The organism is Clostridium sp. ATCC 25772, assembly GCF_001573875.1.
GTDB classification, from domain to species: Bacteria; Bacillota; Clostridia; order Clostridiales; family Clostridiaceae; genus Clostridium_J; species Clostridium_J senegalense.
This window is the reverse complement of the sequence record NZ_LFRG01000020.1, coordinates 1-57,671: the sequence shown is the minus strand read 5'-3', so window position 1 is coordinate 57,671 and position 57,671 is coordinate 1. Positions and strand designations below refer to the sequence as shown.

Genomic DNA, 57,671 nt, shown 5'->3' with positions numbered 1-57,671 from the left:
CTTCATTTGATTCATATTTAAAGAATAAATTTTCACTTATAATTTCAACTTTTGTATCGTTTTTAACACCTTGAGGGGCATTTTTGGTAAGTTCCATATTTCATCCCTCCACAGCTGGAAAATTTATATTTTTATAATAAAATGGGGACTAAGCTAGGCATACTTAATCCCCTGGAATATATTATACTAATTCTAATATAACAACTTCTGCTCCGTCGCCTCTTCTTGGACCTACTTTCATTATTCTAGTATATCCACCATTTCTCTCAGCGTATTTTGGAGCTATGTTATCGAATAAATTCTTAACAACTTCCTCTTCTGTAACGAATGCAAGAACCTGTCTTCTAGCATGTAAATCTCCTCTTTTAGCAAGAGTTATCATTTTTTCAGCTAGTCTCTTAGTTTCTTTAGCTCTAGTTTCTGTAGTTTCTATTTTTCCGTGCTTTAAGAAGCTAGTAACAAGATTTCTAAGCATTGCCATTCTTTGATCAGTTGGACGTCCTAACTTACGTTGTTGTGCCATCGCTATCCCTCCTTACTCTTCGTTTGGTTTAAATGATAATCCTAAGGCTTCTAGTTTTTGTTCAACCTCTTCAAGAGATTTCTTTCCTAGGTTTCTAACCTTCATCATATCATCCATTGATCTTTCTGTTAATTCTTGAACAGTATTTATACCAGCTCTTTTTAAGCAGTTAAAGCTTCTAACAGATAAATCAAGTTCCTCTATCGTCATTTCTAATACTTTTTCTTTCTTATCTTCTTCTTTTTCAACCATTATTTCAACATTATCAGCATGATCTGTTAATGTCATAAATAGTTTAAAGTGTTCTATAAGAATTTTTGCTGATAAACCAATTGCTTCATCAGGTCTAATTGTTCCATTAGTCCATATTTCAATTGTTAATTTATCATAATCTGTTATTTGGCCTACTCTTGTATTTTCAACAGTAAAGTTAACTCTTTTAACTGGAGTATAAATTGAATCTACAGGTATAGTAGCTATTGGTTTGTCTTCAGTTTTATTTTTGTTCTGAGAAACATAACCTCTACCTCTGCTAACGTTAAGTTCCATAAATAACTTACCATCATCATCTAGTGTTGCTATATGATGATCTTTATTTATAACTTCAACGTCTCCATCAGTTTTTATATCTGCTCCTGTAACCTCTCCAGGTCCAACAGCATCTATATATACAGTTTTAGCTCCTTCACCATTCATCTTTAATGCTAATCCTTTTATGTTAAGAATTAACTCAGATACATCTTCTTTAACTCCATTTATAGTTGAAAATTCATGAAGTACACCGTCTATTTTTATTGAATTTGCAGCAACTCCAGGTAATGAAGAAAGAAGTATTCTTCTTAAAGCATTACCTAAAGTTATTCCATAACCTCTCTCTAATGGTTCAATGACAAATTTTCCATATGTACCATTTTCAGTGGTTTCTACACATTCTATTTTTGGCTTTTCTATTTCTAACATATATATAACCCTCCTTCTTTATTAAATGGGCGTTCTATTTTGAGGGCAACTGATTTTATATTATTGACTATTTGCTGTATAACTCAACTATTAATGTTTCATTTACTGGAACATCTATATCTTCTCTAGTTGGTAAAGATACAACTTTAGCAGCAAAAGCTTCTTGATCAGCCTCTAACCATTTTGGTAAAGTTTTTGGGTTTTCATTGAAAACTTTAAACTTCTCAGTAGCTTTGCTCTTATCACATACTGTGATTACGTCATTTATTTTAACGCTATAAGATGCGATGTCAACTTTCTTTCCGTTTATTAGGAAATGTCCGTGAGTAACTAATTGTCTAGCTTCTGCTCTAGAAGCACCGTATCCTAATCTGTATATTACATTGTCAAGTCTTATTTCAAGAAGTCTTAATAAGTTTTCACCTGTTATACCTCTTTGTTTTTCAGCCTTGTCATAGTATTTTCTAAATTGTTTTTCAAGAACTCCGTAGATTCTTCTTGCTTTTTGTTTTTCTCTTAATTGTAATCCATAGTTAGAAATCTTTTTTCTTCCTTGACCGTGTTGTCCTGGTGCGTAACTTCTTCTAGCGAATGCGCATTTCTCAGTAAAACATCTGTCACCTTTTAGATTAAGCTTTAAACCTTCTCTTCTGCAAAGTTTGCAAGTAGCTTCAGTATATCTAGCCATTTTTACACCTCCTATTACTAAACTCTTCTTCTTTTTGGTGGTCTACATCCATTATGTGGAATTGGAGTTACATCTTTTATTAAAGTAACTTCTAATCCAGCAGCTTGTAGAGATCTTATAGCAGCTTCTCTTCCTGCTCCTGGTCCTTTAACGTAAACTTCTACACTTTTTAATCCATGTTCCATTGCTGCTTTAGCTGCAGTTTCTGCTGCCATTTGAGCTGCAAATGGTGTGCTTTTTCTTGATCCTCTAAATCCTAATCCACCAGCACTTGCCCATGACAATGCGTTTCCAGCTGCATCAGTAAGTGTAACGATGGAATTGTTGAAAGTAGATTTGATATGTGCTGCACCATGCTCAACATTTTTTCTTTCTTTTCTTCTTCTACTTCTTTTAACTTTTTGAGCCATTTTATTCCCTCCTTACTATTTCTTCTTTCCTGCCATTGTCTTTTTAGGACCTTTTCTAGTTCTAGCATTAGTCTTAGTTTTTTGTCCTCTTACAGGAAGTCCTCTTCTATGTCTGATTCCTCTGTAACAACCGATTTCCATTAATCTTTTTATGTCAAGAGCAACTGTTCTTCTTAGGTCACCTTCAACTAATATGTTTTTATTTATATATTCTCTTAAAGCATTAACTTCATCTTCAGTTAAATCTTTAACTCTTGTATTTGGGTTTACTTTTGTAGCTTCAAGTATTTCATGTGATTTTGGTAGTCCTATACCAAATATATAAGTTAGACCTATCTCAACTCTTTTTTCTCTTGGTAGGTCAATACCTGCTATTCTTGCCATCTACGATCTACACCTCCTAAGTATTTATATAATACATAAGGCTATTAGCCTTGTTTTTGTTTATGTTTAGGATTTTCACAGATAACCATTACTCTTCCTTTTCTTTTTATAACTTTACATTTTTCACATATAGGTTTAACTGACGGTCTTACTTTCATAGCTAACCCTCCTTATTACTTATCTCTCCAAGTTATTCTCCCACGAGTCAAATCATATGGAGAAAGCTCTACTGTAACTTTATCGCCTGGTAATATCCTGATAAAATTCATTCTTAATTTACCTGATATATGTGCCATTATTTTATGTCCGCTTTCAAGTTCTACTTGAAACATAGCATTTGGTAGTGCTTCTAAAACAACACCTTGCATTTCAATTATATCATCTTTTGACATAAGGTAATCATACCTCCTCAACTTGCAAAAACTTTCTAATCATAGAATTGCTTACCTTTTTATTGTTAGTAATTAACTCTTTGATATCCTGTGCTATTATGTCTGTAAAAATTAAATGTTTAATTTTCTTCTTCTTTGGTTTTTCTATTCTTCTTAAATCACCATCTGAAATATAGACATAATCTTCATTTAGTATTCCTACTATTATAAAATATCTATTACGGTCTCTACCTGATTTCGAATGTACTACCTTACCTAAAAGGCTATTATCATCCAATCTTTTCACCTCATTAGCTTAAAGTTAGTATTTCAGGACCACTATTTAATACTGCTAAAGTATTTTCATAGTGTGCAGATAGTGTACCATCACTAGTAACAACTGTCCATCCGTCCGAATTTACTTTTACATTACATTTACCAATGTTTATCATAGGTTCAATTGCTAGAACCATCCCATGTTTTAGCTTAGGACCTCTACCAGCAGTGCCGTAATTAGGAACTTGCGGATCTTCATGCATTGATCTTCCAATTCCATGTCCTACAAAATCCCTAACCACAGAATATCCAAAGCTTTCGGCATGTTTTTGAACAGCTGCTGAAATATCAGTTAATCTGTTTTCAACCACTGCATTTTCCATACCCTTAAAGAAACATTCTTTTGTAACTTTAATTAACTGCTCTGCTTCTTTAGATATATTCCCTACTGGAAAAGTTCTAGCTGCATCACCATGAAATCCATTAAGAATTGCTCCACAATCTACACTAATAATGTCACCATCTTCTAAAATCCTATTTTTAGGAATTCCATGTATAACTTCATTATTAACTGATGCGCAGATTGAAGCCGGAAAACCGCCATATCCTTTAAAGGATGGCTTGGCGCCCTGTTTTAGTATGAACTCTTCAGCTAATTTATCTATTTCTGCAGTTGTTATGCCTGGCTTTATCACCGACTCAATTTTAGCAAGTGTGTCAGCAACTACTTTACCTGCATTTCTCATATATTCAATTTCCATATCACTTTTAATTATTATCACTATTTATCGCTCCTAAGACACCACAAATGTCCTTAAAAACATCATCAATAGATTGAGTTCCGTCTACTGTAGATAGTAATCCTTGATTCTTATAGTATTCTATAAGTGGTTGGGTTTGTGTCTCATATACATCTAAACGATCTTTTACTGTAGATTCAGTATCATCCGCTCTTTGTATTACAACACTGCCACAAATGTCGCATTTTCCTTCAACCTTAGTTGGATTAAATCTAACATGGTAACTTGCTCCACAATCTGGGCAAACTCTTCTACCAGTCATCCTATCTATAATAAATTCTTTTTGAACGTCTATTAATAAAGCTGTATCAAGTTTTTCTCCTTTTTCATTTAAGAAATTTTTCAGAGCTTCAGCTTGACTTACAGTTCTTGGATAGCCATCAAGTAAGAATCCATTTTTACAGTCTTCATGCTCTAATCTATCTTGTACTATATCTATGGTTAACTTGTCAGGTACTAATTGTCCCTTATCAATATAACTCTTAGCTTCGATTCCTAGCGGAGTCTTTTCAGAAATGTTCTTTCTAAAAATATCTCCTGTTGATATGTGCGGTATGGAGTATTTATTACTAATTGATTTAGCTTGTGTTCCTTTTCCGGCTCCCGGAGGACCTAATAAGATGATTTTCACTAGCATCAACTCCAAAATTTTTATTATTTAAGGAACCCTTGGTAATGTCTCATAACTAGTTGTGATTCTAATTGTTTCATAGTATCTAACGCTACTCCTACAATAATCAATAAACTAGTACCTCCAAAAGCAATTCCTTTAAAATTACTATAAGCTTCTACAACTATAGGGAATATCGCAATAATAGATGCAAATACACCACCCATTATAGAAACTTTTGTTAAAACACTTTCTAAGAAAACTTCAGTTGGTTTTCCTGGTCTTATACCTGGTACAAAGCCTGATGATTTATGCATATTCTCAGCCATTTCATCTGGTTTAAATGTAACTATTGTATAGAACCATGAGAAGAATAGTATTAAAACAAGGTAAGTAATTATATATTTTAAAGAACCACTTTTAAATATACTCCAAGGACTTTCCATTATAAACTTTGCAAACGCTGATGTTGGCCAAATTTTTGCTATTGTTTCAGGGAATTGCATCACTGACATAGCAAATATTATCGCCATAACGCCTGCTGAATTTAAGCTGAAAGGAATATGTGTTGATTGTCCTTTAAACACTTTATTTCCTACAGCTTTTCCTGCATATTGTACAGGAACTCTTCTTTCTGCTAAGTTAATTATAATAACTGCCAGTAATAAAACTAAAGCTACTAATACAAATATTATAACCTCTACTAAACTAACTTCGCCTGCTTGACGTAATCCAGCGACTTTGTAAATAGTTGTTGGTATTGTTGAAATGATGTTTACAAATATTATAACCGATACACCACTACCAATACCATAAACTTGAATTTGTTCTCCTAGCCAAACTAACAAGCTTGATCCAGCTGTCATTGTTAAAACTATAATAAATAGTTCCATGTATCCAGTACTCTTCAATGTTCCATTTATTAACATGTACATCGCTATTCCTTGAAATACGGCAAATACAACTGCTGCTAATCTTGTGTAATTTTGAATTTTTTGTCTTCCTTCTTGGCCTTCTTTCGAAAGTTGCTCCAAGGTCGGAACTGCTATTGTAAGTAGTTGAATTACGATTGATGCGTTTATGTAAGGCGTAACACCCATAGCAAATATACTAAATTTACTTAAAGCACCACCGGACAACATGTCATAAAAGGTGAATAGTGTTCCTGAACTACTTAAGCTAGCTAATTTACTAGCATCCACTCCAGGAACTGGAATAAATATTCCTAATCTAAATATCACCACTATGAACAAGGTAAATAGCATTCTTTTTCTAAGCTCTGGAACTTTCCAAGCATTTCGTAGGGTTGATAACATCTATATCACCTCAACTTTTCCTCCAGCGGCTTCTATTTTTTCAACAGCACCTTTAGATATTTTTTGAGCTTTTACAGTTAAGCTTTTCTCTAAATTACCGTTTCCTAATATTTTAACACCATCATAAAGTTTTTTAACGATTCCTTTTTCCATTAACACTTCTGGTGTTATTTCTGTACCATTTTCAAATATGTTTAGTCTTTCAACATTTATGCAAGCATATTCTTTTGCAAATATGTTTGTGAATCCTCTTTTTGGTAATCTTCTGTATAAAGGCATTTGTCCGCCCTCAAATCCAGGTCTTACTCCACCGCCTGATCTTGAGTTTTGTCCGTTTTGTCCCTTACCAGCTGTTTTACCTAATCCTGAACCAGTACCTCTTCCAACTCTTTTAGCTGCTTTCTTAGCACCTGCTGCAGGTCTTAACTCATGAAGTTTCATAGTCTACACCTCCTTATTATTAAGCTTCTTCAACTTTTAGTAGGTAATTAACTTTATTTACCATACCTTTGATTTGAGGAGTTTCCTCGTGCTCTACAGTTTTGCCGATTTTCTTTAATCCTAATGCATTAACTGTAGCTATATGATCTTTTTTTCTGCCTATTAAGCTTTTTGTTAAAGTTATTTTAATTTTAGCCAAGGTATTTCCCCTCCTATCCTAAAATTTCCTCAACAGTTTTGCCTCTTAACTTCGCAACTTGTTCTGCTGTTCTTAAGTTAGCTAATCCGTTGATAGTAGCATTTACCATGTTTCTTGGGTTGTTAGATCCTAAAGATTTAGCTCTAACGTCTTTTAATCCTGCAAGCTCAAGTACTGCTCTTGCTGGACCCCCAGCAATAACTCCTGTACCTTCTGCAGCTGGCATTATGTGCACTTTTCCAGTACCGAATTTTCCATCTATAGTATGAGGAACAGTAGTTCCATCTAATTCAACTTTTACAAGGTTCTTTTTAGCGTCTTCAATACCTTTTCTGATAGCTTCTGGTATTTCTATTGATTTACCAGTTCCAACGCCAACGTGTCCGTTTTCATCTCCAACAACTACTAAAGCGCTGAATCTGAAGTTTCTTCCACCTTTAACAACCTTAGCAACTCTATTTATATCAACAACTTTTTCTTTAAGATCTAGTGTGCTAGGATCTATTTTCATGAATTTCCCTCCTTTTTTTTAGATTAGAATTTAAGACCTGCTTCTCTTGCGCCTTCTGCAAGCATTTGTATTCTTCCGTGATATACGAATCCACCTCTGTCGAATACAACTTCTTCAATTCCTTTTTCTAAAGCTTTCTTAGCTACTAATTCTCCAACAACTTTTGCAGCATCTTTATTGCTTCCAGCTTTTAAAGTAAAATCTTTCTCTAAGCTTGAAGCTGAAACTAAAGTTTTGCCAGTTACGTCATCGATTATTTGAGCGTATATGTTCTTTGAACTTCTGTAAACAGCTAATCTTGGTCTTTCAGTTGTTCCAGATATTTTTTTACGAACTCTTAAGTGACGAGCTTCTCTTGATAGCTTTCTGTCAACTTTCTTGAACATTGCATTCACTCCTTCCTAATTATTATTTACCAGTCTTACCTTCTTTACGTCTGATAACTTCATTAGTATATTTAATTCCTTTTCCTTTGTAAGGTTCAGGTTTTCTCCAAGATCTTATGTCAGCAGCAACAGCTCCAACTAATTCTTTATTAATACCTTTAACGTTTATAGTATTAGCATCTGGAGTTTCAAATGTTATTCCTTCAACTGCATCTATTTCAACTGGATGTGAGAATCCAAGGTTTAATACTAATTTATTTCCTTTTACTGTAGCTCTGTAACCTACTCCAACTAATTGAAGAGTTTTAGTATAACCATTAGCTACTCCTATTACCATGTTATTTATTAACGCTCTTGTTAATCCGTGAAGAGCTCTGTGTTGTTTTACATCACTTGGTCTTGTAATAACTATTGAATTTTCCTCTATAGCTATATTCATATCTTTACACATTGCTTTAGTTAACTCGCCTTTTGGGCCTTTAGCTGTAACAACGTTCTCTGGTGATACTGTAACTGTTACACCATTTGGTATAGCTATTGGAAGTCTTCCTATTCTTGACATAATTGCACCTCCTGTTCTTAAACTACCAGATATAGCAGATTACTTCTCCACCTAATCCTAAATTTCTAGCTTCTTTATCAGTTACTATTCCTTTTGATGTAGATATTACTGCTACACCTAATCCATTTAATACTTTTGGAATATCCTCATGTCCAGTATACACTCTTAAACCAGGTTTAGATATTCTTTTTAGTCCTGTTATTACTCTTTCTTTGTTTTGACCATATTTCATTGTAAGTCTTAACATTTTTACAGAACCGTCTTGGTACTCTTCTATATTTTTAAGATATCCTTCTTGAAGCATTATATTTGCAATCGCCTTCTTGATGTTTGAAGAAGGAACCTCTAATATTTCATGTCTAACAACATTTGCATTTCTTATACGTGTTAGCAAATCTGCGATAGGGTCAGTCATAACCATTTATTGTGCCTCCTTTCATATAATGAATTATATTACCAACTTGCCTTCTTACATCCAGGAATTTGTCCCTTGTATGCAAGTTCTCTGAAACAGATACGGCAAATACCGAATTTCTTTAATACAGAATGTGGTCTTCCACAAAGTCTGCATCTTGTGTAAGCTCTAGTTGAATACTTCGGCTCTTTTTTCCATTTTTCTATTAAAGCTTTACGTGCCACGTTATTCCCTCCTTATTATTGAGCAAATGGCATTCCAAGGAATCTTAATAATTCTCTTGCTTCCTCGTCTGTCTTTGCAGTAGTAACGAATATTATATCCATACCTCTAACTTTATCAATTTTATCATATTCTACTTCAGGGAATATTAATTGTTCTTTTATTCCTAATGCATAGTTACCTCTTCCATCAAAAGATTTTGAAGGAACTCCTCTGAAGTCTCTAACTCTAGGTAAAGTAACATTAATTAATTTATCTGCAAATTCGTACATTTTTTCTCTTCTTAATGTAACTTTGCAACCTATTGGCATGTTCTCTCTTATTTTAAAGTTAGCTACAGACTTTTTAGCTTTAGTCAAAATTGCTTTTTGGCCAGTTATTAGCTCCATATCAGCAACAGCTGACTCTAAAACTTTAGAGTTGTCTTTCGCTTCTCCAATTCCCATGTTTAATACTATTTTTTCAAGTTTTGGTACTTCCATGATGTTTTTATATCCGAATTTCTCCATCATAGCTTGAACTACTTCTTTATTATATCTTTCTTGTAGTCTTGCAACCATTAGTTATACCTCCTTTCACGAATTAAAATGTTTCTCCGCACTTTTTGCACACTCTAACTTTTGTGCCATCCTCTAATATTTTATTGCTTATTCTAGTAACAGATTTACATTTGTTGCAATATAACATAACTTTAGAGCTGTTTATAGCTCCTTCTCTGTGAACTATTCCGCCTTGCATATTTTCTCTGCTTGGCTTTTGATGTTTAGTCACAACGTTAACGTCTTTTACTACAACTTTTCCTGTTTTAGGATAAACCGCTAAAACTTCGCCGATTTTTTCCTTATCTTTACCAGACATAACCATTACAGTATCTTTTTTTCTAACGTGTACTTTCATTATAGCTACCTCCTTATAGAACTTCAGGTGCTAATGATAATATTTTGTTGAATTCTTTATCTCTTAGCTCCCTAGCAACAGGTCCGAAGATACGAGTTCCTTTTGGATTTTTATCTTCTTTTATTATAACAGCTGCATTTTCATCAAATTTAATATATGAACCGTCTGCTCTTCTTAGACCTTTTACAGATCTAACAATAACCGCTTTAATAACTTCACCTTTTTTAACAACTCCACCTGGTGTTGCACTTTTAACGCTAGCAACGATTATATCTCCGATGTTTCCCCATTTTCTTTTAGAACCACCTAATACTCTTATACACATTATTTCTTTAGCACCAGAGTTATCTGCCACTTTTAATAATGTTTGTTGTTGTATCATTAAAAATACCTCCTTTCAGTTAACTATTTAGCTCTTTCTGTAATTTCAACAAGTCTCCATCTTTTATCTTTTGATAATGGTCTTGTTTCCATTATTGAAACTCTATCATTAATTCTTGCATCATTATTTTCATCATGAACTTTAAATTTAGTAGTTGTGTTAACTGTTTTTCCGTATAATGGATGTCTTACCTTTGTCTCAACTGCAACAACGATTGTCTTATCCATCTTATCAGAAACAACTTTTCCTATTCTTGTTTTTCTAATTCCTCTTTCCACAAGATAAACCTCCTTTCAGTATAACTATATTACTGTTCAAAAGCCCTTAATTCTTCTTCTCTAAGGATGGTTTTAATTTGGGCTATAGATTTTTTAACCTTTTTTATTCTCATTGGGTTCTCTAACTGTCCTGTAGCTAACTGAAATCTTAGGTTAAATAATTCTGCTTTTAAATCATTTAATTTAACTTGTAAATCTTGAGGAGTACTTTGTCTCAACTCTTTTAATTCATTAGCCTTCATTGTTTTCACCACCCATTTCCTCAAAATCTTTTCTTGTTACAAACTTAGTTTTAACTGGAAGTTTGTGTGATGCTAATCTCATTGCTTCTCTAGCAGCTTCTTCTGAAACTCCAGATATTTCAAATAACACTCTGCCTGGTTTAACTACTGCTACCCAGTATTCTGGTGAACCTTTACCAGATCCCATACGTGTTTCAGCTGGTTTCTCAGTAACTGGTTTGTCAGGGAAGATTTTTATCCAAACCTTTCCTCCTCTTCTTACGTATCTATTGATAGCTATTCTGGCAGACTCGATTTGGTTACTTGTTATCCAACCGCACTCAGTTGCTTGCAAAGCATAATCTCCGTAAGCGATAAAGTTACCTCTTGTAGCTTTACCTTTCATTCTACCACGTTGCACCTTACGATGTTTAACTCTTTTAGGCATTAACATGTCATATTCCTCCTTCCTGAACGTTATTAAGCGTTAACTTCTTCCTTCTCTACTTTCTTTGTTGGAAGAACTTCTCCTCTATATACCCAAACTTTAACTCCAATTTTTCCGTAGATTGTATCTGCTTCAGCAAATCCATAATCTATGTCAGCTCTTAAAGTTTGTAGTGGAATTGTACCTTCATGATATTGCTCTGTTCTAGCTATATCTGCTCCACCAAGTCTTCCTGAACAAGATGTTTTAACACCTTTAACGCCTGTTTTCATAGCTCTTTGAATTGTTTGTTTCATAGCTCTTCTAAAAGATATTCTCTTTTCTAGTTGAGCTGCTATATTTTCAGCCATTAATTGAGAATTGTTATCTGGTCTTTTAACTTCAACTATATTTATTAATAAAGTATTTGTTGAAACTATATTTTTTAAATCTTTCTTTAATTTCTCTATACCTTGACCGCCTTTTCCTATAACCATTCCTGGTTTAGCAGTATGTATATTTAATTTAACTCTTTTTGCTGCTCTTTCAATCTCTATTTTAGCGATTCCAGCACTAAAAAGTTTCTTTTTAAGATATTCTCTTATTGCATTGTCTTCAACTAAGTTATCTGCGAACTTTGTTCCTTCAGCGTACCACTTAGCATCCCACTCTTTAATTACACCAACTCTTAGGCCGTGTGGATGTACTTTTTGTCCCACTATATATCCCTCCTTCTTACTCTCTTTCTTTAACTACTAGAGTTATATGGCTAGTTTTCTTGTTTATTCTGAAAGCTCTACCTTGAGCGTGTGGTCTGAATCTCTTTAATGTTGGACCTTGACCAGTGTGAGCATTAGCAACATATAATCTACTTCTATCTAAACTTAAGTTATTTTCTGCATTAGCAACTGCTGATTTTAAAACTTTGTTTATTACTTCAGCTGCATCTTTTGGAGTATATTGTAATATAGCAAAAGCTTCGTTTACATCTTTTCCTCTTATTAAATCAAGAACTATACCAATTTTCATTGGAGACATTCTTACATATTTAGCTATAGCTTTAGCTTCCATTGATGTGTCCTCCTTTCCAAAACTATCTTACTTTGCTTGATTTTGATTTGTCAATGTGACCTTTGAAAGTTCTTGTTAAAGCGAATTCTCCTAATTTATGTCCTACCATATCTTCCTGAACATATACTGGAACATGCTTTCTTCCGTCATGAACTGCAATAGTGTGACCTATCATTTGTGGGAAGATTGTTGAACTTCTTGACCAAGTTTTTACAACTTTCTTTTCCCCATTTTGGTTCATTTCTTCAATTTTCTTTAACAGTGACTCTTTTATAAAAGGTCCTTTTTTAATTGATCTGCCCATTTATAAAGTCCTCCCTTCATATGAGTAGTTTAGAAGAGAATATTCTATTCTCTTCCTATTACTTGCTATTTCTTCTCTTAACAATAAACTTATCAGAGTATTTTTTAGTTTTTCTTGTTTTATATCCAAGAGCTGGTTTACCCCATGGTGTCATTGGACTTGCGTGTCCGACAGGTGCTTTACCTTCTCCACCTCCGTGAGGGTGGTCATTAGGGTTCATTACAGAACCTCTAACTGTAGGTCTTATGCCCATGTGTCTCTTTCTTCCAGCTTTACCTATTTTAACTATTTCATGTGTTAAGTTAGAAACAGTTCCTATAGTTGCTCTACAGTTGATTCTTACATATCTAACTTCTCCACTTGGTAGTCTTACTTGAGCATATTCTCCTTCTTTAGCCATTAATTGCGCTGAAGAACCTGCTGATCTAACAAGTTGAGCTCCTTTTCCTGGTTGTAATTCTACATTGTGAATTACTGTACCTACTGGGATGTTAGATATTGGTAATGTGTTACCTGGTTTTATATCTGCTTCTGGACCTGATACTATTACATCTCCAACTTTTAAACCAACTGGAGCAATTATGTATCTCTTATCTCCATCTGCATATACAACTAATGCAATGTAAGCTGATCTATTTGGATCATACTCAACTGTTGCAACCTTTGCAGTAATGTTGTCTTTATTTCTTTTAAAGTCAATTATTCTATATTTTTGTTTCGCTCCACCACCGTGGTGACGAACAGTTATTTTACCTTGTGCGTTTCTACCACCAGTTTTTTTCTTGCTTACAAGAAGAGATTTCTCTGGCACATTTGTAGTTATTTCTTCAAATGTAGCCATTGTCATATTTCTTCTTGAAGGAGTGGTAGGTCTAAATTTTTTAACTGCCATTAGGTTTCCCTCCTTCTTTATCGCTTATCTGGCATCATGCCAATAAATGCTTCTAATTACATTCCTTCAAAAAATTCTATAGTTTTACTATCTTCAGTTAATGTTATTACTGCTTTTTTGAAGTCAGCTCTTTTACCAACATGTACTCCAACTCTTTTAATTTTTCCTAAGTTTCTCATTGTAGCAACATTTTCAACTTTAACTCCAGCAAAAACATCTTCTATAGCTTTTTTGATTTGGAATTTGTTTGCGTGTATGTCAACGATGAAAGTGTATTTTCTGTCAGCCATTGCTGCCATACTTTTTTCAGTTATAACAGGTTTTCTTATTATATCATGGCTAGTCATTTTCATTATGCATACACCTCCTCAATCTTAGATACAGCTTCTTTAGTTACCATGAACTTTTCGTATTTTAATATATCATATACGTTTAAGTTGTTTACTGGTAAAACTGCTACTCCTGGTATATTTCTAGCTGATTTATAAACATTTTCGTTTGATTCAGCTACAACAATTAAAGTTTTTTTAGCTTCAAAAGCATTTAAAACGTTAATCATTTCTTTAGTTTTTGGTGCTTCAAACTCTAAGCTTTCTATTACTATCATTTCATTTTCAGCAACTTTTGAAGTTAAAGCTGATTTCATAGCTGTTCTTCTCATGCTTTTTGGAATAGAAACTCTGTAGTCTCTTGGTTTTGGTGCAAATACTATACCACCATGTATCCATTGTGGAGCTCTTATAGAACCTTGTCTTGCTCTACCAGTTCCTTTTTGTCTCCAAGGTTTTATTCCTCCGCCTCTAACTTCTGCTCTAGTTTTAGCGCTTTGAGTTCCTTGTCTTTTATTAGCTAATTGAGCTAATACAACTTGGTGCATACTTTCTGTGCTTATTTCAGCTCCGAATATGCTCTCGTTTAATTGGATATCTCCAACTTCTTTTCCTTCTTTATTAAAAACTTTTATTGTAGGCATTCTGCATCCTCCTTTCCTTAAGCTTTAACAGCGTCTCTTATTACTACAAGACCTTTGTTTGGTCCTGGTATTCCACCTTTTATAAGGATTATGTTTTTCTCAGGTATTACTCTTACTATTTCTAAGTTTAATACTGTAGTATTAACATTTCCCATATGTCCAGGCATTTTTTTGTTTTTGAAAGTTCTTGAAGGGTCTGATGATGCTCCCATAGAACCTACTGCTCTGTGGAATTTAGATCCGTGGCTCATTGGTCCTCTGTGGAAGTTCCATCTTTTAATTACGCCTTGGAATCCCTTACCTTTAGATATTCCAGAAACATCGATTTTGTCTCCAGCTGCAAATGTATCAGCTTTTATTTCAGCTCCAACTTCTATGTTGCTCATATCTTCTAGTCTGAACTCTTTTATATGTCTTTTAACAGCAACTCCAGCCTTTTCGAATTGTCCTTTTGTTGGCTTGTTAACTAATTTTTCTCTTATATCTCCGAAAGCAACTTTAACTGCCTCATATCCGTCAGTTTCAACTGTTTTCTTTTGAATTACTACGCATGGACCAGCTTCTACAACTGTTACTGGAACTACTTTTTTATTTTCATCAAATATTTGAGTCATTCCTAATTTTTTACCCATTATAGCTTTTTTCATTATTAATACACCTCCTACTTATTAGCGGACCACCTTAGTGATCATAATAGTTAGTAATAGCAATCTATTACCCGTACCTATGGAAGTTACCATATATGTACGCCTATATTATAGTTTTATTTCTATATCTACGCCTGCTGGTAAATCTAATCTCATTAAGGCATCAACAGTTTTTGGTGATGGACTTAATATGTCGATTAATCTCTTGTGAGTTCTTATTTCGAACTGCTCTCTAGAGTCTTTATATTTGTGAACTGCTCTTAAAACTGTTATAATATCTTTTTCTGTTGGTAGAGGTACTGGACCTGCTACTTTTGCTCCAGTTGATTTTGCAGTTTCAACTATTTTTTCAGCAGATTGATCTAATATTGTATGATCAAACGCCTTAAGTCTAATTCTTATTTTTTGTTTTGACATTATATTCCCTCCTTTTCATCGCACGCTGGTACTTCTTACGTGCAACAGCGGATGTTCTGTAAACTGTTCCAGGTGTTTCATTATACAATTCAACGCAGAACAACAGACCCCGTCGCCTAATTCAAGATTAGGCATGCTCGGTTAAGAATTCCCCGGAAGTCCGGCAACCTCTTACTTCAACGCTGTTACCACTTTGCAACTTCTACATTATATCGCATTTCATGTTCTTTGACAAGTATTTTTTTAATTTTATTTTTTACTAATAAAAAAAAATTTTTTTACTTTTTTAACTATTTTAAATATTTTTTTATTAACTTGCTTTTTTCTTTTTATATTTCATAATTATATTAATTAAGGAGAAGGGCGTCCCCTTCTCCTTAAAACCTAGGTATTTTTATTTTGTGCACATTTTAGTAAAATTTACTATTAAGTCTATCTTCATAATCAATTATTATTGATTAATTAGTTTCATTTATTATTACTTAACTATTGAAGTAACAACTCCTGATCCTACAGTTCTTCCACCTTCTCTGATCGCGAATCTTAATCCCTCGTCCATTGCTACTTGAGTTATTAATTCAACGTTCATGTCGATGTGATCTCCTGGCATTACCATTTCCATTCCGTCTGGTAATTTGATTGATCCTGTTACATCAGTTGTTCTGAAGTAAAATTGTGGTCTGTATCCATCGAAGAATGGTGTATGTCTTCCGCCTTCTTCTTTTTTAAGTACATATACTTGACCTACGAATTTTTTGTGTGGATTTACTGTTCCTGGTTGAGTTAATACTTGACCTCTTTGGATGTCAGTTCTTTGTATTCCTCTTAATAAAGCTCCGATGTTATCTCCTGCTTCTGCTTGATCTAGAAGTTTTCTGAACATCTCAACTCCTGTACATACAGTTTTTCTTTTCTCTTCGCTTAATCCTACTACTTCAACTTCGTCTCCAACTTTAAGAATTCCAGCTTCAACTCTTCCTGTTGCTACTGTTCCTCTTCCTGTTATTGTGAATACGTCCTCTACTGGCATTAAGAATGCTTTATCTGTAGCTCTTTCTGGTGTTGGAATGTATTCATCTACGTGTCCCATTAATTCCATGATGCATGCTGTTGCTGCTTCATCTGTTGGGTTTTCTAATGCTTTTAATGCTGATCCTGTTACTACTGGAATATCATCTCCTGGGAAGTCATATTCGCTTAATAGCTCTCTGATTTCCATTTCAACTAATTCTAATAATTCTGGATCATCTACCATATCTGCTTTGTTTAAGAATACTACTATGTATTGTACTCCAACTCTTGATGCTAGTAGTATGTGCTCTCTTGTTTGTGGCATTGGACCATCTGCTGCTGATACAACTAAGATAGCTCCATCCATTTGTGCTGCTCCTGTGATCATGTTCTTAACATAGTCAGCATGTCCTGGACAGTCAACGTGTGCATAGTGTCTTGCATCTGTTTCATACTCAACGTGTGCTGTGTTGATTGTGATTCCTCTTTCTTTTTCTTCTGGTGCTTTATCTATTTCGTCATATTTAAATGCCTCTGCGAATCCTCTGTTTGCTAATACTGTTGTGATTGCAGCTGTTAATGTTGTTTTACCGTGGTCAACGTGTCCTATAGTTCCTATGTTAACGTGCGGTTTACTTCTTTCAAATTTTGCTTTTGCCATTTATAATTCCTCCTTAATTAAATCCATTAAGTTTAACATTTTAAAAATGTATTAATTTCGATCGATCATAACTGCATTTACATTTAACAATGTAAATGCAATTTATATACTTTAAAGTATTATATATATTATTTTATAAATCTTAAAGATTTATTATTTTTTTCCTATGATTTGCTCTTGTAAGCTTTTTGGAACTTCTTCATAAGCAGCGAATTCCATACTGTAGTTACCTCTACCTTGACTTCTAGATCTTAAAGTTGTTGCATATCCGAACATTTCTGATAGTGGTACCATTGCTTTTATTGTTTGAGCTCCGTTTTGAGCTTCCATTCCCTCTATTCTACCTCTTCTAGAGTTTATGTCTCCCATAACGTCTCCCATGTACTCTTCTGGTATAACTACTTCAACTCTCATTATTGGTTCAAGTATTGCTGGCTCTGCTTTAGCCATAGCATTTTTGAATGCCATAGATCCAGCAATTTTGAATGCCATTTCAGATGAGTCAACATCATGGTATGATCCGTCAACTAATCTTACTTTGAAGTTAAGAACTGGGAATCCTCCAAGAATACCAGCTTCAGAAGCTTCTCTAATTCCGTTATCGATAGGTCCTACGTACTCTTTTGGTACTGATCCTCCAACAACAGCATTTTCGAATTCATATTCTCCTTTGTGAGGTATTAATTCTATTACAGCATGACCGTATTGTCCACGTCCACCTGATTGTCTAACGAATTTACCTTCAGCTTTAACTTGTTTTCTGATTGTTTCTTTATAAGCAACTTGTGGCTTACCTACGTTACACTCAACTTTGAATTCTCTTTGAAGTCTATCAACGATGATTTCTAAGTGAAGCTCTCCCATACCTGCTATTATTGTCTGTCCTGTATCATGATTAGTCCAAGTTTTAAATGTTGGATCCTCTTCTGAAAGTTTTGCTAAAGATATTCCCATTTTTTCTTGGCTTGCTTTTGATTTTGGTTCTATAGCAACTTCTATAACTGGTTCTGGGAATTCCATGTTTTCTAGAATAACTGGAGAGTCTTCTGAACACAATGTATCTCCTGTAGTTGTCATTTTAAGTCCTATAACAGCACCTAAATCTCCTGCTCTTAATTCGTTAACTTCTTCTCTTGCATTAGCATGCATTTTAACAAGTCTTCCGATTCTTTCTTTTTTGCCTTTATTAGCATTTAATACATATGTACCACTTTCCATTACTCCTGAGTAAACTCTAGTGAATGCTAATTTACCAACAAATGGGTCAGTAGCTATTTTGAATGCTAACGCAGCTAATGGTTCATCATCATTTGCATGTCTTTCAACTTCTTCATTAGTTACAGCATCTGTACCTTTTATAGATGGTACATCAAGTGGTGATGGCATGTAATCAACAGAAGCATCAATCATCATTTGAACACCTTTGTTTTTGTAAGATGATCCACACATTACTGGAACGATTTCATTGTTGCATACACCTTTTCTTAAAGCAACTTTTAACTCTTCTATAGTTAACTCTTCTCCGTCAAGGTATTTCATCATTAACTCTTCATCAAGTTCTGCAATAGCTTCTATTAAAGCAGCTCTATATTCTTCAGCTAATTCTTTCATATCTTCTGGAACGTCAGTTTCTTCGATTTCTCTTCCAAGATCATCTTTGTAGATTTCTGCCTTATTTTTTAATAAGTCAATTATTCCAGCAAAGTTTTCTTCTTTTCCTATTGGTAATTGTATTGGCACTGCATTGCAATGTAATCTATCTCTCATCATGCTTACAACTCTGAAGAAGTCAGCACCCATTATATCCATTTTGTTTACATATGCCATTCTTGGTACACTGTACTTATCTGCCTGTCTCCAAACAGTTTCAGATTGAGGTTCAACCCCTCCCTTTGCACAGAATACACATACAGCTCCATCAAGAACTCTTAGAGATCTTTCAACCTCAACTGTAAAATCTACGTGTCCTGGTGTATCTATGATGTTTATTACGTGATCTCTCCAAAAACACATTGTTGCTGCAGAAGTAATTGTTATACCTCTCTCTTGCTCTTGAACCATCCAGTCCATTGTAGCTCCACCTTCGTGAGTCTCTCCTATTTTGTGAGTTCTTCCTGTGTAGAATAATATACGCTCTGTTGTTGTTGTTTTACCAGCATCTATATGAGCCATTATTCCGATATTACGAAATTTTTCTAATTCATATTGTCTAGCCACGTTTGTTTCCTCCTCTCAACGAGTGATTTTAAAATTTGACAAAACTGTTTTGGCAGAGCCAAAACAGTTTCAATATTAATATCTGTAATGAGCGAAAGCTTTATTAGCTTCTGCCATCTTATGAGTATCTTCTCTCTTTTTAACAGCTACTCCTGTGTTGTTTGAAGCGTCGATTAACTCGTTTGCAAGTCTCTCTCTCATGTACTTTTCGCCTCTTTTTTCACAAGCCATTAATAACCATCTTAGTCCTAATGTTTGTCTTCTTTCAGTTCTAACTTCGATAGGCACTTGGTAAGTAGCTCCACCTATTCTTCTTGCTTTAACCTCTAATAATGGCATTATATTGTTCATTGCTTCTTCGAAAACTTCTAAAGCTTCTTTGCCAGTTTTTTCTTTTATTATTTCAAATGCGTCGTAGCATATTTTTTGTGCTACTCCCTTTTTACCATCTTCCATAACATTGTTTATTAACTTAGTAACAACTTTTGAATTATAAACTGGATCTGGTAATACATCTCTTTTTGCTATAAATCCTTTTCTTGGCACTTTTCTTCCCTCCTTAACAATTTAAAATTAACTCATAGGTACTCGATATTTCTACCGCAAAGCACTCTGCTTCAACTAAATTTATTTAAATTAATGTATGTATAATCTATATAAATGCCGAAGGCATCGCACCTCTTAGCTCAATCAATTGAAACCAATTATTTTTGTTTTGGTTTCTTAGCACCATACTTAGATCTTGATTGTAATCTGTTTGCAACTCCTGCTGAATCTAGAGCTCCTCTTACTATGTGGTATCTTACCCCTGGTAAGTCTTTAACTCTTCCACCTCTTATAAGAACAACACTATGCTCTTGTAAGTTGTGTCCAACTCCACCGATGTAAGCAGTAACTTCATATCCATTTGTAAGTCTAACTCTTGCAATTTTTCTTAAAGCTGAGTTTGGTTTTTTTGGAGTTGTTGTTTTAACTACTGTACAAACTCCTCTTTTTTGTGGACACTCTTTTAATGCTGGTGCAGTTGATTTAGTTGCTAAAGATTTTCTTCCTTTTCTAACTAATTGGCTGATTGTTGGCATTATTTCACCTCCTATATTTTAGCATACTATTAATTTCTAATAGTATATCTATCTAAACATCATACACTAATACCAAGTACTAATGTATGATGATATAGATATATTTATATTAAATATCTAATAACAATTATTATAATATGAGCGCAGTGGCCGCCGAAACATCTATAGAGCATAGTTTCCCTAAATCTTTCATTGTTTCAACATACTCAATCTGCAGGTAATTAGCTTTTGCTAACTCTAAAATAGGGTTTGCAATCTTTGGATCTACATCTTTTGCTATATACAATATTTTACCTTGCTTAGCTTTTAATGCTTTAGTTGTTTGCTTAATTCCAACAACTTTTTCGCCTGTAAGTCTGCTTACCATATTTTCACCCCTCATATACTAGTGTAACCTTTCATAAAATCACACATTCTGTATTTTATCACCTTAGGCCTATACTGTCAATAAAATATATTCTTACTTTTATTCTGTTAGGCTTCTAAATTTTCTTCATTTTTTTCTTCTGTTTCATTTTCTGTAGATATTTTAATAGTTCTGTAACGATTCATACCAGTTCCAGCTGGAATTAACTTACCTATAATTACATTTTCTTTTAATCCAACTAATGGATCTACTTTTCCTTTTATCGCTGCATCTGTAAGAACTCTTGTAGTTTCTTGGAATGATGCTGCTGATAAGAAGGAATCTGTAGCTAAGGAAGCTTTAGTAATTCCTAGTAGTGTTATTTTACCTTCTGCTGGTACTCCACCTTCAGCTAATACTTTTTCATTAGCTGCTTCGAAATCAAACATATCTATCATTGTACCTGGTAATAACTCAGTATCTCCAGATTCTTCTATTTTAACTTTTCTTGTCATTTGTCTTACAACTACTTCTAAGTGTTTATCGTTGATATCAACACCTTGTAATCTATAAACCTTTTGAACTTCAGAAAGAAGATAGTTTTTAACTCCATTAACACCTTTAATTCTTATGATATCATGTGGGTTAACTGAACCTTCTGTTATCTCGTCTCCAGCTCCAATAAATTCACCATTAGCAACTTTTACTCTAGATCCAAATGGTATATCATAGCTGAATTCTTCGCCATCATTTGCAACAACTATAACAGTTCTCTTCTTCTTTGTTTCCTCTATTCTTGCTTCACCAGCTACATCACTTACGATAGCTAATCCCTTTGGTTTTCTAGCTTCAAATAGCTCTTCAACCCTTGGAAGACCTTGAGTGATATCCGCTCCGGCAACTCCCCCTGTATGGAATGTTCTCATTGTAAGCTGTGTTCCTGGTTCACCAATTGATTGAGCAGCAATTATACCAACTGCTTCTCCTATATTTATCTTTTGAGCTGTTGCCATGTTCATACCATAGCACTTACAACATACTCCTATTTTTGCTTTACATGTAAATACAGATCTTATTTTTACTTTCTTCACTCCTGCTTTTTCAACTCTTTCAGCAAGATGAATATCCATATAAGTATCGTTTGGAACTATAATTTCTCCAGTTTTTGGATCAATTATATCCTCTGCACTATATCTACCTGTAAGTCTTTCACTTAATGATTCTATTACTTCACTACTTTCTTTTATTTCACTTACTTCGAATCCTTCATGAGTTCCGCAATCCTCGTGTCTTACTATAACATCTTGACTTACATCAACAAGTCTTCTTGTTAAGTATCCTGAGTCAGCTGTTTTAAGAGCTGTATCGGCGTTACCTTTTCTAGCTCCGTGAGTTGAAATAAAGTATTGAAGTACGTCTAGACCTTCTCTGAATGACGCTCTGATAGGAAGTTCTATAATCTTACCTGATGGATTAGCCATAAGACCTCTCATACCTGCAAGCTGTTTGATCTGACTCTTAGAACCCCTGGCTCCTGAATCTGCCATCATAGCTATAGGATTGAATTTATCTAAGCTGTCCATTAAGGCATTCGCTATATCTTCAGTAGTCTTAGTCCACTTATCTATAACTCTGTTATATCTTTCATCTTCAGATATGAATCCTCTTCTGTACATTTTTTCAATTTTATCAACTGTTTCATCTGCTTCTTTAAGCAATGCTTTTTTAGCTTCTGGAACTTCCATATCTGATGTAGCAACTGTAATAGCTCCTATAGATGAGAAGTGATATCCTCTAGCTTTTATGTTATCAAGCATTTTAGATGTTTCTGTAGCGCCATATTTTAAATAGCACTTATCTATAATTTTCCCTAGATTTTTCTTACTTGCTAAGAAATCAATTTCTAGTTTAAACTCATTTTCAGGTAAACTTCTATCAACGAATCCTAAATCTTGAGGTATAGATTCATTAAATAATAACTTACCTGGTGTAGTATCAATGATTCCACTAACTAATTTACCATCTTTCATTTTAGAAAGTCTAACTTTTATTTTAGCATGTATATCTATATCTTTGCATTGATATGCCATATAAACTTCTTCTGGTGAAGAGAACATTCTTCCTTCACCTTTAGCACCATCTTTGTCTAAAGTTAAGTAATATGATCCTAGAACCATATCCTGAGTAGGTACACATACTGGTTTACCATCAGATGGTTTTAATATATTATGTGCAGCTAACATTAAGAATCTTGCTTCTGCTTGAGCCTCAACTGATAGTGGAACGTGAACAGCCATTTGGTCTCCATCAAAGTCTGCGTTGTATGCTGTACAAACTAATGGATGAAGTTTTATAGCTCTTCCTTCAACTAGAACTGGTTGGAATGCTTGTATTCCAAGTCTGTGTAGAGTTGGAGCACGGTTTAGTAATACTGGATGGTCTACTATTACTTCTTCTAGTACATCCCATACTTGAGGCATTACTCTTTCAACCATTCTTTTAGCACTTTTAATATTATGTGCGATTCCACTTTCTGTTAGCTTTTTCATAACAAATGGCTTAAATAATTCTAATGCCATTTCTTTTGGAAGACCACATTGGTACATTTTTAATTCAGGTCCTACAACGATAACTGAACGTCCAGAATAGTCAACACGTTTTCCAAGTAAGTTTTGTCTAAATCTTCCTTGTTTACCTTTTAACATATCTGATAAAGATTTTAACGGTCTATTTCCTGGTCCTGTAACAGGTCTACCTCTTCTACCATTATCTATAAGAGCATCTACAGCTTCTTGTAACATTCTTTTTTCATTTCTTACAATTATGTCTGGAGCTCCTAAATCTAAAAGTTTTTTAAGTCTATTATTTCTATTTATAACTCTTCTATATAAGTCATTTAAATCTGATGTAGCAAATCTTCCACCATCTAATTGAACCATAGGTCTTAAATCTGGCGGTATTACAGGTATTACATCTATAATCATCCACTCAGGTTTATTTCTAGATTTTCTAAAAGATTCTACAACATCTAATCTTCTAATAGTTCTAATTTTCTTTTGACCACTACTAGTTTTCAATTCTTCTTTTAATTCTAAAGATAACTGTTCTAAATCTATGTCTTGCAGAAGTCTTTTTACAGATTCTGCTCCCATTCCTGCTACAAATCCATCATATCCGTATTTATCAACAGCTTCTCTAAAATCTTTTTCAGTTAATATTTGCTTTTTCTCTAATGGAGTATCCTTTGCATCTAATACTACATATGAAGCAAAATATAATACTTTTTCTAGTGATCTTGGTGACATATCTAGAATTAATCCCATTCTAGATGGAATTCCTTTGAAGTACCAAATGTGTGATACAGGGGCAGCAAGTTCTACATGCCCCATTCTCTCACGTCTTACTTTAGCTTTTGTAACTTCAACTCCACATCTGTCACAAACTATCCCTTTATATCTTACTCTTTTATATTTTCCACAATGACATTCCCAGTCTTTCATAGGTCCAAATATTCTTTCGCAGAATAGGCCATCTTTTTCTGGTTTTAATGTTCTATAATTAATTGTTTCAGGTTTTTTTACCTCTCCTCTAGACCACTCTCTTATCTGTTCTGGAGAAGCAAGACCAATTTGTATTGCTTCAAAATTATTTAATTCAACCAAGGGTACATCCTCCCTTCAATTTTTAGTGTTCATCATTGAAATCATTTATTTCTATTACGTCATCAGAAAAATTTAGAGGTAAATTTTCATATTCTATCTCTACTTCTTCTTCTACTTCTTCTTCTATTGGTTCTATATACTCTTTTTCAGGTTCTTTTGGAGTTTGTTCCTCAGTACCCTCTATATTAACTTCTAAGTCTTCTAACTCTTCTTCTGCAGATTCTTTAAATCTGATTTCTTCTTTTGAGTCATTTAAAAGTTTTACATCTAAACAAAGTGCTTGTAATTCTTTTATAAGAACTTTGAATGATTCAGGTATTCCTGGCTCAGATATATTTTCACCTTTAACTATTGCTTCATAAGTTTTAACTCTTCCTACAACATCGTCTGACTTAACTGTTAAGATTTCTTGAAGTGTATGCGCTGAACCGTATGCTTCAAGTGCCCAAACTTCCATCTCTCCAAATCTTTGTCCTCCGAATTGAGCCTTACCACCTAGCGGTTGTTGAGTAACTAATGAGTATGGACCTGTTGATCTAGCATGTATTTTGTCATCAACTAAGTGATGCAGTTTTAATATATACATGTATCCAACTGTAACTCTACTATCAAAGGCTTCTCCAGTTCTACCATCATATAAAGCTGTTTTTCCATCTCTATTATATCCTGCTTTTTCTAAGCAATCTTCTATATCACTATCTAATGCACCATCAAATACTGGTGTTGCTATATGCCAACCTAATTCACTAGCTGCCCATCCTAAATGAACTTCTAGTACCTGACCGATGTTCATACGAGACGGAACCCCTAATGGGTTTAAGCATATTTGTAGTGGTCTACCATCTGGTAAGAACGGCATATCTTCTTCTGGTAAAACTCTTGAAATAACACCTTTGTTACCGTGTCTTCCCGCCATTTTATCTCCGACAGATATTTTTCTTTTTTGTGCTATATAGCATCTTACTAATTGATTTACTCCAGGAGGTAACTCATCTGAGTTCTCTTTTGTAAATACTTTCACATCTACTATAATTCCAGCTTCACCATGTGGTACTCTTAAAGATGTATCTCTAACTTCTCTTGCTTTTTCTCCAAATATAGCTCTTAATAATCTTTCTTCAGCAGTTAATTCAGTTTCTCCTTTTGGAGTTACTTTACCTACTAATATATCTCCAGATCTTACTTCAGCACCTATTCTTATGATACCTCTTTCGTCGATATCTTTAAGCGCTTCTTCACCTACATTTGGTATATCTCTTGTTATTTCTTCAGGTCCTAGTTTTGTATCTCTAGCTTCTGCTTCATACTCTTCTATGTGAACTGAAGTAAATATATCTTCTCTTACTAATTCTTCTGAAATTAACATAGCATCCTCGTAGTTATAACCTTCCCAAGTTATAAATCCTATACGTATGTTCTTTCCTAAAGCTATTTCTCCTAAATCCGTAGACGGGCCATCTGCAAGTACTGTACCTTTATCAACCTTTTCACCTTTATCAACTATAGGTCTTTGGTTTATACAAGTACCTTGGTTAGATCTTTTAAACTTAAGAAGTTTATAAGAATCCATTCCGCCATCTTCATCTCTTTTTACTCTAATTTCATTTGCGCTCACGTAAATTACTGTTCCAGCATTTCTAGCTTTTGGTAATACTCCAGAATCTACAGCAGCTTTAAATTCTATTCCTGTACCAACAACAGGCGCTTGTGTTCTTAATAGTGGAACTGCCTGACGTTGCATGTTTGATCCCATCAGTGCTCTTGATGCGTCGTCATTCTCTAAGAATGGAATCATTGCTGTAGCAACGGAAACTATTTGTCTTGGAGAAATGTCAACTAAATCAGCTTCTTCTCTTGGAACAACTATAACCTCAGCTTTTGCTCTAACTGTTACCTTTTTATCTACAAATATATTATCTTCTCCAATTGGTTCATTCGCTTGAGCAACTATATAGTTATCTTCTTCATCAGCAGTCATATATCTTATTTCATCTGTAATTACTCCAGTTTTCTTATTTATAACTCTAAATGGAGTCTCTATAAATCCATATTCGTTAACTTTAGCATAAGTAGCTAATGAGTTTATAAGTCCTATATTAGGGCCCTCTGGAGTTTCTATTGGACACATTCTTCCGTAATGTGAATAGTGAACGTCTCTTACTTCAAAACCAGCTCTTTCTCTTGAAAGTCCTCCTGGTCCTAATGCAGATAATCTTCTCTTATGTGTTAATTCGGATAATGGGTTTGTTTGATCCATGAACTGTGATAACTGTGAACTACCAAAGAATTCTTTTATAGATGCAACCACTGGTCTTATGTTAATTAATGCCTGTGGAGTTATTACTTCCTGGTCTTGAATTGTCATTCTTTCTTTGACAACTCTTTCCATTCTTGAAAGTCCAATTCTGAATTGGTTTTGTAATAATTCTCCTACTGATCTTAATCTTCTATTTCCTAAATGATCTATATCATCTACATATCCAATTGCATAAGCTAAACCTAACTCATAACTTATTGTTGCATATATGTCATCTTTGATTATATGTTTAGGTATTAATTTGTTTATGTTTGCTTTGATTTTTTCTTTTATACTATCTTCATCACTGTTATTATCTAAGATTTCTTTAAGTGTTGGATAGTGAACTAATTCTCTTATATTTAATTCCTTAACATCAAAGTCTACATGTTTAGTTATATCAACAAAGTGGTTTCCTATTATTCTTAAAACTTTGTCTTCTACTAATATGTCAACAGAGTTTATTCCTAAATTTTGAATATCTAGCGCAACATCTCTGTCAATTTTTTCCCCTTTTTCAACTATTATTTCGCCAGTTGAAGGGTTTACTATGTTTTCAGCAGCTATTTGATTAGCGATTCTTAAATGAATAGCTAACTTTTTGTTGAATTTATATCTTCCAACTCTAGATAAATCATATCTTTTTGCATCAAAGAATAATGAATCTATCAATGAAATAGCACTGTCAACAGTTGGTGGTTCACCCGGTCTCAATCTTTTATAAATCTCTAATAATGCTTCATTTCTATCTTTAGTATTATCTTTTTCTATAGTAGCTTTTAATCTTTCTTCTTCACCAAAGAAATCTAATATTTCAGCATCACTACCATAGTGCATCATTACTCTTGCAAGAACTGTTATTGGTATTTTTCTAGTTTTGTCAATTCTTACATATATAATGTCATTTGAGTCTGTTTCGTATTCTAGCCATGCACCTCTGTTTGGTATAACAGTAGATGTAAATAACTTTTTACCAGTTTTATCAACTGAATAGTTATAGTAGACACCTGGTGATCTAACAAGCTGGCTTACAATAACTCTTTCTGCACCATTTATAACAAAAGTTCCTTGTTCCGTCATTAATGGGAAATCTCCCATGAAGACATCTTGTTCTTTTATTTCTCCAGTCTCATTATTACGTAATCTAACTTTTACTTTTAGTGGTGCTGCATAAGTTGTATCTCTTTCTTTACATTGTTCTACGCTGTATTTGATGTTATCAAAATCAAGCTTATAGCCAACAAATTCTAAGGCTAAATTTCCTGTATAATCTTGAATTGGATTAATGTCTTCAAATACTTCTTGTAAACCTTCTTTTAAAAACCAATTGTATGAATCTAATTGAACCTCAATTAGATTAGGCATGTTTGCCTTATCGCCTACTCGAGCAAAACTCATTCTTGTTCTTTTTCCATTTTTGACAGGATGTACCATCAGCTTTCACCCCTTGTATAAACTAAAATAACCCAAAAACCCACTATCCCCTAGGACTTTGTGTTTTCGGACTTCACACTTTTTCATCATGCTATTATAACCAATTGTAGAATTTTTATTCACACATATATATTTCTTCTTTTTTCTACAATTAATTACATAACTTAAACTGTCTAATTACTTTCGCATTGAATTATTTTATCACATTTTCAACCTAAAGTCAAGCTTTAGATGAAAAAAGGAGCACTATGAAAGTACTCCTTTTTTTGTTAATGTTGCAACTATTTTACTTCTACAGCTGCTCCAACTTCTTCTAATTTAGCTTTCATTTCTTCAGCTTCGTTTTTGCTTACGCCTTCTTTTAATGTTTTAGGAGCTCCATCAACTATTTCTTTAGCTTCTTTTAATCCTAATCCAGTTATTTCTCTAACTGCTTTTATAACTTTTATTTTGTTAGCTCCAGTACTTGCTAGAACTACTTCAAATTCAGTTTTTTCTTCTGCTGCTGCTCCTGCAACTGCTGCTCCTGCTACTGCAACTGGTGCAGCTGCGCTTACTCCGAATTCTTCTTCACAAGCTTTAACTAATTCATTTAATTCTAAAACGCTCATTTCTTTTATAGCTTCTATTATTTGCTCTTTTGTCATTTTAAATGCACCTCCGAAATTTATCTTTCTTTTTTTATCTTTGTTATAGTGTTTTGTTTGTATATTCTTACTCAGCTGTTTCTTCTTTTTTATCTGCTATAGCAGTTAATAAGTACGCTAAGTTTGATAATGGAGCTTTGAAACTTCCAAGAAGTTTTGCAAGTAATACCTCTCTTGGTGGTATTGAAGCAAGCTCTTTAACTTTATCTCCATCAAATAATTCGCCTTGAACTACTCCAGCTTTTAATTGTAGCTTTTTGTTAGCTTTTGCGAAATCATTTAATATTCTTGCTGGAGCTGTTGGATCCTCATAACCAAATGCTATTGATACAGGTCCTTGAAGGTATGTTTCTAATCCTTCTATTCCTAGCTCTTTAGCAGCTAATGCTACTAATGTGTTTTTGTAAACTTTATACTCAACACCAGCTTCTCTTAAATTCTTTCTTAATTCTGTGTCTTGCTCAACTGTTAATCCTTGATATTCACTTAGTATAACGCCTTGAGCTTTTTCTAATTTTTCTTTTATTTCAGCAACTTTTGCTTCTTTTAATGCTCTGTTTTTGCTTTGCACTGTGTGTCCACCTCCTCACAGCTTTCACTGTTTATTTAAAATTAAAAGTCTCCCCGCAAACATACGAAGAGACCAATAAAATCATCACGTTCTATTAGAACCCTCGGTAGGTTAATCTGTTACGCCAAAGGCACCTACTGTCTACGGAATATTTATTATATTCAACTTTTAAGATTCTAACATACTTGTTGCAACTAGTCAATATATTTTTTTAAAATTATTCAGTAACTTTTGCTGGGTTGATTTTAATTCCAGGACCCATTGTGCTTGCTACTGTAACTGATTTTATATATTGTCCTTTTGCTGCAGCTGGTTTTGCTTTTACTACTGCATCCATTAAAGTAGTGAAGTTCTCTTGTAATTTAGCTTCTCCAAAAGATTTTTTACCTACTCCAACGTGTATTATAGCAGTTTTGTCTACTCTGTATTCAACTTTACCAGCTTTAATGTCAGCTAAAGCTTTAGTAACATCAAATGTAACTGTTCCAGATTTAGGGTTTGGCATTAATCCTTTTGGTCCTAATACTCTTCCTAATCTTCCTACTACTCCCATCATATCTGGTGTAGCAACAACTACATCAAATCCAAACCAGTTTTCTTTTTGGATTTTCTCTACTAATTCTTCTGCTCCAACGAAGTCTGCGCCTGCTGCTTCTGCCTCTTTAGCTTTATCGCCTTTAGCGAAAACTAAAACTCTAACTGTTTTACCAGTTCCATGAGGTAGAACAACTGCTCCTCTAACTTGTTGATCCGCATGTCTTGGGTCAACACCAAGTCTTACGTGAACTTCTATTGTCTCATCAAATTTTGCTTTTGATGTTTTTATCGCAAGCTCCATAGCTTCTGATGGTGTATATAGAGTGTTTCTTTCTACTAATTTAGCACTCTCTATGTAGTTTTTTCCCATATTGCTATCCTCCTTTGTGGTATTAACGGTTTTTGCCTCCCACTAATTTAAAAATCGAATTATTCTTCTACTGTTATTCCCATGCTTCTAGCTGTTCCAGCTATCATGCTCATAGCAGTTTCTACTGATGCAGCGTTTAAATCTGGCATCTTTAATTCAGCTATTTCTCTAACTTGAGCTGCAGTTACTGTAGCAACTTTTGTTCTGTTAGGTACGCCTGAACCACTCTCGATTCCAGCTGCTTTCTTTAAAAGAACTGCTGCTGGTGGAGTTTTTAGTATGAAGCTGAATGATCTGTCTTGAAATACAGTAATTACTACTGGTATTATTAATCCAGCCTTATCAGCAGTTTTTGCGTTAAACTCCTTACAGAATCCCATGATATTAACACCATGTTGTCCTAATGCTGGTCCAACTGGTGGTGCTGGTGTTGCTTTTCCTGCAGGAAGTTGAAGTTTTATCATTCCTGTTATTTTCTTAGCCATGAGTTTACACCTCCTATATTGTGGTAATCGGACTTTAAAAGCCCTCCCACTTAATAAGAATAAATCTATATTAAGATTTTATCTTATAAGCTTAATCCATTTTTTCTATTTGATTAAAATCAAGTTCAACAGGAGTTTCCCTGCCAAACATATCAACTAGACCTTTTACTTTATGCTTCTCTATATTTATTTCTTGTATAGAAAGCATAAATTCTGCAAATGGGCCAGATACTATTTTTACCTGCTCCCCAACTTCTATATCTATAGAAATTGATTTTTCAACAATTCCCATGTTTTTTGCCTCTTCTTCTGTTAGAGGCACTGGTTTTGATCCTGGTCCAACAAATCCTGTAACTCCTCTAGTATTCCTTACGATATACCAAGAGTCATCTGTCATAACCATTCTAACCATTACATATCCAGGGAATATTTTTTTGTAAGTTACTTTTTTCTTGCCATCCTTGATTTCAACTTGTTCTTCCATAGGAACTTGAATGTCATGAATGAACTCTTCAAGGTTTCTATTTTCAATAGCTTTTTCAAGGTTAGCTTTAACTTTGTTTTCATATCCAGAATAAGTATGAACAACATACCATTTAGCTTTTCCTGTCATAACTTCAGGGGTTGATTAAACCAATCCCCTACCTCCCTTTTCTATTATTTGAAGAACATTTTAAAGAGGTTATTGAAACCAGTATCCAACAAACCTACTAGAATCACATAAAGAAGACAAAAGCTAATCACTGCTCCAGAAGCTTTTTTAATTTCTTTCTTGGAAGGCCAAGTTACTCTTTTGAACTCAGCTTTTAAGTCTACAAAAAACTGAATGACTCCTGAACGCTTCTTTTTTGTATTTGACTTTTTTTCAACATTCTTAGCCATCTTTTTTTCACATCCCCAATTTTAATTAGGTATAATTATTTTGTTTCTTTATGAAGTGTATGTTTGTGGCAGAATTTGCAATATTTTTGCATTTCTATTCTGTCTGGGTTGTTTTTCTTGTTTTTCATTGTATTGTAGTTTCTTTGTTTGCAATCTGTGCATGCTAAAGTCACTTTAACTCTCACAGTCTACACCTCCTAATTCACGAGTGATTTATCTTAAACTTAATCGTATTGTCTTTATTATATTAGAAATTAAAATCCGAATTTTTAACTACCCAATTAATTTATCACAAGTTTTTAAATATGTCAACAAATTAGTTAGTAGCTTTATCTTTGGTAAGTATTTCTGTTTTTTCATTTTTTATTCATTTTGGCCTTTTTATTCAAAATGCCTTTTAAAAGGACTAGGTTAGAAACCCAGTCCTATTATGGTGATTTCTTTTTATTATTACTTAACTATTGAAGTAACAACTCCTGATCCTACAGTTCTTCCACCTTCTCTGATCGCGAATCTTAATCCCTCATCCATTGCTACTTGAGTTATTAATTCAACGTTCATGTCGATGTGATCTCCTGGCATTACCATTTCCATTCCGTCTGGTAATTTGATTGATCCTGTTACATCAGTTGTTCTGAAGTAAAATTGTGGTCTGTATCCATCGAAGAATGGTGTATGTCTTCCGCCTTCTTCTTTTTTAAGTACATATACTTGACCTACGAATTTTTTGTGTGGATTTACTGTTCCTGGTTGAGTTAATACTTGACCTCTTTGGATGTCAGTTCTTTGTATTCCTCTTAATAAAGCTCCGATGTTATCTCCTGCTTCTGCTTGATCTAGAAGTTTTCTGAACATCTCAACTCCTGTACATACAGTTTTTCTTTTCTCTTCGCTTAATCCTACTACTTCAACTTCGTCTCCAACTTTAAGAATTCCAGCTTCAACTCTTCCTGTTGCTACTGTTCCTCTTCCTGTTATTGTGAATACGTCCTCTACTGGCATTAAGAATGCTTTATCTGTAGCTCTTTCTGGTGTTGGAATGTATTCATCTACGTGTCCCATTAATTCCATGATGCATGCTGTTGCTGCTTCATCTGTTGGGTTTTCTAATGCTTTTAATGCTGATCCTGTTACTACTGGAATATCATCTCCTGGGAAGTCATATTCGCTTAATAGCTCTCTGATTTCCATTTCAACTAATTCTAGTAATTCTGGATCATCTACCATATCTGCTTTGTTTAAGAATACTACTATGTATTGTACTCCAACTCTTGATGCTAGTAGTATGTGCTCTCTTGTTTGTGGCATTGGACCATCTGCTGCTGATACAACTAAGATAGCTCCATCCATTTGTGCTGCTCCTGTGATCATGTTCTTAACATAGTCAGCATGTCCTGGACAGTCAACGTGTGCATAGTGTCTTGCATCTGTTTCATACTCAACGTGTGCTGTGTTGATTGTGATTCCTCTTTCTTTTTCTTCTGGTGCTTTATCTATTTCGTCATATTTAAATGCCTCTGCGAATCCTCTGTTTGCTAATACTGTTGTGATTGCAGCTGTTAATGTTGTTTTACCGTGGTCAACGTGTCCTATAGTTCCTATGTTAACGTGCGGTTTACTTCTTTCAAATTTTGCTTTTGCCATTTATAATTCCTCCTTTTATTCTTTAAATATTTATCCTATAAACTCATCCTGGCGTGTTGTCATCCCTCAACGAGTTTGGAGCCCATAACCGGGATTGAACCGGTGACCTCCACCTTACCAAGGTGACGCTCTACCTACTGAGCTATATGGGCATTATCCTTATTCAAGTGCGTCGTATAAATTGCTTTATATCAGTTATTCATTATACAATATGTATAATGTATTGTCAACGTAAATCACACTCTTTTATTTAGACATTTTTCTAATTTTCTCTTAACTCTTTGAAGTGCGTTATCTATTGATTTTGCTTGCCTATCAAGGTCACAAGCAATCTCTTGATAAGATTTTCCATCTAAATACGACATTAAAACTTCCATTTCAAGTTCTGATAACACTTGCCCTATTTCATTTTCTATATTTTGTAATTCTTCTCTACTTATAACTAATTCTTCTGGATCTGAAATTTTAACCCCTGATATTATATCCATCAAAGTTCTTTCAGATTCCTCATCGTATATTGGTTTATTTAAAGATATATAAGTATTTAAAGGAATGTGTTTTTGACGAGTAGCAGTTTTAACCGCCGTTATTATTTGTCTTGTAACACAAAGCTCTGCAAATGCCTTAAACGATGCCAATTTATCCAATCTAAAATCTCTTATTGCTTTAAATAATCCAATCATACCTTCTTGATATATATCTTCTCTGTCTGCCCCAATTAAAAAATATGATTTAGCCTTTCCCCTAACAAAATTTTCATATTTACATAACAAGTAATCTAATGCTTCTTTGTTTCCTTCTCTAGCTAATATAACTATTTCTTCATCCGTTTTATCTATAAAGGAATTTTTATTTTCTCCATTGTCAACCCTTTTTTCCAACAGCATTCCCTCCAAAAATTAACTATGAATTTACTTTAGATTATACAGTATTATAAAATTGCGTCAAGCTCACTATTACTGACTTCTTCTCATCTTTTCTAATATTTTTGCTATATCTTCATCTATCATATCTTCAAATAAGTTCCTCTTCTGAGAGTATACCTTCTCACATTTTTTTCCTATTTTCCCTTCAATCTTCATAACTTCATGATAAAATTCTAAAGAAGACATCCTACTGGCGCCCCTTTGAAATGTGACTTGTTGTTCTAACGAGTCAGATGTAACCACATATACCTCAAATTTTCGTCCTATAAGATTCACCTTTTTTTCTATATATGCATCTGCCGTTTCTCCCTCTTTAGTAAATACAACACTTACCTTATCATTTTTTTCTTTTTTTTCATAAGCCCCTTTAACCATATGTGCATCAAATACCACTTCTATTTTATAACCACAAAACGCTGAGTAATTACGCATTATGTCAAGTAATTTTTCTCTAGCTGACTCATAACTATATTCTTTTATTTCTTTTAGTTCTGGCCAGCTGTTTATCACATTATATCCATCAACAAAAACTATTCTCACAATGATTAACAAAAGTCATTAAGACTTTTGTTTTAATACCTCATACATCAATATTCCGCCTGCTACTGAAGCATTTAATGAAGTTATTTGTCCAACCATAGGTATTTTAACCAATACATCACATTTTTCTTTTGTTAGTTTTGACATACCTTTTCCTTCACTTCCTATAACTAACGCAACTGCTCCACTTAGGTCTGTTTTGTAACATACTTCACCTGACATATCTGCACCATAAATCCAAAGCCCATGTTCTTTTAATTCATCTATAGTAGTATTTATATTAGTAACTTTTGCTATTCTCATGTGTTCTGTAGCCCCAACTGCTGTTTTGTAAACTGTAGGTGTTACCCCAACATTTTTTCTTTTTGGAATTATAATTCCGTGTACTCCACAAACTTCTGCTGTTCTTATTATTGACCCAAAATTGTGTGGATCTTCAATTTCATCTAGGATTATTATAAATGGTTTTTCATCTTTAGACTTTGCATAATCTAATATATCCTTTATATCATAATATTTATAAGGAGTAACTTTTGCTATAACTCCTTGGTGTGCTGAAGTTTGAGACATTTCATCAAGTTTAGCTCTTTCAACATACTTAATTACAATTCCTTGTTCCTTTGCTAATCCTAAAACAACATTTATAGATCCTTTAGAGTCTCCTTTAGCTACCAATATTTGTTCTATAGTTGTATCAGACTTTAACGCCTCTATAACAGCATTTCTTCCTTCTATTAGGTCTTCTCTTATCACTAAATCTTCTTTCACTCTTTCTTCTCTTACTCTACTTCCTTTAAATCTATCTTCTCTCACTCTATTTTCTTTCACTCTATTTTCTTTAAATCTGTTATTCTCATCTTTTCTTTTAGTCATAAACTTAACCTCTTTCAAATTTTATAATTGATTATATTTATCTTTAATTTTCAAGATTTCACCACAAGTCATAGTACCCTCTGGACATGAACCCTTTAAGCATGAAGGACCTGAAAATTTAAATATTGTAGGTGCCACTTTTTTAGCTTCTTTAAGCATTTCATCTGCCATATTTCTAATTTCCCACTGAGCTCTATTACAACATCTATGAGCAAAAAAGTGCATAAGTTCTCTGGCATTCATAGTTACTATAATTTTAGTTTCACATGCATTTGGGAATACGTATCTAGCATCTTCTATGGCTTTTTTCACACTAGAATTTTTAATTCTTTTTTTAACTTTTTCATCTATTTCATCTTCGCATACTAATTTATTAGTTTCTATATACTTTTGAATTTCACTATTATAAAAATCATTATATAATATTTCAACTATATCATCATAATCCTTTTGATTTTTATTCATTGCACTTATAAAAATTTCTTTGGCCTTTTCATGTTTTTCTATGTTTGGTGGAACTATATACTGAAATTGCTTTAATTTAACATACCTTTGACTTTGTTGTGAATATGAAGCTACTCTATGTCTTACCAATTGATGTGTTAAACTTCTAGATACCCCTTCTATAGCAAAGGTAAAACTTATATGTTCTACTGGTGAATAGTGTCCATAGTTCATTAACATTTCTATAAATTTATTTGTCTTATTTCCATCTAATCCTTCTAATATTTCATCAACACCAACTGAGCTATAGCAAAGTTTAGCTGCTGATGCTACTACTTTTTCTGGATTAGGTGTATGTTCTATAAGTTTAACTTTCAACATTAGTTTTTTCCTCCTCATATTTTATAACTTTTGTTAATACATAATCTAATCTTTCTGTTTCTCCACTTAAGTATAAATATCCAATTAATGCCTCAAAACCTGTAGCCCATTTATACTCTATAACATCACCATTTTTAGGCGTATGCGATTTGCTATTTCTTCCTCTTTTAAATATTGCCATTTCTTTTTCATTTAACTCATCAATAATTTGTTTCATATATTCGCATTGGGATTTAGCCTTAACATAGCTCACTGTTTTTTTATGCAATTTATTTACATTCATACCCCTAAATTTTTCTATTAAATATGTTCTTATAAATACCTCATATACAGCATCCCCAGCTAATGCTAACACTAATGGATTTAGCTGTATTATATCTGTTTCTGAAAATTTATTTTTTATTAAATCAAAATCCATGATTTTCTCCTTATTTTATACTTTGTTTTAATTTATCTTTCTTATAGGTTTCCACGCTGACTTTTAAAATTCATTCATCCAAAATTTCCATACCCAAAATAGTGATGTAATCTTGTAAACATCTAAACTCAAAATTCTATTTCACATGAAAATATTTTTAAGTTCGTGAATAAATCCAATTCCAAACTTGTGTCCCTACATAACATATTATATATCAATTTATACTGATTTTCACTTTCTATGTTGTTTTTACATAATACATATTATCATATTAAATAATTAAATAAAAATTTTCTTATTTTTATTTTTTAATTATAACCTTTTCATAGGATTCAAAGTTGACTCTTAAATTTATTCACTCCAAAACTTGGATACTCAACATAGTGAGACATGCTCTGACTCACTTGAAATTTAACATTACATTTTATATAAAAATATTATAAGTTAATTAATTTTTCAAAAACAAAAGCGCTTACAACTTTTGAAAGTCATAAACGCTCTTTTATAAAAATACTTACGTATTTATTTACTATTTAGTTAATTCGTCTATAGCATATCCTTTTGCTGATAATGATGTTTTTATCATTTCTGCATGTTCTTTAGATTCTGTTTCTACTTCAATTTCAATACTAGAAATCTCTAATCCTTTTGGATTCCAGTTTTTATCTTGTTTTACTTTATAAACATTTCCACCTAATGATGCTATTTCAGAAATTAAATTTCCTAATTCACCTATTTTATCTTTTAATTCAATTTGTAAAGTTATTCTTCTTTTATTTAAAAGTAATTGTCTATCTATTATTTTAGAAACTGTAGCTATATCTATGTTACCACCACTAACTACTGTAACAACTTTTTTACCTGCATTTTTAACTTTTCCTGATAATAATGCAGCTAGTCCAACAGCACCAGCGCCTTCAGCTACAACTTTATTTCTTTCCATTAATGAGAATATTCCGCTTGCTATTTCATCTTCAGTAACTGTAACTATTTCATCAACATATTTTTTAATTACTTCAAATGTTTTATTTCCTGGAGTTTTAACTGATATACCATCTGCTAATGACTTAGGTCCATCAACTGTTACAACTTCTCCCTTTTCTAAGGAAACTTTACTTGAAGCTATCACATCTGCTTGAACTCCAATTATTTTTATGTTAGGATTTATAGATTTTGCAGCAACTGCTATACCAGCAATAATTCCGCCACCACCAATTGGTACTAAAATAGCGTCTGCATCTGGTAAATCTTCTAATATTTCAAGAGCAATTGTTCCTTGTCCAGCCATTACTTGATCATCATCAAATGGATGTAAGAAAGTAGCGCCTGTTTCCTTTTGAACTTCTACTGCTTTAGCATAACAATCATCATAAACTTCTCCATGTTGTATTACTGTTGCACCATAGTTTTTAGTTGCTTGAACTTTTGCAAGTGGTGCAGTAACTGGCATACATATTGTAGACTTAATTCCAAATGCTGTAGCTGCATAAGCAACACCTTGCGCATGGTTTCCTGCTGATGAAGCAACAACTCCTTTAGCCTTTTCTTCTTCAGTTAAGGATGCTACTTTATTGTAAGCTCCTCTTAATTTGAAAGAACCAGTTTTTTGTTTGTTTTCACATTTTAGATATACTTCATATCCTGTTTGTTTTGAAAAAGTTGATGATACAAATAACGGAGTTTTTCTTGATACCCCTTTAAGATTTTCTTGCGCTTTTTTTACGTCAGCTAATGTTATCATTGTTATTACTCTCCTTTTGTTTGAAAGATTTTTCTTGTTTCAAACATTGACTTTGTTCCAAACATTCGTTTTTGTTTGAAACATTAGTTTTGTTTGAAACGTATATCTTATCAGAAAATTTAATTTAGTTTTTCCCCTTTTTTAATAACACTAATAATAGCCCCTTACATTTAAACCCTTATATTTTATTATAGCTAGCATGATTATAATATATAATCATGCCAGTTATTATCTACTTTTATTTTATAACTTATTTTGTTCAAATTCAACCTTTATTCTGTCAATTACTTCGGAAATTTTAATTTCTTCAACTTCCCCACCATTTCTAAGTTTAAATTCTACTATTCCATCAGTTAATTTTTTACCTACTGTAATTCTCATTGGTATTCCAATTAACTCAGAATCTTTAAATTTAACTCCAACTCTTTCATTTCTATCATCTAAAAGAGCCTTTATTCCTAATTGTTGTAGTTGTAAATAAATTTTTTCCGCTTCTGCTACTTGTTCTTCATTTTTCATAACAGCAGGAATTACAACAATGTGATATGGTGCTATTTCTAAAGGCCAAACTATACCATTTTCATCATTGTGTTGCTCTATTATAGCTGCCATTGTTCTATTTACACCTATACCATAACAACCCATAACTAATGGTTTATTTTTTCCATCTTCATCAATGAAATTTGCATTCATAGATTTTGAATACTTAGTGCCCAGTTTAAATATATGTCCTACTTCTACGCCTCTAGCAATTGTGATATTTCCACCACATTTAGGACATTTATCTTCAACAGTGATTTTTCTGAAATCTCCCACAATTCCTTCAAAATCTCTTCCATAGTTGGCATTTTCAAAATGATAGTCTGTTTCATTAGCTCCAATAACAAAGTTTTTCATTTTAGTAACTTCTTCATCAATAAACAATTTGTCTACTTTTATTCCTATTGGGCCTGCAAAACCAACTTGCGCGTTAGTTGCATTGATAACTTTTTCACTATCACACATCATGAATTCTACCACACCACCTAGTGCATTTGCAACCTTTATTTCATTCAATTCTCTGTCGCCTCTTACCATAATAGCAACTATTTGTTCATCAGCTTTAAATAATAAAGTTTTTGCTAACTTTTTCTTATTTATTCCTAACCCATTAACTAATTCATCTATAGTTTTTATATTTGGTGTATGGATTTTATTTAATTCTTTTAAGTCTTCTTCTGGTCCTTCTTCTGCTGTAGCTGGTGCTTTTTCAACATTTGCAGCATATTTACACTCATCACAGAATACTATTTCATCTTCTCCAACCTCTGATTTAACCATGAATTCTGCTGATCCTGATCCACCCATAGCTCCTGAATCTGCTTCTACTGGACTAAAATCTAATCTACATCTAGTAAATATGTTACAATATGCTTCATACATTTTATCATATGATAAATCAAGTCCTTTTTCATCTCTATCAAAAGAATATGCGTCTTTCATAACAAATTCTCTTGATCTCATTACTCCGAATCTTGGTCTTCTTTCATCTCTATATTTTGTTTGAATTTGATATAAATTTATTGGTAATTGTTTATATGATTTTATCTCATTTCTTGCAAAATCTGTGAACACTTCTTCATGTGTTGGTCCTAGACAAAATTCTCTTTCATTTCTATCTTGCAATTTGAACATTTCTGGCCCCATAACATCCCATCTTCCAGATTCCTTCCAAAGTTCTGAAGGAAGCAACGCTGAACATAAGAATTCTTGTGCTCCTGCTTTATCCATCTCATCTCTTACAATGTTTTCAATATTTTTTAGCACTTTAAGACCTATTGGTAAATAGTTATACACTCCTGATGCTAACTTTCTCATCATACCAGCTCTTAACATTAATTGATGACTTAATATTTCCGCTTCTGCTGGAACTTCTCTTAATGTTCCTAAATACATATTTGATACTCTCATCTTGCCACACTCCTTAAATCTATATACACTTATTTTTTTGTATAAAAAAAACTCGTCCCTGTTTTAGGGCGAGTTATATCGCGGTACCACCTAAATTTTGTACTCTCATTTTGATATCGGTATTTATTACCGGTAGTTTTTGCTACTGCTCAAAAGTAGGTTCGAAATTGGTGAAAACATCTCAGCATAAAGTTTTCTCTCTGTATAGTAATTTCTACTATTCTTTATCATCGCTTACCATTATTCTTTTATAAAAGTAAATTTAATATACCATTTTAAAAAAATCATGTCAAGATAAAAAAAAGGAAAGTAATTTATATATTTTATAATTTTTACTTTCCTAGAATTAATTTTGTTATATTGTATTTTCTATTATCTTTTCAGCTAATAATAAGTCTTCTGGGGTAGTTATTTTTATATTATTATAGCTCCCCTCATAAAGAAATACTTTATTCCCATAATGTTCAACTACCATAGTATCATCAGTAACACTTATATTTTCTTTTAAAATATTTTCATGACATTTTAAAATTAAATCGTATTTAAAAACCTGAGGTGTCTGAACTGCAAATAAATCATTTCTATTTGGTGTTTTTAATGAAAACCCACTATTATCTTTTATTTTTATAGTATCTTTAGGTAACACTCCACAAGCACAAGCTCCATAGACTTTGGAATATTTTATTCCATCCTCTATAATTTTTTCGTCAACAAAAGGTCTTGCGCCATCATGTATAAGAACTGTATCACAATCTGTTAATTCCTTAAGCCCATTTAAAACAGAATATTGTCTTTCCTTACCACCACATACTATTTTCTTTACTTTATCAATTTTATACTTATCAACAATTTCACGTCTACAATAATCTATTTCCTTTTCAGAAGCAACCAATAAGATTTCATCAATTAGATTACAATTATTAAAGGCCATAAGTGTATGATATAGTATGGGCTTGCAATTAAGTTCTAAAAATTGCTTATTTTTATTAGCGCCCATCCTTTTTCCTCTTCCTGCTGCTAATACTATCACTTTATTTGCCATTTAACATTTTTACTTCCTCTCTAATTCTTGCAAAAATCATTCTTCCTGCTGCTGTTTGTAACACTGATGTAACTGTTACTATAACAATATCACCAATGTGATTTCTACCGTCTTCAACAACAATCATAGTTCCATCATCTAAATATGCTAGTCCTTGGCCAGATTCTTTACCATCTTTAACTATTTGTATTTTCATATCTTCTCCTGGTAGAACTACTGGTTTTATAGCATTAGCTAACTCATTTATGTTCAGCACTGGAACACCTTGAACTTCTGCAACCTTATTTAAGTTATAATCATTTGTTATTACTTTTCCATTTAAAACTTGTGATAATTTTAGTAACTTACTATCAACCTCTGCAATTTCTGGAAAATCACCTTCCCAAATTTCAACTTTTATACTTAACTCCTTTTGTATTTTGTTAAGTATATCAAGTCCTCTTCTTCCTCTATTTCTTTTTAACCCATCGCCAGAATCAGCTATATGTCTTAGCTCATCTAATACAAAGTTAGGTATTACAAGAGTTCCCTCTATAAATCCAGTTTGACAAAGATCAAAAATTCTTCCGTCTATTATCACTGAAGTATCTAGTACTTTAGCAGTACCTTTTGGAATATTTTTTAATTTGCCATCTTTTGACGTTGATCCCTTTTTCATATTAGAAAAAAGATTTAATATATCCTCTTTCTTCCTAATTGCCATATCAGCACAAACCACAACTAATATGACAGTTACTATAAACACTATTATTGTTGAAATAGCAGAATTTGCTTTTACTAAATTTGCTAGCAATGAAGCAACAATTAAACCTAAAACTGCACCAGCTAGTCCTAATAGCATATCTGCTGTTGGTAATTTTTGTAATCTCTTTTCTACACAATCTATCGTTTTAATAATAAGTTTAGTTACATATGCAGATATAAAGTAAAAGAACAACAAAAATAATAAAATACAAAATATAATAAATAAAATTCCTTTAACTGACGATGTTGACATTATTCCTATTTTAGATAATAAATTATAATCTATTACTAGTTTTCCTACTATGTAACCTAAACTTCCTCCCCCTAAAGTTATAAGCACTCTTAATATTTTTTTAATCAATAATATTCACCTCCTAATTTAATTATTGACAAATACCACTAATACTATCCTATCTTTATAAATAATATATATTATCAAATATATTATTTCAATAGAGATATATATTTTACAAATATTTTATCACTATTTATTTTATAAAAGTTAAAATTCAGAAACATTTTTATATTTTTCTCAAAAATTTCCTCACTTTGACCCCCTATCATTATTTAAATTAATAATATATTATAGAGTCATCACATCTCCTCTAGCTTTTTTACAAGAATAAGATTTAGTTGTGTTTTTTATAAGGAGTTGAATAAAAATGAAAGATTTAATTTTTGATGAGTTTCAAAATTCAGTTGATGATTGCTTACTTAGACACAGAAGTATATTAGACATTATGAGCAAACTTGATGAATCCCAATCTAGGGTTAATAGATCTATTGTAAAGTGTATAACTTCATGTGGCTGTCTACAAATTGAAGCGTCAAAACAAAAGGCACCTAATGATTTTGATACTTCTGATTTTGATTCTTTTAAAAGTTGTTTTGATACACATGTTAAAGGCAAACTTTGTGATAATTGTAGAGAGGTTATTGAAAAAGAATTAGGTAACCACTTCTTTTATATAGCTTCTTTATGCAATTGCACTAATTTGAATATTTATGATGTTTTACTAAAAGAGTATAAAAATATGGTTTCACTTGGAAAATACACCTTAAAGTAATTTATAAGATATAGCACAAATTTAAATTTGTGCTATATTTGTTTTTGAATATGATATTGCTCTTTAAATTTTTCAAACCAATCACTAATGTATTTAGCTCTTATCTCTCCAATACCTTCTACTGAATCTAGTTCTTCTACTGTTGCTGATATAATAAATCTTAATTCTTTAAATTGATTTACCAAATTTTCTATCACTGTTGATGGCAATCTATATATTTTATTTAAAATTCTATATCCTTTTGGATAAACTATAGTTTCTGTTAACGAGCAATTAGAATAACCTAATATTTTAGATATATTATTCAAATCTAAAAGTTCTTCTTCTGTTAACTTTGCCAAGCCTTTATATATATTACTTGAACAAATATCCTGTCCACAGTAATCTTTCATAAGATATATTGCCTCTTCTTCAACATTTTTTATAAGTTCCTTTAGTTGCATATCTATTAGTCTACCTTCATTTCCAAGTTCATAAATGTATGTTTCTATTTCTTTAATTATCCTCATTATAAGTTCAACTCTTTGAATTGCTGTAGTAATATCTGTTAATGTTACGTTACCATTAGTTTCAAGTACATTTAAATTTACAATAGCTTTATCAAAAACCGCTGTATATTTTTCTAAAGTATGTATAGCTTGATTAGCTTTAGCTAATATTTCACTACTTTCTTTTAACACATATTTTAAATCACCTTTGTATAAAGTTATTATGTTTCTTCTTTGTGATATAGCTATAACTATGCTATTAGTCTGTTTAGCTACTCTTTGTGCTGTTCTATGCCTAGTTCCTGTTTCATATGTATTTATTGAAGAATTAGGCAATAATTGAGTATTTGCCAATAAAATTTTCTTTAAATCACTGCTTACAACTATAGCACCATCCATTTTAGCCAATTCATATATATATGCAGGAGTATAATCAGCATTTATATTAAAACCACCATCAGCTAAGTTTAGTATTTCATTGCTATCACTTAAAACTATAAGTCCACCTGTTTTTGCTCTTAAAATATTATCTAAACCCTCTCTTAATAATGTTCCTGGGGCCATCATTTTTAACACATTCATTAATTCATTATTTTTCTCTTCTTTCATATAATCCACTACTACAAATTCATAAAAGTAATAATGGGTTTCACTCCCTTCATTATTCAAAATTCCTTCAATTTTTATAACCCAATAAGTGATTGCATAAGTATGATATACTAAATTAATATTATAATAAAATGCTTTTACAAAAAAATATTAACCTTAAAATACTTTCCCCATTGCTTCCTTAACCGTTGTTATCCCTATAATATTTACCCCTTTAAATTTATCGCCTAATTTTTCTTTACTTTTATAAGGCATTATAATATTTTTAAATCCCATTTTTTGTCCCTCATTTACAATCCTCTCTATATTGGATATAGGTCGAACTTCTCCTGTTAGTCCAACTTCACCAACAAATAGTGGTCTTTCTAATTTCACTGTTCTACCTTTAGCACTAGATATTAATGCCACTGCCAATCCTAAATCTCCAAATGTCCCTTCTAAATTTAACCCACCAACTACATTAACATAAACATCACTACTATAAAAAGGTATTTTTAATTTTTTCTCTAAAACAGCTAAAATAAGACTCATCCTTGAATGATCAATCCCTACTGAAGTTCTTCTTGGCATAACTGCTTTAGTTTCACTTACTAATGCCTGTATTTCTACTAATAATGGTCTTGTACCTTCTATTGTTGCAATGACAACAGATCCTTCTTGCTCAAAAGATGTTTCTTGCAAAAACACACTAGATGCATCCAAAATTTCTTCTAGTCCACTTTCTCTCATTTCAAAGACTCCAATTTCGCTAGTGGTTCCAAAACGATTCTTTATGGTCCTTAGAATTCTAAACTCTTGTGTTCTTTCACCCTCAAAATATAAAACTGTATCAACCATATGTTCTAATACTCTAGGTCCTGCAAGTTCCCCCTGCTTAGTCACATGTGCCACTATAAAAAGTGGTATATCTTTTGTTTTGCCTATTCTCATTAAATCGTTTGTACACTCTCTAACTTGAGAAACACTTCCTGGTGCTGAAGTTATTTGAGATTTAAATAAAGTTTGAATAGAATCTATAATTACAAATACAGGATTCATATTTTCTATATGTTCTTCAATTAAATTTATACTAGTTTCTGAAAGAATATATAAATTATCACTTATACAATCTAATCTCTCAGCTCTCATTTTTATTTGTTCTTCTGACTCCTCACCAGATACATATAAAACCTTTCCATACTTATCTGCTATCCTTTTAGCAGTTTGTAGTAGTATTGTAGATTTTCCTATTCCTGGATCTCCAGATATAAGCGTTAACGAACCTTTAACTAATCCACCACCAATTACTCTATTTAATTCATTAATTCCTGTATCAAATCTTTCAAATTGACTTGATTTTATATCTTTTATATTCTGTGGCTTCCCTCCGCCACTTATAGTAACCGCTCTATTAAACACAACTGCCTTTTCTGGGACCTTAACTTCTTCTATCATAGTATTCCAGCTATTACAATTAAGGCATTTGCCCATCCATTTAGGCGACTCATATCCGCATTGACTGCATACATATACATTCTTAGTCTTTGCCATAACCTTTCCTCCAAACTTATGTAATTGATTTCTTTAAATTCATTTCTTTATTCTCTTAATACTTTAATTATATTCCCTTTTACTTATAACTCAAAGTATGTTCCAGTTTTTAAAAATAAAGGTGTAATTTCATTAATAAAATTACACCTTTATATCTTACTAATATTATTCTTTAGTTATTTTTAAGTTATCATTATCTACTGTAACAATTACACTGTCTCCAGTATTTACATTTCCTTTTAAAATTTCTTCTGCTAATTTATCTTCTATAATTTTAGTTATAGCTCTTCTTAACGGTCTTGCTCCATAGGTTGGGTCAAAACCTTCTTTTGCTAAAAATTCCTTTGCTTCATTAGAAAATTTTATATTTATATTTTGTTGTTGTAATCTATCTGATAATACATTAATCATTAATTCTACTATTTTTAATAAATCACTTTCATTTAGCTTATGGAATACTATTATATCATCTATTCTATTTAAAAATTCAGGTCTAAAAGTTAATTTTAGTTTTTCCATAATATTTTCTTTCATTTTTTCATGTCCTGTACTTGCTTCTAGTGAATTCTTAGCAAATCCAATTGTATTTTGTTTTTTTATGTCTGAAGCTCCTACATTTGAAGTCATTATTATTATGGTATTTTTAAAGTTTACTGTTTTACCTTTTCCATCAGTAAGTCTTCCATCCTCTAAAATTTGAAGCAATGCATTAAATACATCAGGATGTGCTTTTTCTATTTCATCAAATAAGATTACTGAATAAGGGTTTCTTCTTACTTTCTCTGTTAATTGTCCACCTTCATCAAAACCTACATATCCAGGAGGTGCCCCTATAAGCTTAGATACAGAATGTTTCTCCATATACTCTGACATATCAATTCTTATCAAATTATTTTCATCACCAAACATAGCTTGTGCTAAAGCTTTAGTAAGCTCTGTTTTACCTACACCTGTAGGTCCTAAGAATATAAAAGAACCTATTGGTCGCTTAGGATCTTTAAGTCCAACCCTTGCTCTTCTTACTGCTTTTGATATAGATTCTACAGCCTCATCTTGCCCTATAACTCTTCCGTGTAAAATTTCTTCAAGTTTTAAAAGCCTAGTTGCTTCAGTTTCTGTTAATTTTTCAATTGGTATATTAGTCCATCTTGAAATAATATTTGCTACATGACTTGCATCTACTATAGAATTTGCATCATTCTTTTTAGATGCCCATTGTTTTTCCTCTTTTTCAATCTCTTCTTTTATTGATTTTTCTTTATCTCTTAAAGATGCTGCTTTTTCAAAGTCTTGCATAGTTATAGCATCTGATTTTTCTTTTGTCGCTTGTTCTAGTTTTTCTTGTAAATCTTTTAAACATTTAGGTGTTGTTAAATTTTCGATTCTCATTTTTGCACCAGCTTCATCTATAAGATCTATAGCCTTGTCTGGTAAAAATCTATCTGTAATATATCTATCTGAAAGTTTCACTGCTGCCTCTATTGCTTCATCTGTAATTTGAACTCTATGATGTGCTTCATATTTATCTCTCAATCCTTTTAAAATTTCTATAGCCTCTTCCTTAGTAGGCTCATCTACTAATACTGACTGAAATCTTCTTTCTAATGCAGCATCCTTTTCTATATATTTTCTATATTCATCTAAAGTTGTAGCACCTATACATTGTATTTCTCCTCTAGCTAATGCTGGTTTTAATATATTAGACGCATCAATTGCTCCCTCTGCACCACCAGCACCAACAATAGTATGAATCTCATCTATAAATAAAATAACATTTCCAGCCTTCGCAACTTCTTCTATAATATTGTTTAATCTCTCTTCAAACTCACCTCTATATTTTGAACCTGCAAGAACAGAAGACATATCCAATGATACAACCCTTTTTTCCTTTAATATTTCTGGTATATTACCAGATGCTATTTTCTGAGCTAGCCCTTCCGCTATGGCTGTTTTACCAACTCCTGGGTCACCTATAAGACATGGGTTATTTTTCATCCTTCTACAAAGTATTTCTAAAACTCTTTCTGTTTCTTTATCTCTTCCTATGATAGGATCAAGCTTTCCTTCATATGCTAAGTCAGTTATATCTTTTCCATACTTATCTAGAGTTTTTGTATCCTTTTTATTTTTTTTGCTATAAGATTTGATATTACTTTCCTCTCCTTTAATAGCCTTTTGTATATCTTTATATAATTTTAATGGATCAGCTCCTAAATTTAAAAGTATTGTATAGGCTACCCCTTCACCTTCTCGTATAAGTGCTAAAGTCATATGTTCTGGGGATATATAATTTTGATTTAAACTTCTTGCTTCAACTAAACTAATTTCAAATAGTCTCTTTGTTCTTGGAGTTAAGGCAATTTCATTTTCACTCATTTCAATATTACCGTATCCAACATAAGTTTCTATTAAACTTTTTACGTTATCGTAGTTTACATTAAAATCATTCAATATATTTTTAGAAATTCCATCATCCTCTTTTAATATCGCCAACAGAATATGTTCTGTCCCAACATACCCATGTTTAAATTCTCTTGACTCATCATTTGCGTACATAAGCACATTTCTTGCTCTTTCAGTAAATCTATTAAACATATTAAACACCTCGCTTAATAAAATTTTCCTTAATTACTATAGCTCTGTAAAAATTTATATTGTCATTTTTAATTTCATCTTTAAATTTATCTTGTAACGCTGGCAAGCTTATATCTATTAGCAACTTATTTAAAGTAGTTTTGCTTATATCTTTAATCAAATCTAACTCTATTCCTAGCCTTATCATAGATAATAACTCCATACTTTCTTTATAATCTATAATTATTGCTGTACTTAAAATTCCTCTAGCTCTCATTATTCTATCTTTCATCTCATATTTATATCTATCCATGAGCCTTGTTCTTGCTTCTTTTTCTTTATTTATTATTTGATATATCATAGCATTAAGTCCATTAATTATTTCTTCTTCTGTAGGACCTAAAGTTATTTGATTAGATATTTGAAATATATTCCCATAGCCTTTAGAACCTTCTCCGTACAAACCTCTTATAGTCATTCCCATTTTACTAACTGCATTAAAAGCATTTTCTATCTCTTTCGTCATACAAAGACAAGGTAAATGAACCATTACAGAAGCTCTTACCCCTGTACCTACATTAGTTGGGCATGCAGTTAAATACCCTATATCACTATCATAAGCAAACTCTAACTTTTCCTCTATAATGTTATCTATTCTATTTATATTTTCATAAATTTCTTTTAAACTTAAACCACTAGATATACCTTGTATTCTTAAATGGTCCTCTTCATTAATCATTACACTAATGCTTTCATTGTTATTTAATATTACTGAACCTATATCCTTATTTTTTAGAAGGGATTTACTTACAATGTGTTTTTGAAATAACATTTCTTTTTCAATCTCTGTTTTTTCATCTAACCTTATTGTTTTAAACTCTTCTTTAAAATTTTCATTTGAGTAGAAAGCATCTTCTATATTTTTAATAATTTCATCAGCAGTTTCTTTATTAATTTTATTTGGGAAGGGATACCCTTTTAGATTTCTTGCTAGTCTTATTCTACTACTTAAGATTACATTATCCTTTAGTCCTTCAGCATTTATCCAATTTTCCATAGTACTCTCCCCCTTACCTTTCTAACTCTCTAATAATATCTCTAATTTCTGCTGCCTTTTCATACTCTTCTTTTTCTATAGCATTTTTAAGTTTTTCTTTTAACTGTAAAACTTCTCTTTTTTTCATAAGTTCATTACCATATTTTTGTGGTATTTTACCATTATGCACACTACTTAATTGAACCCTTTTTATAATAGTTGTCATTGCCTCACTAAAGCTTTTATAACATTCATCACAGCCTAGTAAACCTGTCTTTTTAAAATCTTCATAAGTTTGACCACATTTTTTACAACATACTTTATTGGATATTTGTTCTTCACGATTATTAGACATATAATCGATAAATCCACTTAAAATATTTTGAAATGAGAACTGAGATGAAAAATCTGCATCTAGACCTATAGCATTATTTTTAGCACACACTTCACATAAATGTTCCTCATATTTCACACCATTAATAACTTTTGTTATATGAAAATTGGCCTCATTCTTTTTACATCTGCTACAAATCAAAATTACCCCTCCATTTTTTATTCTAATATATTAAAAATTACGGACTTTAGTATATCTGCCCTTAATCTATTCTTACTATTGCCAATATAAGATAATGTTCTATCATTTAATGTTATTTTTATTATCTCTTTTTCTCTTTCGCTTATTATTTGTTCATCTTTTAAAGCTTCTAAAATACTTACAGTGTTATTATATGTTATATAATCTCCTATCTTTTCATTAAGGATTTCTAAAAGATTATTATGAATTGTGTATTCTATTTTTATAATTTTTATACATCCTCCTCCCCCTCTTCTGCTTTCTATGTAATAACCTTTTTCTCTTGTGAATCTAGTAGATAATACATAATTTATTTGAGATGGCGCACAACTAAAATAGTCTGCCAATTCATTTCTTTGTATCTGAATTTGATTATCTATAGACTCATCTACTAACTCTTTTATAAAATTCTCTATTAAATCTGATAATTTAGCCATAAAATCACCTTTTCCATATTCTTCATTTACCTTGACTTTCTTTGACCTTAATATTATCATACAATATTTGTATTATACTTTCAAATATTATTTTTTCCATTTCTACTTTTTATATTCACATATTATAGGGTTTCAAGTTGACTCTTAAAATTATCCATTCCAAAACTTGGATACCTAAAATAGTGAGACATGCTCCGAATCCCTTAAAATTTAACACTGCATCTTGTATAAAAATATTTTAAGGTTATTGAATAAATTTAAATTGGAGCTTGTTTCCCTATATAAAAGCACAACAAAGAACTTTTCCTTATTGGAAAAGCTCTTTATTTATATATTTTCTATCTTTATACAATGTTGAAATGCCTTTTTCAAAATCATAGTAGTTTATTTTAATACAATCATCTTCATAATATCTAATATGAACTGTCTCTTCTGATTTTAATTCCACTTCTACTAGACTTGCTTCTTTCTCATATGAAAAGTTCTTTACTTTATTTATCAATTCACATATATTACTTTTGTTTTTTATCATAATTTTCTCTCCTATCTCATTTCCTTTTTACTCTTAAGTTAATATTCTATGCTCTGTTGTTATTTCCTTTTTTTTCCATAAACATAGATGTTTTTTTCTTGTGTTTAAGAAGGATGATTATTTTTATGATAATTTATTTTTTATAATTTAAAACAGAAAGTTAATTTATGATTATATTTCAGTTATAAGAAAACATTATAGCTTATTCAACTATAATATTTTCTTGTAAATTTGTATTAGTAAATTGACAATTGTATAAATTAAAATAAATACCCTTTCTATTTAATAATTCATTATGATTTCCTTGTTCTTCAATTCCCTTACTGGTTATCACCACTATTGTATCTGCATTTTTTATTGTAGATAACCTATGCGCAACTACTATAGTAGTTCTTCCTTTGGATAATTTTTCAAGAGATCTTTGAATCATTATCTCAGTTGTATTATCTAAAGCTGAAGTTGCCTCATCTAATATTAGAATAGGTGGATTTTTCAAAAATATTCTAGCTATAGCTACTCTTTGTTTTTGTCCACCTGAAAGTTTTATACCTCTTTCTCCAACATAAGTATCATAACCATCGGGAAGAGATTCTATAAATTCATGAATATTAGCATTCTTAGCAGCTTCAATAATTTCTTCATCTGTAGCTTCAGGATTTCCGTATAAAATATTTTCTTTTATTGTTCCTGTAAATAAAAATACTTCTTGTTGAACTATTCCTATATTTTTTCTTAATGATTTTATTTCTAAATCTTTTACATCTATACCATCTATAGTAATATTTCCATCATTAACATCATAAAATCTAGGTAGCAAATTACAAATAGTAGTTTTACCTCCTCCTGATGGCCCTACTAAAGCTACAGTTTGCCCACTTTGAATATCTAGATTTATACTGCTTATAACTTCTTCACTATCTTTATATTTAAATGTTACATCATTAAATTTTATATTTCCTATAGCATTTTTTAATTCTACTGCATTATCTTTTTCAACAATATCTGTCTTTGTATTAATGATTTCTAAAAATCTTTTAAATCCAGACATTCCACTTTGATATTGTTCTATAAATGCAGTAAGTCTTCTTATTGGTTGCATAAAATATGTTATATATAAAAGATAGGCAACTAACTCTGATATAGTTATATATTCTTTATATGCAAAGTATCCACCAGCACCTATAACTACAACATTTAGCATATCTACCATAAACCTTATTCCAGCTAAGAACTCAGCCATACACTTGTAAGAATAACTTCTCGCAGTCTTAAATTGAACATTATTATCATCGAATTTTTCCATTTCATAATCTTCATTTGTAAATGCTTTGGCAACTCTAATTCCTGAAATACTATCCTCTAAACTACCATTAACATCTGCTATCTTTTTCCTCACATTATCAAATGACTTTGCCATTTTAACTCTTTTAATCATAGCAAACCAAACTATAAATGGAATAAAAGCAAATATTATCAGTGTTAAGGTTATATTTATCTTACAAAGTAGTATAAACGAACCTATTAACATAACTAAAGAAATAAATAAATCTTCCGGTCCATGGTGTGCAAGTTCAGATATCTCCATTAAATCATTGACTATTCGTGACATTAAGTGTCCTGTCTTATTATCATCAAAATAACTAAATGGTAATGTTTGCAAATGAGAAAAAATTTCCTTTCTCATATCATACTGAATTCTAACACCCATTACATGACCCCAATAATCTATTATATAATTACATATTAATTTAATAACGTATAATAAAGTTAGTGCTATTGTAAATTTTATTATCATATTAATATTTTTATTGGGAATACCGTAATCTAACAACTCTTTTGTAATCATTGGAAAAAACAGATCTAGTGCTGCAACCAAAAAAGCACATACCATATCAATAATAAATATGAGCCTATGTTCTTTGTAGTAAGAAATAAATTTTCTTATCATACTATCCCCCCATAGATTATTTTATTTTTAGTTATATACTAATGTCACTTAATATATAACTTTTAAATATAATAAAATTAACTTCTAACATTAATTTTATTCCCCAAATCTTTAAAATCTAATACAACTGAATTATTATAAATTATATAAAAATCAATCATCCATAAAAATAAACTATCCTATATTATATCATACATATCTGTATATATATGTAATTTTTTTAAAATTGATTATATTCTTTAAAAATATATTGATGATGAGATGCATCTGCATTTGTAATTATCTTATAATTTTCATCTTCATCAAATTCAACAACAGTTAAGCTAGTTTGTTTTATAAATGGAGGTTCCCATAAATCTTTAATTTCTTTCTTTTGTAGCGCACACATAAACCCTTTCAAAACTGTAGTATGAGTTACTACTAAAATTTCTTTTCCTTTATTTTCTCTTACCATTTTCATAATAGTTCTATATGCTCTGTCCCTAACTTCTTCAAAGCCTTCTGCACCCTCTACTGTTATGTACTTTTCTGGTTTGTTCCAATAATTATAATGATTTTCTTTATTTAATTCACTTATTTCTTCCTGTGTCAATCCTTGCCATACACCTAGTCTTATTTCTCTTAAATCTAAACTAGGCACTATTTCAATATTCCTATCACCTTTTATTATTTCTGCAGTTTTATAAGCTCTGTCTGATGAACTAGTATATATTTTGCTAAAATTTATATCTTTTACCCTATCTCTTAGCCATTGAGCTTGTACTTTTCCTAGTTCTGTTAAAGGAGAATCATTCCACCCTTGCATCTTACCAAGTTTGTTCCATTCAGTTTCTCCATGTCTTGTTATGTATAATTTTGTCATATACTCTCCCCCTCGTTTTAAAATTATAGTTTATATTTAAACTATTCTATAAATTCATTATAAATTTTTTTTATACTTTATTGCAACTTTAATTTTAAAATAAAAAAAGAGCCTATAAAGCTCTTTTAATCTTTTGGAGTTCTTTTACCATGTATTACTGATTCTATGTATATATCACCAACCCAATTTTTAACTCCATATGATGGCATATAATTTGTTTCTTCAAAATTATTATAATCTTTTTCGCCTTCATTATATGGTCTATATTCTTCTCTCAAAATTTTATCAGTTTCTATTTCATTTTTTCTTATTCGCTCTGATGAAAAGCCAGCCATTTTCACTTCCTCCTTTTTCTAGTATATTGAATTTTTCTGTTTGTAGCATGTTACATAAAACTTGTATGTCCTCTTCATTACTATTTTCCATCATAACAGTGAACTCATCTTCCGGTCCTATTATCTCCATATAATCGTGGATATTACTGTAGTCACTTAAATTTATTCTACCTATTATGTTCATTTTATAGTAAGACATATTAGCCCCCTAAACATTTTATTTATATTATTGCTACTTAAAATAAATATTATTCAATTAACACAAAAAAAGATGTCAATTTATTTATTGACATCTTTTTTAATACTTTATATAACTAACTTATTTCTTTTATAACTTTATTAACTACCTCTACTGGAACCTCTTCATATCTTTCAAAATTAGTATTGAACTCACCTCTTGCACCAGTTATAGATCTTAAGTCAGTAGCATAATCATAAAGTTCTGCCTGAGGTACTTCCCCTATAATCTTTTGGCCATTATCTATAGGTTCCATTCCAAGTATTCTTCCTCTTTTCTTATTTATATCTGCTATAACATCACCCATATATTCATCTGGAATTATTATCTCTATTCTCATTATAGGTTCTAATAATACCGGTTCCGCCTCTTGTAATCCTTTTTTATATGCTAAAGATGCTGCTACTTTAAAAGCCATTTCTGAGGAATCTACTGGATGATAAGATCCATCATGCAATGTAGCCTTTAATCTTATAACTGGATATCCGGCTAAAATACCTTTGTTTACGCAATCTTTTAATCCTTTTTCTACAGCAGGTATATACTGCCTTGGTACAACTCCCCCTACAACCTTATCAACGAACTCTAAACTATCATCGCCATCATTTCTTGGTTCAAATTTTATCTTAACATCACCATATTGACCATGTCCACCAGATTGTTTTTTATATTTACCTTGTACATCAGCAGTCTTTTTAATCGTTTCTCTATAAGGTGTTTTAGGAAGTTCTAAGGATACATCTACACCAAACTTAGACTTTAGTTTGCTAACTATTACTTCTAAATGGGTAGATCCAATTCCTGATATTATTGTTTCAGCATTTTCTAAATCTCTACTAACTGAAAATGTTGGGTCTTCTTCTAAAAGTTTAGATAATCCATTTGATATTTTATCCTCGTCACCTTTTGATTTAGTCATTACTGCTCTTGAATATACTGGTTTCGGGAAATTAGATGTTTCAAATGTAATCATACGTCCTTTGTTGCATAAGGTATCCCCTGTATTTGTACAATTAAGTTTCGATACTGCCCCTATATCACCAGCTTTAATTTCACTTGTTGTATACTGTTGTTTTCCTCTTAAAAAATACAATGTTCCCATTTTTTCTTCTTTCTTTTTGTTTGCATTCATAACAACTGTATCAGCTTTGGCTTTTCCAGTTATCACTCTAAACATTGATAATTTTCCAACAAAAGGATCTGCAATAGTTTTAAATACTAATGCTGAAAATGGTTCTTCTTCATTTATCTTTATATCTATATAATTATCATTTTTTAAATTTTTTGCTTTATATAATGTTGTATCAACTGGTGATGGAAAACATTCTATTATATCTTCAAGTAATGTGTGTACTCCCACCCCTGTAGTTGATGATCCACACATTATAGGAGCTATTTCTCCATCAGAAGCTCCTTTAACTAATCCATCATATATCTCTTCTTCGCTTAATTCACCTTCATTAAAATATTTATCTAATAAAACTTCGTCCATTTCTGCTACAGCTTCCATTACCATTTCTCTACATTCATCTATTTTATCTTTTATGTCTTCTGGAATTTCTGTTTCTTCCATCTTTTTTGTTTGAGGGTTAAATATTCTAGCTTTTTTAGATATAACATTTACCAATCCTTTAAAATCATTCTCTGATCCTATAGGATACTGTATAGGAACTGCTGATATTCCAAATCTATCTTGTATTTGATTTAATGTTTTTTCAAAATTACTATTTTCTCTATCTAGTTTATTTATGAAAAAAGCTTTTGGAATTTTTTTCTCTTTAGCATACTCATATGCTTTTTCTGTTCCAACTTGTATACCAGATACGGCACAAACTACAACCATTGCTAAATCTACAGCATTTAGTCCTTCTATCATCTCGCCTATAAAATCAAAATAGCCTGGAGTATCAACTAGGTTTAATTTTACATTTTCCCATTCACAAAATGACACTGCTGTTGAAATTGAAACTTTTCTTCTTTTCTCTTCTACATCAAAATCACTAATTGTGTTTCCTTCTTCTATTCTACCTAATCTATCAGTACTACCAGTATAATAAAGCAATGCCTCCATTAAACTAGTTTTACCTGAATCACTGTGTCCAACTATTCCTATGTTTCTAAGGTTATTTACCTTATATTGTTTCATAAGCTATCCCTCCCATTGATTTAGAGATTTTCCAGTGTATTTTCTTTATTCTATATTTCTTGTAGAATCCCTCTTAATATTTATAATTTTCAAAATATTAAAAATATATTTACATACTCTTAACCGTTACGAAATACATTAATTAACTACATATCAAATTATATTTTAAATAATACACATTTATTCATAAAATCAATGATTTTATCAACATGTTAAGTATAAATTGTTGATAAAATAGCTTTTCAACCTTTATATTGTTAATAATTTTCCCTAAAATTAATTTACAACCTAATTTTAGGGAAAATAAAAAAGCTAGGTTTTAATGACCTAACTTTTTTTAATTACCTGGCAACAACCTACCCTCCCACACAGTCACCCGTGCAGTACTCTCGGCGTCTAGAGGCTTAACTTGCCTGTTCGGAATGGAAAGGAGTGTTACCCTCTAAACCATCATCACCAGATTAAATTTACTATAAACTACGTATTTCGTCGTCAGCTACGGTCACTACAGTACTCACTTATTATTAATAAGCTCCGTTCCTCGTTTCTTTGCTTCCTAGAACTACTTGTTTTTATTAAATTTACTTTATTTATTTTTAAAATATGGCTCCGCGAAAAGGATTCGAACCTTCAACCTATCGGTTAACAGCCGAGTGCTCCACCGTTGAGCTATCGCGGAATATTTTCAAAATTCTTATAAACTTCGTATTTCGTCGTCAATTTCAGTCATTGTGGTACTCACTTATGTATTATAAGCTCTGTTCCTCATTCCTTCATTTCCTAGAACTACTCGTTTCTAATAATTTTA

Annotated in this window: 70 protein-coding genes, 2 tRNA genes, 1 rRNA gene and 1 other annotated feature (1 of these 74 running past the window's edge); of the genes, 1 reads left to right on the top strand and 72 read right to left on the bottom strand. The window is 31.9% G+C overall.

Annotated elements, in window-relative coordinates; all coding sequences use genetic code 11:
• From AZI32_RS09535 to AZI32_RS09250, 58 genes are all read right to left on the bottom strand, one after another.
• A protein-coding gene (locus tag AZI32_RS09535; protein ID WP_061995611.1) for an energy-coupling factor transporter ATPase crosses the window boundary here: on the bottom strand, positions 1-97 show its start. The gene continues 788 nt to the left of window position 1, outside the view; only the first 97 of its 885 coding nucleotides appear in the window; it begins with the start codon at positions 95-97; the stop codon falls past the left edge of the window.
• Positions 98-181: 84 nt separating this feature from the next.
• Positions 182-523, bottom strand: coding sequence for a 50S ribosomal protein L17 (gene rplQ / locus AZI32_RS09530; protein WP_010295172.1), 342 nt, complete (start codon positions 521-523; stop codon positions 182-184).
• A 12-nt stretch (positions 524-535) separates the two neighbouring features.
• Positions 536-1,483, bottom strand: coding sequence for a DNA-directed RNA polymerase subunit alpha (locus AZI32_RS09525; protein ID WP_061995610.1), 948 nt, complete (start codon positions 1,481-1,483; stop codon positions 536-538).
• Between the two features lie 67 nt (positions 1,484-1,550).
• Positions 1,551-2,171 (bottom strand): 30S ribosomal protein S4, encoded by a 621-nt coding sequence (gene rpsD / locus AZI32_RS09520; protein ID WP_010295177.1) that lies wholly within the window; start codon positions 2,169-2,171, stop codon positions 1,551-1,553.
• A 17-nt stretch (positions 2,172-2,188) separates the two neighbouring features.
• Positions 2,189-2,581 carry a 30S ribosomal protein S11 gene (rpsK, locus tag AZI32_RS09515; RefSeq protein WP_010295178.1) on the bottom strand — a complete coding sequence of 131 codons (393 nt, stop codon included), beginning with the start codon at positions 2,579-2,581 and terminating at the stop codon, positions 2,189-2,191.
• Positions 2,582-2,596: 15 nt separating this feature from the next.
• The gene (rpsM, locus tag AZI32_RS09510) at positions 2,597-2,965 is read right to left on the bottom strand and encodes a 30S ribosomal protein S13 (protein WP_061995609.1); all 369 of its coding nucleotides are present in this window, start codon (positions 2,963-2,965) and stop codon (positions 2,597-2,599) included.
• Positions 2,966-3,009: 44 nt separating this feature from the next.
• Positions 3,010-3,123, bottom strand: coding sequence for a 50S ribosomal protein L36 (rpmJ, locus tag AZI32_RS09505; RefSeq protein WP_003373491.1), 114 nt, complete (start codon positions 3,121-3,123; stop codon positions 3,010-3,012).
• A 15-nt stretch (positions 3,124-3,138) separates the two neighbouring features.
• Positions 3,139-3,357: a translation initiation factor IF-1 gene (infA, locus tag AZI32_RS09500; protein WP_010295286.1), complete on the bottom strand. Its 219-nt coding sequence runs from the start codon at positions 3,355-3,357 to the stop codon at positions 3,139-3,141.
• Positions 3,358-3,364: 7 nt separating this feature from the next.
• Positions 3,365-3,634: a KOW domain-containing RNA-binding protein gene (locus AZI32_RS09495; protein ID WP_061995608.1), complete on the bottom strand. Its 270-nt coding sequence runs from the start codon at positions 3,632-3,634 to the stop codon at positions 3,365-3,367.
• A 13-nt stretch (positions 3,635-3,647) separates the two neighbouring features.
• Entirely contained in the window at positions 3,648-4,394 is a 747-nt protein-coding gene (map, locus tag AZI32_RS09490; RefSeq protein ID WP_061995607.1) for a type I methionyl aminopeptidase, read from the bottom strand.
• Entirely contained in the window at positions 4,381-5,043 is a 663-nt protein-coding gene (locus tag AZI32_RS09485; RefSeq protein WP_061995606.1) for an adenylate kinase, read from the bottom strand. The genes map and AZI32_RS09485 overlap by 14 nt, the downstream gene beginning before the upstream one ends.
• Before the next feature lie 23 nt (positions 5,044-5,066).
• Entirely contained in the window at positions 5,067-6,338 is a 1,272-nt protein-coding gene (secY, locus tag AZI32_RS09480; RefSeq protein WP_061995605.1) for a preprotein translocase subunit SecY, read from the bottom strand.
• Positions 6,339-6,779 (bottom strand): 50S ribosomal protein L15, encoded by a 441-nt coding sequence (gene rplO / locus AZI32_RS09475; protein WP_061995604.1) that lies wholly within the window; start codon positions 6,777-6,779, stop codon positions 6,339-6,341. It abuts the gene before it with no gap.
• 19 nt (positions 6,780-6,798) lie between these two features.
• Complete coding sequence (rpmD, locus tag AZI32_RS09470; protein WP_061995603.1) at positions 6,799-6,978, bottom strand: 50S ribosomal protein L30; 180 nt, start codon at positions 6,976-6,978, stop codon at positions 6,799-6,801.
• 13 nt (positions 6,979-6,991) lie between these two features.
• Entirely contained in the window at positions 6,992-7,489 is a 498-nt protein-coding gene (gene rpsE, locus AZI32_RS09465) for a 30S ribosomal protein S5 (RefSeq protein WP_061995602.1), read from the bottom strand.
• A gap of 23 nt (positions 7,490-7,512) precedes the next feature.
• Positions 7,513-7,875 (bottom strand): 50S ribosomal protein L18, encoded by a 363-nt coding sequence (gene rplR / locus AZI32_RS09460; RefSeq protein WP_061995601.1) that lies wholly within the window; start codon positions 7,873-7,875, stop codon positions 7,513-7,515.
• A 22-nt stretch (positions 7,876-7,897) separates the two neighbouring features.
• Positions 7,898-8,437, bottom strand: a complete 540-nt coding sequence (gene rplF / locus AZI32_RS09455) for a 50S ribosomal protein L6 (protein WP_061995600.1) — start codon at positions 8,435-8,437, stop codon at positions 7,898-7,900.
• Between the two features lie 22 nt (positions 8,438-8,459).
• Positions 8,460-8,858, bottom strand: a complete 399-nt coding sequence (gene rpsH, locus AZI32_RS09450; protein ID WP_010295309.1) for a 30S ribosomal protein S8 — start codon at positions 8,856-8,858, stop codon at positions 8,460-8,462.
• Between the two features lie 32 nt (positions 8,859-8,890).
• The gene (locus AZI32_RS09445) at positions 8,891-9,076 is read right to left on the bottom strand and encodes a type Z 30S ribosomal protein S14 (protein WP_010295312.1); all 186 of its coding nucleotides are present in this window, start codon (positions 9,074-9,076) and stop codon (positions 8,891-8,893) included.
• Positions 9,077-9,091: 15 nt separating this feature from the next.
• Entirely contained in the window at positions 9,092-9,634 is a 543-nt protein-coding gene (gene rplE / locus AZI32_RS09440) for a 50S ribosomal protein L5 (protein WP_061995599.1), read from the bottom strand.
• A 22-nt stretch (positions 9,635-9,656) separates the two neighbouring features.
• A complete protein-coding gene (rplX, locus tag AZI32_RS09435) occupies positions 9,657-9,974 on the bottom strand; it encodes a 50S ribosomal protein L24 (RefSeq protein WP_157450882.1) in 318 nt (105 codons plus the stop codon).
• Positions 9,975-9,984: 10 nt separating this feature from the next.
• Positions 9,985-10,353, bottom strand: a complete 369-nt coding sequence (rplN, locus tag AZI32_RS09430; RefSeq protein ID WP_061995597.1) for a 50S ribosomal protein L14 — start codon at positions 10,351-10,353, stop codon at positions 9,985-9,987.
• A gap of 23 nt (positions 10,354-10,376) precedes the next feature.
• A complete protein-coding gene (gene rpsQ, locus AZI32_RS09425) occupies positions 10,377-10,631 on the bottom strand; it encodes a 30S ribosomal protein S17 (protein WP_010295321.1) in 255 nt (84 codons plus the stop codon).
• A 29-nt stretch (positions 10,632-10,660) separates the two neighbouring features.
• Positions 10,661-10,873 (bottom strand): 50S ribosomal protein L29, encoded by a 213-nt coding sequence (rpmC, locus tag AZI32_RS09420; RefSeq protein WP_010295324.1) that lies wholly within the window; start codon positions 10,871-10,873, stop codon positions 10,661-10,663.
• Positions 10,863-11,306, bottom strand: coding sequence for a 50S ribosomal protein L16 (gene rplP / locus AZI32_RS09415; RefSeq protein WP_010295326.1), 444 nt, complete (start codon positions 11,304-11,306; stop codon positions 10,863-10,865). The genes rpmC and rplP overlap by 11 nt, the downstream gene beginning before the upstream one ends.
• A gap of 26 nt (positions 11,307-11,332) precedes the next feature.
• A complete protein-coding gene (gene rpsC / locus AZI32_RS09410; protein WP_061995596.1) occupies positions 11,333-11,998 on the bottom strand; it encodes a 30S ribosomal protein S3 in 666 nt (221 codons plus the stop codon).
• 16 nt (positions 11,999-12,014) lie between these two features.
• Positions 12,015-12,350 (bottom strand): 50S ribosomal protein L22, encoded by a 336-nt coding sequence (rplV, locus tag AZI32_RS09405; protein WP_061995595.1) that lies wholly within the window; start codon positions 12,348-12,350, stop codon positions 12,015-12,017.
• A 22-nt stretch (positions 12,351-12,372) separates the two neighbouring features.
• Positions 12,373-12,654 (bottom strand): 30S ribosomal protein S19, encoded by a 282-nt coding sequence (rpsS, locus tag AZI32_RS09400; protein WP_061995594.1) that lies wholly within the window; start codon positions 12,652-12,654, stop codon positions 12,373-12,375.
• A gap of 58 nt (positions 12,655-12,712) precedes the next feature.
• Positions 12,713-13,546 carry a 50S ribosomal protein L2 gene (rplB, locus tag AZI32_RS09395; protein WP_061995593.1) on the bottom strand — a complete coding sequence of 278 codons (834 nt, stop codon included), beginning with the start codon at positions 13,544-13,546 and terminating at the stop codon, positions 12,713-12,715.
• Between the two features lie 56 nt (positions 13,547-13,602).
• Positions 13,603-13,899 carry a 50S ribosomal protein L23 gene (gene rplW / locus AZI32_RS09390; protein ID WP_061995592.1) on the bottom strand — a complete coding sequence of 99 codons (297 nt, stop codon included), beginning with the start codon at positions 13,897-13,899 and terminating at the stop codon, positions 13,603-13,605.
• Entirely contained in the window at positions 13,899-14,519 is a 621-nt protein-coding gene (gene rplD, locus AZI32_RS09385; protein WP_061995591.1) for a 50S ribosomal protein L4, read from the bottom strand. Before rplD ends, rplW begins: the two co-directional genes overlap by 1 nt.
• 17 nt (positions 14,520-14,536) lie before the next feature.
• Positions 14,537-15,166: a 50S ribosomal protein L3 gene (gene rplC / locus AZI32_RS09380; protein ID WP_061995590.1), complete on the bottom strand. Its 630-nt coding sequence runs from the start codon at positions 15,164-15,166 to the stop codon at positions 14,537-14,539.
• 108 nt (positions 15,167-15,274) lie between these two features.
• The gene (rpsJ, locus tag AZI32_RS09375; RefSeq protein WP_061995589.1) at positions 15,275-15,583 is read right to left on the bottom strand and encodes a 30S ribosomal protein S10; all 309 of its coding nucleotides are present in this window, start codon (positions 15,581-15,583) and stop codon (positions 15,275-15,277) included.
• A 478-nt stretch (positions 15,584-16,061) separates the two neighbouring features.
• Positions 16,062-17,255, bottom strand: a complete 1,194-nt coding sequence (tuf, locus tag AZI32_RS09370; RefSeq protein ID WP_061995578.1) for an elongation factor Tu — start codon at positions 17,253-17,255, stop codon at positions 16,062-16,064.
• 153 nt (positions 17,256-17,408) lie between these two features.
• Entirely contained in the window at positions 17,409-19,472 is a 2,064-nt protein-coding gene (gene fusA, locus AZI32_RS09365) for an elongation factor G (RefSeq protein WP_061995588.1), read from the bottom strand.
• Positions 19,473-19,547: 75 nt separating this feature from the next.
• Positions 19,548-20,018 (bottom strand): 30S ribosomal protein S7, encoded by a 471-nt coding sequence (gene rpsG, locus AZI32_RS09360; RefSeq protein ID WP_061995587.1) that lies wholly within the window; start codon positions 20,016-20,018, stop codon positions 19,548-19,550.
• A 158-nt stretch (positions 20,019-20,176) separates the two neighbouring features.
• Positions 20,177-20,554 carry a 30S ribosomal protein S12 gene (gene rpsL, locus AZI32_RS09355; protein WP_010295350.1) on the bottom strand — a complete coding sequence of 126 codons (378 nt, stop codon included), beginning with the start codon at positions 20,552-20,554 and terminating at the stop codon, positions 20,177-20,179.
• 130 nt (positions 20,555-20,684) lie between these two features.
• Positions 20,685-20,921: a ribosomal L7Ae/L30e/S12e/Gadd45 family protein gene (locus tag AZI32_RS09350; protein ID WP_061995586.1), complete on the bottom strand. Its 237-nt coding sequence runs from the start codon at positions 20,919-20,921 to the stop codon at positions 20,685-20,687.
• 107 nt (positions 20,922-21,028) lie between these two features.
• A complete protein-coding gene (gene rpoC / locus AZI32_RS09345) occupies positions 21,029-24,562 on the bottom strand; it encodes a DNA-directed RNA polymerase subunit beta' (protein ID WP_061995585.1) in 3,534 nt (1,177 codons plus the stop codon).
• A 22-nt stretch (positions 24,563-24,584) separates the two neighbouring features.
• The gene (rpoB, locus tag AZI32_RS09340; protein WP_061995584.1) at positions 24,585-28,292 is read right to left on the bottom strand and encodes a DNA-directed RNA polymerase subunit beta; all 3,708 of its coding nucleotides are present in this window, start codon (positions 28,290-28,292) and stop codon (positions 24,585-24,587) included.
• Between the two features lie 281 nt (positions 28,293-28,573).
• A complete protein-coding gene (gene rplL / locus AZI32_RS09335) occupies positions 28,574-28,939 on the bottom strand; it encodes a 50S ribosomal protein L7/L12 (protein WP_061995583.1) in 366 nt (121 codons plus the stop codon).
• A gap of 67 nt (positions 28,940-29,006) precedes the next feature.
• Positions 29,007-29,510: a 50S ribosomal protein L10 gene (rplJ, locus tag AZI32_RS09330; protein ID WP_061995582.1), complete on the bottom strand. Its 504-nt coding sequence runs from the start codon at positions 29,508-29,510 to the stop codon at positions 29,007-29,009.
• Positions 29,511-29,542: 32 nt separating this feature from the next.
• Positions 29,543-29,675 (bottom strand) — a sequence feature (ribosomal protein L10 leader region).
• Positions 29,676-29,727: 52 nt separating this feature from the next.
• Positions 29,728-30,417 carry a 50S ribosomal protein L1 gene (gene rplA / locus AZI32_RS09325; protein WP_061995581.1) on the bottom strand — a complete coding sequence of 230 codons (690 nt, stop codon included), beginning with the start codon at positions 30,415-30,417 and terminating at the stop codon, positions 29,728-29,730.
• 59 nt (positions 30,418-30,476) lie between these two features.
• Positions 30,477-30,902: a 50S ribosomal protein L11 gene (gene rplK, locus AZI32_RS09320; protein ID WP_061995580.1), complete on the bottom strand. Its 426-nt coding sequence runs from the start codon at positions 30,900-30,902 to the stop codon at positions 30,477-30,479.
• Positions 30,903-30,993: 91 nt separating this feature from the next.
• Complete coding sequence (nusG, locus tag AZI32_RS09315) at positions 30,994-31,515, bottom strand: transcription termination/antitermination protein NusG (RefSeq protein WP_061995579.1); 522 nt, start codon at positions 31,513-31,515, stop codon at positions 30,994-30,996.
• Positions 31,516-31,559: 44 nt separating this feature from the next.
• The gene (gene secE, locus AZI32_RS09310) at positions 31,560-31,784 is read right to left on the bottom strand and encodes a preprotein translocase subunit SecE (RefSeq protein ID WP_010295374.1); all 225 of its coding nucleotides are present in this window, start codon (positions 31,782-31,784) and stop codon (positions 31,560-31,562) included.
• A 35-nt stretch (positions 31,785-31,819) separates the two neighbouring features.
• Positions 31,820-31,969, bottom strand: coding sequence for a 50S ribosomal protein L33 (gene rpmG / locus AZI32_RS09305; protein WP_010295376.1), 150 nt, complete (start codon positions 31,967-31,969; stop codon positions 31,820-31,822).
• 265 nt (positions 31,970-32,234) lie between these two features.
• Positions 32,235-33,428 (bottom strand): elongation factor Tu, encoded by a 1,194-nt coding sequence (gene tuf, locus AZI32_RS09300; RefSeq protein WP_061995578.1) that lies wholly within the window; start codon positions 33,426-33,428, stop codon positions 32,235-32,237.
• Positions 33,429-33,504: 76 nt separating this feature from the next.
• Positions 33,505-33,580, bottom strand: a tRNA-Thr gene (locus tag AZI32_RS09295).
• 84 nt (positions 33,581-33,664) lie between these two features.
• Positions 33,665-34,315: an RNA polymerase sporulation sigma factor SigH gene (gene sigH, locus AZI32_RS09290; RefSeq protein ID WP_157450881.1), complete on the bottom strand. Its 651-nt coding sequence runs from the start codon at positions 34,313-34,315 to the stop codon at positions 33,665-33,667.
• A gap of 69 nt (positions 34,316-34,384) precedes the next feature.
• The gene (locus AZI32_RS09285) at positions 34,385-34,894 is read right to left on the bottom strand and encodes an NYN domain-containing protein (protein WP_061995618.1); all 510 of its coding nucleotides are present in this window, start codon (positions 34,892-34,894) and stop codon (positions 34,385-34,387) included.
• An 18-nt stretch (positions 34,895-34,912) separates the two neighbouring features.
• Positions 34,913-35,767 carry a 23S rRNA (guanosine(2251)-2'-O)-methyltransferase RlmB gene (gene rlmB / locus AZI32_RS09280; RefSeq protein ID WP_082761206.1) on the bottom strand — a complete coding sequence of 285 codons (855 nt, stop codon included), beginning with the start codon at positions 35,765-35,767 and terminating at the stop codon, positions 34,913-34,915.
• A 21-nt stretch (positions 35,768-35,788) separates the two neighbouring features.
• Complete coding sequence (gene thyX, locus AZI32_RS09275) at positions 35,789-36,592, bottom strand: FAD-dependent thymidylate synthase (RefSeq protein WP_199870854.1); 804 nt, start codon at positions 36,590-36,592, stop codon at positions 35,789-35,791.
• Positions 36,579-37,010: a ribonuclease III domain-containing protein gene (locus tag AZI32_RS09270; protein WP_061995575.1), complete on the bottom strand. Its 432-nt coding sequence runs from the start codon at positions 37,008-37,010 to the stop codon at positions 36,579-36,581. The genes thyX and AZI32_RS09270 overlap by 14 nt, the downstream gene beginning before the upstream one ends.
• Positions 37,011-37,539: 529 nt before the next feature.
• A complete protein-coding gene (gene ilvA / locus AZI32_RS09265; protein ID WP_061995574.1) occupies positions 37,540-38,751 on the bottom strand; it encodes a threonine ammonia-lyase in 1,212 nt (403 codons plus the stop codon).
• A gap of 243 nt (positions 38,752-38,994) precedes the next feature.
• Entirely contained in the window at positions 38,995-40,701 is a 1,707-nt protein-coding gene (locus AZI32_RS09260) for a proline--tRNA ligase (protein WP_061995573.1), read from the bottom strand.
• Positions 40,702-41,056: 355 nt separating this feature from the next.
• The gene (ispD, locus tag AZI32_RS09255; RefSeq protein WP_061995572.1) at positions 41,057-41,743 is read right to left on the bottom strand and encodes a 2-C-methyl-D-erythritol 4-phosphate cytidylyltransferase; all 687 of its coding nucleotides are present in this window, start codon (positions 41,741-41,743) and stop codon (positions 41,057-41,059) included.
• Positions 41,733-42,848 (bottom strand): PIN/TRAM domain-containing protein, encoded by a 1,116-nt coding sequence (locus AZI32_RS09250; RefSeq protein ID WP_010295391.1) that lies wholly within the window; start codon positions 42,846-42,848, stop codon positions 41,733-41,735. The genes ispD and AZI32_RS09250 overlap by 11 nt, the downstream gene beginning before the upstream one ends.
• Before the next feature lie 301 nt (positions 42,849-43,149).
• On the opposite strand from AZI32_RS09250, the gene AZI32_RS09245 reads away from it, so the two are divergent.
• Positions 43,150-43,554, top strand: a complete 405-nt coding sequence (locus AZI32_RS09245) for a hypothetical protein (RefSeq protein ID WP_061995571.1) — start codon at positions 43,150-43,152, stop codon at positions 43,552-43,554.
• A 32-nt stretch (positions 43,555-43,586) separates the two neighbouring features.
• Here AZI32_RS09245 and disA read toward each other — a convergent pair whose 3' ends face one another.
• The 14 genes from disA to AZI32_RS09175 form a co-directional block, all read right to left on the bottom strand.
• Positions 43,587-44,651, bottom strand: a complete 1,065-nt coding sequence (disA, locus tag AZI32_RS09240; RefSeq protein WP_061995616.1) for a DNA integrity scanning diadenylate cyclase DisA — start codon at positions 44,649-44,651, stop codon at positions 43,587-43,589.
• A 156-nt stretch (positions 44,652-44,807) separates the two neighbouring features.
• Positions 44,808-46,181, bottom strand: a complete 1,374-nt coding sequence (gene radA / locus AZI32_RS09235; RefSeq protein ID WP_010295397.1) for a DNA repair protein RadA — start codon at positions 46,179-46,181, stop codon at positions 44,808-44,810.
• A gap of 165 nt (positions 46,182-46,346) precedes the next feature.
• Positions 46,347-48,776 carry an ATP-dependent Clp protease ATP-binding subunit gene (locus AZI32_RS09230; protein ID WP_061995570.1) on the bottom strand — a complete coding sequence of 810 codons (2,430 nt, stop codon included), beginning with the start codon at positions 48,774-48,776 and terminating at the stop codon, positions 46,347-46,349.
• A gap of 1 nt (position 48,777) precedes the next feature.
• Complete coding sequence (locus tag AZI32_RS09225) at positions 48,778-49,812, bottom strand: protein arginine kinase (protein WP_061995569.1); 1,035 nt, start codon at positions 49,810-49,812, stop codon at positions 48,778-48,780.
• A gap of 13 nt (positions 49,813-49,825) precedes the next feature.
• On the bottom strand, positions 49,826-50,326 hold the full coding sequence (locus AZI32_RS09220; protein ID WP_061995568.1) for a UvrB/UvrC motif-containing protein: 501 nt from the start codon (positions 50,324-50,326) through the stop codon (positions 49,826-49,828).
• 17 nt (positions 50,327-50,343) lie between these two features.
• Positions 50,344-50,802, bottom strand: a complete 459-nt coding sequence (locus tag AZI32_RS09215) for a CtsR family transcriptional regulator (protein ID WP_061995615.1) — start codon at positions 50,800-50,802, stop codon at positions 50,344-50,346.
• Between the two features lie 307 nt (positions 50,803-51,109).
• Entirely contained in the window at positions 51,110-51,334 is a 225-nt protein-coding gene (locus AZI32_RS09210) for a hypothetical protein (RefSeq protein WP_061995567.1), read from the bottom strand.
• Between the two features lie 202 nt (positions 51,335-51,536).
• Positions 51,537-53,282 carry an ABC transporter ATP-binding protein gene (locus AZI32_RS09205; RefSeq protein WP_061995566.1) on the bottom strand — a complete coding sequence of 582 codons (1,746 nt, stop codon included), beginning with the start codon at positions 53,280-53,282 and terminating at the stop codon, positions 51,537-51,539.
• Between the two features lie 220 nt (positions 53,283-53,502).
• The gene (locus tag AZI32_RS09200; RefSeq protein ID WP_061995565.1) at positions 53,503-54,144 is read right to left on the bottom strand and encodes a histidine phosphatase family protein; all 642 of its coding nucleotides are present in this window, start codon (positions 54,142-54,144) and stop codon (positions 53,503-53,505) included.
• Positions 54,145-54,269: 125 nt separating this feature from the next.
• Positions 54,270-54,479, bottom strand: a complete 210-nt coding sequence (locus AZI32_RS09195; RefSeq protein WP_061995564.1) for a hypothetical protein — start codon at positions 54,477-54,479, stop codon at positions 54,270-54,272.
• Positions 54,442-54,678: a hypothetical protein gene (locus AZI32_RS09190; RefSeq protein ID WP_061995563.1), complete on the bottom strand. Its 237-nt coding sequence runs from the start codon at positions 54,676-54,678 to the stop codon at positions 54,442-54,444. The genes AZI32_RS09195 and AZI32_RS09190 overlap by 38 nt, the downstream gene beginning before the upstream one ends.
• Before the next feature lie 115 nt (positions 54,679-54,793).
• Positions 54,794-56,863, bottom strand: coding sequence for an elongation factor G (gene fusA, locus AZI32_RS09185; protein WP_061995562.1), 2,070 nt, complete (start codon positions 56,861-56,863; stop codon positions 54,794-54,796).
• Between the two features lie 343 nt (positions 56,864-57,206).
• Positions 57,207-57,324: ribosomal RNA gene (gene rrf, locus AZI32_RS09180) — 5S ribosomal RNA — on the bottom strand.
• A gap of 143 nt (positions 57,325-57,467) precedes the next feature.
• A tRNA-Asn gene (locus AZI32_RS09175) sits at positions 57,468-57,542 on the bottom strand.
• Positions 57,543-57,671: the final 129 nt, after the last annotated feature.

Excerpts from the sequence above, each read along its gene's own strand:
- rplQ (WP_010295172.1), bottom strand. The coding sequence starts at position 523 with ATGGCACAACAACGTAAGTTAGGACGTCCAACTGATCAAAGAATGGCA.
- AZI32_RS09525 (WP_061995610.1), bottom strand. The coding sequence starts at position 1,483 with ATGTTAGAAATAGAAAAGCCAAAAATAGAATGTGTAGAAACCACTGAA.
- rpsD (WP_010295177.1), bottom strand. The coding sequence starts at position 2,171 with ATGGCTAGATATACTGAAGCTACTTGCAAACTTTGCAGAAGAGAAGGT.
- rpsK (WP_010295178.1), bottom strand. The coding sequence starts at position 2,581 with ATGGCTCAAAAAGTTAAAAGAAGTAGAAGAAGAAAAGAAAGAAAAAAT.
- rpsM (WP_061995609.1), bottom strand. The coding sequence starts at position 2,965 with ATGGCAAGAATAGCAGGTATTGACCTACCAAGAGAAAAAAGAGTTGAG.
- rpmJ (WP_003373491.1), bottom strand. The coding sequence starts at position 3,123 with ATGAAAGTAAGACCGTCAGTTAAACCTATATGTGAAAAATGTAAAGTT.
- infA (WP_010295286.1), bottom strand. The coding sequence starts at position 3,357 with ATGTCAAAAGATGATATAATTGAAATGCAAGGTGTTGTTTTAGAAGCA.
- secY (WP_061995605.1), bottom strand. The coding sequence starts at position 6,338 with ATGTTATCAACCCTACGAAATGCTTGGAAAGTTCCAGAGCTTAGAAAA.
- rplO (WP_061995604.1), bottom strand. The coding sequence starts at position 6,779 with ATGAAACTTCATGAGTTAAGACCTGCAGCAGGTGCTAAGAAAGCAGCT.
- rpsE (WP_061995602.1), bottom strand. The coding sequence starts at position 7,489 with ATGAAAATAGATCCTAGCACACTAGATCTTAAAGAAAAAGTTGTTGAT.
- rplR (WP_061995601.1), bottom strand. The coding sequence starts at position 7,875 with ATGTTCAAGAAAGTTGACAGAAAGCTATCAAGAGAAGCTCGTCACTTA.
- rplF (WP_061995600.1), bottom strand. The coding sequence starts at position 8,437 with ATGTCAAGAATAGGAAGACTTCCAATAGCTATACCAAATGGTGTAACA.
- rpsH (WP_010295309.1), bottom strand. The coding sequence starts at position 8,858 with ATGGTTATGACTGACCCTATCGCAGATTTGCTAACACGTATAAGAAAT.
- rplE (WP_061995599.1), bottom strand. The coding sequence starts at position 9,634 with ATGGTTGCAAGACTACAAGAAAGATATAATAAAGAAGTAGTTCAAGCT.
- rplN (WP_061995597.1), bottom strand. The coding sequence starts at position 10,353 with ATGATACAACAACAAACATTATTAAAAGTGGCAGATAACTCTGGTGCT.
- rpmC (WP_010295324.1), bottom strand. The coding sequence starts at position 10,873 with ATGAAGGCTAATGAATTAAAAGAGTTGAGACAAAGTACTCCTCAAGAT.
- rplP (WP_010295326.1), bottom strand. The coding sequence starts at position 11,306 with ATGTTAATGCCTAAAAGAGTTAAACATCGTAAGGTGCAACGTGGTAGA.
- rplV (WP_061995595.1), bottom strand. The coding sequence starts at position 12,350 with ATGGAAGCTAAAGCTATAGCTAAATATGTAAGAATGTCTCCAATGAAA.
- rpsS (WP_061995594.1), bottom strand. The coding sequence starts at position 12,654 with ATGGGCAGATCAATTAAAAAAGGACCTTTTATAAAAGAGTCACTGTTA.
- rplB (WP_061995593.1), bottom strand. The coding sequence starts at position 13,546 with ATGGCAGTTAAAAAATTTAGACCTACCACTCCTTCAAGAAGAAATATG.
- rplW (WP_061995592.1), bottom strand. The coding sequence starts at position 13,899 with ATGAAAATGACTAGCCATGATATAATAAGAAAACCTGTTATAACTGAA.
- rplD (WP_061995591.1), bottom strand. The coding sequence starts at position 14,519 with ATGCCTACAATAAAAGTTTTTAATAAAGAAGGAAAAGAAGTTGGAGAT.
- rplC (WP_061995590.1), bottom strand. The coding sequence starts at position 15,166 with ATGAAAAAAGCTATAATGGGTAAAAAATTAGGAATGACTCAAATATTT.
- rpsJ (WP_061995589.1), bottom strand. The coding sequence starts at position 15,583 with ATGTCAAAACAAAAAATAAGAATTAGACTTAAGGCGTTTGATCATACA.
- tuf (WP_061995578.1), bottom strand. The coding sequence starts at position 17,255 with ATGGCAAAAGCAAAATTTGAAAGAAGTAAACCGCACGTTAACATAGGA.
- rpsL (WP_010295350.1), bottom strand. The coding sequence starts at position 20,554 with ATGCCAACAATCAGCCAATTAGTTAGAAAAGGAAGAAAATCTTTAGCA.
- AZI32_RS09350 (WP_061995586.1), bottom strand. The coding sequence starts at position 20,921 with ATGGTAAGCAGACTTACAGGCGAAAAAGTTGTTGGAATTAAGCAAACA.
- rpoB (WP_061995584.1), bottom strand. The coding sequence starts at position 28,292 with ATGGTACATCCTGTCAAAAATGGAAAAAGAACAAGAATGAGTTTTGCT.
- rplL (WP_061995583.1), bottom strand. The coding sequence starts at position 28,939 with ATGACAAAAGAGCAAATAATAGAAGCTATAAAAGAAATGAGCGTTTTA.
- rplA (WP_061995581.1), bottom strand. The coding sequence starts at position 30,417 with ATGGGAAAAAACTACATAGAGAGTGCTAAATTAGTAGAAAGAAACACT.
- rplK (WP_061995580.1), bottom strand. The coding sequence starts at position 30,902 with ATGGCTAAGAAAATAACAGGAATGATAAAACTTCAACTTCCTGCAGGA.
- nusG (WP_061995579.1), bottom strand. The coding sequence starts at position 31,515 with ATGACAGGAAAAGCTAAATGGTATGTTGTTCATACTTATTCTGGATAT.
- secE (WP_010295374.1), bottom strand. The coding sequence starts at position 31,784 with ATGGCTAAGAATGTTGAAAAAAAGTCAAATACAAAAAAGAAGCGTTCA.
- tuf (WP_061995578.1), bottom strand. The coding sequence starts at position 33,428 with ATGGCAAAAGCAAAATTTGAAAGAAGTAAACCGCACGTTAACATAGGA.
- sigH (WP_157450881.1), bottom strand. The coding sequence starts at position 34,315 with ATGCTGTTGGAAAAAAGGGTTGACAATGGAGAAAATAAAAATTCCTTT.
- rlmB (WP_082761206.1), bottom strand. The coding sequence starts at position 35,767 with ATGACTAAAAGAAAAGATGAGAATAACAGATTTAAAGAAAATAGAGTG.
- thyX (WP_199870854.1), bottom strand. The coding sequence starts at position 36,592 with ATGTTGAAAGTTAAACTTATAGAACATACACCTAATCCAGAAAAAGTA.
- AZI32_RS09270 (WP_061995575.1), bottom strand. The coding sequence starts at position 37,010 with ATGGATTTTGATTTAATAAAAAATAAATTTTCAGAAACAGATATAATA.
- ilvA (WP_061995574.1), bottom strand. The coding sequence starts at position 38,751 with ATGATAACATTAGCTGACGTAAAAAAAGCGCAAGAAAATCTTAAAGGG.
- AZI32_RS09260 (WP_061995573.1), bottom strand. The coding sequence starts at position 40,701 with ATGAGAGTATCAAATATGTATTTAGGAACATTAAGAGAAGTTCCAGCA.
- ispD (WP_061995572.1), bottom strand. The coding sequence starts at position 41,743 with ATGGCAAATAAAGTGATAGTATTAGCAGCAGGAAGAGGAAAAAGGATG.
- AZI32_RS09245 (WP_061995571.1), top strand. The coding sequence starts at position 43,150 with ATGAAAGATTTAATTTTTGATGAGTTTCAAAATTCAGTTGATGATTGC.
- disA (WP_061995616.1), bottom strand. The coding sequence starts at position 44,651 with ATGAAAGAAGAGAAAAATAATGAATTAATGAATGTGTTAAAAATGATG.
- radA (WP_010295397.1), bottom strand. The coding sequence starts at position 46,181 with ATGGCAAAGACTAAGAATGTATATGTATGCAGTCAATGCGGATATGAG.
- AZI32_RS09230 (WP_061995570.1), bottom strand. The coding sequence starts at position 48,776 with ATGTTTAATAGATTTACTGAAAGAGCAAGAAATGTGCTTATGTACGCA.
- AZI32_RS09225 (WP_061995569.1), bottom strand. The coding sequence starts at position 49,812 with ATGGAAAATTGGATAAATGCTGAAGGACTAAAGGATAATGTAATCTTA.
- AZI32_RS09215 (WP_061995615.1), bottom strand. The coding sequence starts at position 50,802 with ATGGCTAAATTATCAGATTTAATAGAGAATTTTATAAAAGAGTTAGTA.
- AZI32_RS09210 (WP_061995567.1), bottom strand. The coding sequence starts at position 51,334 with ATGATAAAAAACAAAAGTAATATATGTGAATTGATAAATAAAGTAAAG.
- AZI32_RS09205 (WP_061995566.1), bottom strand. The coding sequence starts at position 53,282 with ATGATAAGAAAATTTATTTCTTACTACAAAGAACATAGGCTCATATTT.
- AZI32_RS09200 (WP_061995565.1), bottom strand. The coding sequence starts at position 54,144 with ATGACAAAATTATACATAACAAGACATGGAGAAACTGAATGGAACAAA.
- AZI32_RS09195 (WP_061995564.1), bottom strand. The coding sequence starts at position 54,479 with ATGGCTGGCTTTTCATCAGAGCGAATAAGAAAAAATGAAATAGAAACT.
- AZI32_RS09190 (WP_061995563.1), bottom strand. The coding sequence starts at position 54,678 with ATGTCTTACTATAAAATGAACATAATAGGTAGAATAAATTTAAGTGAC.
- fusA (WP_061995562.1), bottom strand. The coding sequence starts at position 56,863 with ATGAAACAATATAAGGTAAATAACCTTAGAAACATAGGAATAGTTGGA.